Source organism: Leucobacter iarius (assembly GCF_039530105.1).
Taxonomy (GTDB): Bacteria; Actinomycetota; Actinomycetes; order Actinomycetales; family Microbacteriaceae; genus Leucobacter; species Leucobacter iarius.
The window spans coordinates 1,925,804-1,983,027 of record NZ_BAAAOB010000001.1 but is presented as its reverse complement, the minus strand read 5'-3'; the positions used below and the strand labels follow the sequence as shown (position 1 = coordinate 1,983,027).

The 57,224-nt window shown below is 70.3% G+C and carries 47 protein-coding genes, 1 tRNA gene and 2 pseudogenes (1 of these 50 cut by a window edge); 18 read left to right on the top strand and 32 right to left on the bottom strand.

Features of this window, described 5'->3' with window-relative positions; all coding sequences use genetic code 11:
• Positions 1–800: the 5' portion of an alpha/beta hydrolase gene (locus ABD169_RS08910; RefSeq protein WP_344031668.1), read on the bottom strand. 109 nt of this gene lie to the left of the window's left edge; only the first 800 of its 909 coding nucleotides appear in the window; its start codon is at positions 798–800; the stop codon falls past the left edge of the window.
• Positions 801–882: 82 nt separating this feature from the next.
• Between ABD169_RS08910 and ABD169_RS08905 the strand changes: the two genes are divergently transcribed.
• On the top strand, positions 883–1,530 hold the full coding sequence (locus ABD169_RS08905; RefSeq protein WP_344031492.1) for a TetR/AcrR family transcriptional regulator: 648 nt from the start codon (positions 883–885) through the stop codon (positions 1,528–1,530).
• 17 nt (positions 1,531–1,547) lie between these two features.
• On the opposite strand, the gene ABD169_RS08900 is transcribed toward ABD169_RS08905, so the two are convergent.
• The gene (locus ABD169_RS08900; RefSeq protein WP_344031490.1) at positions 1,548–2,201 is read right to left on the bottom strand and encodes a tetratricopeptide repeat protein; all 654 of its coding nucleotides are present in this window, start codon (positions 2,199–2,201) and stop codon (positions 1,548–1,550) included.
• An 85-nt stretch (positions 2,202–2,286) separates the two neighbouring features.
• On the opposite strand from ABD169_RS08900, the gene ABD169_RS08895 reads away from it, so the two are divergent.
• Genes ABD169_RS08895 through ABD169_RS08885 form a run of 3 tightly spaced genes read left to right on the top strand, consistent with a single transcriptional unit; the run spans position 2,287 to position 3,496 of the window.
• The gene (locus ABD169_RS08895) at positions 2,287–2,634 is read left to right on the top strand and encodes a metallopeptidase family protein (RefSeq protein ID WP_046454425.1); all 348 of its coding nucleotides are present in this window, start codon (positions 2,287–2,289) and stop codon (positions 2,632–2,634) included.
• Positions 2,634–2,945, top strand: coding sequence for an ATP-dependent Clp protease adapter ClpS (clpS, locus tag ABD169_RS08890; RefSeq protein ID WP_344031488.1), 312 nt, complete (start codon positions 2,634–2,636; stop codon positions 2,943–2,945). The genes ABD169_RS08895 and clpS overlap by 1 nt, the downstream gene beginning before the upstream one ends.
• Positions 2,942–3,496: a DUF2017 family protein gene (locus tag ABD169_RS08885; protein WP_344031486.1), complete on the top strand. Its 555-nt coding sequence runs from the start codon at positions 2,942–2,944 to the stop codon at positions 3,494–3,496. Before clpS ends, ABD169_RS08885 begins: the two co-directional genes overlap by 4 nt.
• 7 nt (positions 3,497–3,503) lie before the next feature.
• Here the strand turns inward: ABD169_RS08885 and dinB are convergent, their stop codons facing one another.
• The gene (gene dinB / locus ABD169_RS08880; RefSeq protein WP_344031666.1) at positions 3,504–4,742 is read right to left on the bottom strand and encodes a DNA polymerase IV; all 1,239 of its coding nucleotides are present in this window, start codon (positions 4,740–4,742) and stop codon (positions 3,504–3,506) included.
• A 215-nt stretch (positions 4,743–4,957) separates the two neighbouring features.
• Here dinB and ABD169_RS08875 point away from each other — a divergent pair, with 215 nt between their 5' ends.
• Positions 4,958–5,962 (top strand): patatin-like phospholipase family protein, encoded by a 1,005-nt coding sequence (locus ABD169_RS08875; protein ID WP_344031484.1) that lies wholly within the window; start codon positions 4,958–4,960, stop codon positions 5,960–5,962.
• Between the two features lie 78 nt (positions 5,963–6,040).
• Here the strand turns inward: ABD169_RS08875 and gatB are convergent, their stop codons facing one another.
• The 9 genes from gatB to ABD169_RS08830 form a co-directional block, all read right to left on the bottom strand.
• Entirely contained in the window at positions 6,041–7,558 is a 1,518-nt protein-coding gene (gene gatB, locus ABD169_RS08870; protein WP_344031482.1) for an Asp-tRNA(Asn)/Glu-tRNA(Gln) amidotransferase subunit GatB, read from the bottom strand.
• Positions 7,558–9,081 carry an Asp-tRNA(Asn)/Glu-tRNA(Gln) amidotransferase subunit GatA gene (gatA, locus tag ABD169_RS08865; protein WP_046455667.1) on the bottom strand — a complete coding sequence of 508 codons (1,524 nt, stop codon included), beginning with the start codon at positions 9,079–9,081 and terminating at the stop codon, positions 7,558–7,560. The genes gatB and gatA overlap by 1 nt, the downstream gene beginning before the upstream one ends.
• A gap of 8 nt (positions 9,082–9,089) precedes the next feature.
• Positions 9,090–9,410, bottom strand: a complete 321-nt coding sequence (gene gatC / locus ABD169_RS08860) for an Asp-tRNA(Asn)/Glu-tRNA(Gln) amidotransferase subunit GatC (protein ID WP_084821110.1) — start codon at positions 9,408–9,410, stop codon at positions 9,090–9,092.
• Between the two features lie 87 nt (positions 9,411–9,497).
• Complete coding sequence (locus ABD169_RS08855; RefSeq protein ID WP_344031479.1) at positions 9,498–10,181, bottom strand: DNA-3-methyladenine glycosylase I; 684 nt, start codon at positions 10,179–10,181, stop codon at positions 9,498–9,500.
• 98 nt (positions 10,182–10,279) lie between these two features.
• Positions 10,280–12,718, bottom strand: coding sequence for an NAD-dependent DNA ligase LigA (gene ligA, locus ABD169_RS08850; protein WP_344031477.1), 2,439 nt, complete (start codon positions 12,716–12,718; stop codon positions 10,280–10,282).
• A complete protein-coding gene (gene mnmA, locus ABD169_RS08845) occupies positions 12,715–13,923 on the bottom strand; it encodes a tRNA 2-thiouridine(34) synthase MnmA (RefSeq protein ID WP_344031475.1) in 1,209 nt (402 codons plus the stop codon). Before mnmA ends, ligA begins: the two co-directional genes overlap by 4 nt.
• Before the next feature lie 96 nt (positions 13,924–14,019).
• Entirely contained in the window at positions 14,020–15,186 is a 1,167-nt protein-coding gene (locus ABD169_RS08840; protein WP_344031473.1) for a cysteine desulfurase family protein, read from the bottom strand.
• Positions 15,187–15,194: 8 nt separating this feature from the next.
• Entirely contained in the window at positions 15,195–16,163 is a 969-nt protein-coding gene (locus tag ABD169_RS08835; protein WP_344031472.1) for a tetratricopeptide repeat protein, read from the bottom strand.
• A 4-nt stretch (positions 16,164–16,167) separates the two neighbouring features.
• Positions 16,168–18,114: a glycosyltransferase gene (locus ABD169_RS08830; RefSeq protein ID WP_344031471.1), complete on the bottom strand. Its 1,947-nt coding sequence runs from the start codon at positions 18,112–18,114 to the stop codon at positions 16,168–16,170.
• Between the two features lie 305 nt (positions 18,115–18,419).
• Between ABD169_RS08830 and ABD169_RS08825 the strand changes: the two genes are divergently transcribed.
• Positions 18,420–22,004 carry a hypothetical protein gene (locus ABD169_RS08825; protein WP_344031470.1) on the top strand — a complete coding sequence of 1,195 codons (3,585 nt, stop codon included), beginning with the start codon at positions 18,420–18,422 and terminating at the stop codon, positions 22,002–22,004.
• On the opposite strand, the gene ABD169_RS08820 is transcribed toward ABD169_RS08825, so the two are convergent.
• Positions 22,001–22,735: an alpha/beta hydrolase gene (locus ABD169_RS08820; RefSeq protein WP_344031468.1), complete on the bottom strand. Its 735-nt coding sequence runs from the start codon at positions 22,733–22,735 to the stop codon at positions 22,001–22,003. The genes ABD169_RS08825 and ABD169_RS08820 overlap by 4 nt on opposite strands.
• Positions 22,736–22,858: 123 nt before the next feature.
• On the opposite strand from ABD169_RS08820, the gene ABD169_RS08815 reads away from it, so the two are divergent.
• Positions 22,859–23,869, top strand: a complete 1,011-nt coding sequence (locus tag ABD169_RS08815) for an RNase H family protein (RefSeq protein ID WP_344031467.1) — start codon at positions 22,859–22,861, stop codon at positions 23,867–23,869.
• Between the two features lie 12 nt (positions 23,870–23,881).
• Here ABD169_RS08815 and ABD169_RS08810 read toward each other — a convergent pair whose 3' ends face one another.
• The 8 genes from ABD169_RS08810 to rpsB all read right to left on the bottom strand — a co-directional run bounded on the left by ABD169_RS08810 (position 23,882) and on the right by rpsB (position 29,645).
• Positions 23,882–24,169, bottom strand: a complete 288-nt coding sequence (locus ABD169_RS08810) for an ATP/GTP-binding protein (RefSeq protein ID WP_344031466.1) — start codon at positions 24,167–24,169, stop codon at positions 23,882–23,884.
• A 48-nt stretch (positions 24,170–24,217) separates the two neighbouring features.
• The gene (locus tag ABD169_RS08805; protein ID WP_084821108.1) at positions 24,218–24,799 is read right to left on the bottom strand and encodes an aggregation-promoting factor C-terminal-like domain-containing protein; all 582 of its coding nucleotides are present in this window, start codon (positions 24,797–24,799) and stop codon (positions 24,218–24,220) included.
• Positions 24,800–24,952: 153 nt separating this feature from the next.
• Complete coding sequence (locus tag ABD169_RS08800) at positions 24,953–25,618, bottom strand: DivIVA domain-containing protein (protein ID WP_344031465.1); 666 nt, start codon at positions 25,616–25,618, stop codon at positions 24,953–24,955.
• Positions 25,615–26,514 carry a phosphatidate cytidylyltransferase gene (locus tag ABD169_RS08795; RefSeq protein WP_344031464.1) on the bottom strand — a complete coding sequence of 300 codons (900 nt, stop codon included), beginning with the start codon at positions 26,512–26,514 and terminating at the stop codon, positions 25,615–25,617. Before ABD169_RS08795 ends, ABD169_RS08800 begins: the two co-directional genes overlap by 4 nt.
• 5 nt (positions 26,515–26,519) lie before the next feature.
• On the bottom strand, positions 26,520–27,074 hold the full coding sequence (gene frr, locus ABD169_RS08790) for a ribosome recycling factor (protein WP_344031463.1): 555 nt from the start codon (positions 27,072–27,074) through the stop codon (positions 26,520–26,522).
• Between the two features lie 33 nt (positions 27,075–27,107).
• Positions 27,108–27,827, bottom strand: a complete 720-nt coding sequence (pyrH, locus tag ABD169_RS08785) for a UMP kinase (RefSeq protein ID WP_046455657.1) — start codon at positions 27,825–27,827, stop codon at positions 27,108–27,110.
• Between the two features lie 95 nt (positions 27,828–27,922).
• Entirely contained in the window at positions 27,923–28,753 is an 831-nt protein-coding gene (gene tsf, locus ABD169_RS08780; RefSeq protein ID WP_344031462.1) for a translation elongation factor Ts, read from the bottom strand.
• 55 nt (positions 28,754–28,808) lie between these two features.
• Positions 28,809–29,645, bottom strand: coding sequence for a 30S ribosomal protein S2 (rpsB, locus tag ABD169_RS08775; protein ID WP_344031461.1), 837 nt, complete (start codon positions 29,643–29,645; stop codon positions 28,809–28,811).
• Between the two features lie 373 nt (positions 29,646–30,018).
• Here rpsB and ABD169_RS16180 point away from each other — a divergent pair.
• Positions 30,019–30,492: pseudogene (locus tag ABD169_RS16180) on the top strand (peptidoglycan DD-metalloendopeptidase family protein); the annotation flags it as partial.
• A gap of 196 nt (positions 30,493–30,688) precedes the next feature.
• On the opposite strand, the gene ABD169_RS08770 reads toward ABD169_RS16180, so the two are convergent.
• Entirely contained in the window at positions 30,689–31,648 is a 960-nt protein-coding gene (locus tag ABD169_RS08770) for a tyrosine recombinase (protein WP_344031460.1), read from the bottom strand.
• Positions 31,649–32,039: 391 nt separating this feature from the next.
• Here ABD169_RS08770 and ABD169_RS08765 point away from each other — a divergent pair, with 391 nt between their 5' ends.
• The gene (locus tag ABD169_RS08765) at positions 32,040–32,786 is read left to right on the top strand and encodes an SDR family NAD(P)-dependent oxidoreductase (protein ID WP_344031459.1); all 747 of its coding nucleotides are present in this window, start codon (positions 32,040–32,042) and stop codon (positions 32,784–32,786) included.
• A gap of 19 nt (positions 32,787–32,805) precedes the next feature.
• On the opposite strand, the gene dprA is transcribed toward ABD169_RS08765, so the two are convergent.
• The 4 genes from dprA to ABD169_RS08745 all read right to left on the bottom strand — a co-directional run bounded on the left by dprA (position 32,806) and on the right by ABD169_RS08745 (position 36,630).
• Complete coding sequence (gene dprA / locus ABD169_RS08760; RefSeq protein WP_344031457.1) at positions 32,806–34,026, bottom strand: DNA-processing protein DprA; 1,221 nt, start codon at positions 34,024–34,026, stop codon at positions 32,806–32,808.
• Between the two features lie 164 nt (positions 34,027–34,190).
• The gene (locus ABD169_RS08755) at positions 34,191–35,786 is read right to left on the bottom strand and encodes a YifB family Mg chelatase-like AAA ATPase (protein WP_344031455.1); all 1,596 of its coding nucleotides are present in this window, start codon (positions 35,784–35,786) and stop codon (positions 34,191–34,193) included.
• A complete protein-coding gene (locus tag ABD169_RS08750) occupies positions 35,783–36,172 on the bottom strand; it encodes a YraN family protein (RefSeq protein WP_046455652.1) in 390 nt (129 codons plus the stop codon). Before ABD169_RS08750 ends, ABD169_RS08755 begins: the two co-directional genes overlap by 4 nt.
• Before the next feature lie 134 nt (positions 36,173–36,306).
• On the bottom strand, positions 36,307–36,630 hold the full coding sequence (locus ABD169_RS08745) for a DUF2469 domain-containing protein (protein ID WP_046455651.1): 324 nt from the start codon (positions 36,628–36,630) through the stop codon (positions 36,307–36,309).
• Positions 36,631–36,758: 128 nt separating this feature from the next.
• On the opposite strand from ABD169_RS08745, the gene ABD169_RS08740 reads away from it, so the two are divergent.
• The 5 genes and pseudogenes from ABD169_RS08740 (at position 36,759) to ABD169_RS08720 (ending at position 44,058) form a co-directional block, all read left to right on the top strand.
• Positions 36,759–37,403, top strand: a complete 645-nt coding sequence (locus tag ABD169_RS08740) for a hypothetical protein (protein WP_046455650.1) — start codon at positions 36,759–36,761, stop codon at positions 37,401–37,403.
• Positions 37,400–37,945: pseudogene (locus tag ABD169_RS08735) on the top strand (Y-family DNA polymerase); the annotation flags it as partial. The gene ABD169_RS08740 and the pseudogene ABD169_RS08735, both read left to right, overlap by 4 nt.
• Before the next feature lie 150 nt (positions 37,946–38,095).
• A complete protein-coding gene (locus ABD169_RS08730; protein WP_344031672.1) occupies positions 38,096–39,205 on the top strand; it encodes a hypothetical protein in 1,110 nt (369 codons plus the stop codon).
• 21 nt (positions 39,206–39,226) lie between these two features.
• Entirely contained in the window at positions 39,227–42,706 is a 3,480-nt protein-coding gene (locus ABD169_RS08725; RefSeq protein ID WP_344031451.1) for a PHP domain-containing protein, read from the top strand.
• A gap of 29 nt (positions 42,707–42,735) precedes the next feature.
• Positions 42,736–44,058: a nicotinate phosphoribosyltransferase gene (locus tag ABD169_RS08720; RefSeq protein ID WP_344031449.1), complete on the top strand. Its 1,323-nt coding sequence runs from the start codon at positions 42,736–42,738 to the stop codon at positions 44,056–44,058.
• A 135-nt stretch (positions 44,059–44,193) separates the two neighbouring features.
• On the opposite strand, the gene ABD169_RS08715 is transcribed toward ABD169_RS08720, so the two are convergent.
• The 3 genes from ABD169_RS08715 to ABD169_RS08705 are packed head-to-tail and all read right to left on the bottom strand — an operon-like array spanning position 44,194 to position 46,996.
• Positions 44,194–44,469 (bottom strand): DUF3039 domain-containing protein, encoded by a 276-nt coding sequence (locus tag ABD169_RS08715; protein WP_046455647.1) that lies wholly within the window; start codon positions 44,467–44,469, stop codon positions 44,194–44,196.
• A 59-nt stretch (positions 44,470–44,528) separates the two neighbouring features.
• Positions 44,529–46,097, bottom strand: coding sequence for a hypothetical protein (locus ABD169_RS08710; protein ID WP_344031447.1), 1,569 nt, complete (start codon positions 46,095–46,097; stop codon positions 44,529–44,531).
• On the bottom strand, positions 46,067–46,996 hold the full coding sequence (locus ABD169_RS08705) for an ABC transporter ATP-binding protein (RefSeq protein WP_344031445.1): 930 nt from the start codon (positions 46,994–46,996) through the stop codon (positions 46,067–46,069). The genes ABD169_RS08710 and ABD169_RS08705 overlap by 31 nt, the downstream gene beginning before the upstream one ends.
• A gap of 105 nt (positions 46,997–47,101) precedes the next feature.
• Between ABD169_RS08705 and ABD169_RS08700 the strand changes: the two genes are divergently transcribed.
• The 3 genes from ABD169_RS08700 to ABD169_RS08690 all read left to right on the top strand — a co-directional run bounded on the left by ABD169_RS08700 (position 47,102) and on the right by ABD169_RS08690 (position 49,752).
• On the top strand, positions 47,102–47,890 hold the full coding sequence (locus ABD169_RS08700; RefSeq protein WP_344031444.1) for an ABC transporter permease: 789 nt from the start codon (positions 47,102–47,104) through the stop codon (positions 47,888–47,890).
• Between the two features lies 1 nt (position 47,891).
• The gene (locus ABD169_RS08695) at positions 47,892–48,638 is read left to right on the top strand and encodes an ABC transporter ATP-binding protein (RefSeq protein WP_344031442.1); all 747 of its coding nucleotides are present in this window, start codon (positions 47,892–47,894) and stop codon (positions 48,636–48,638) included.
• Between the two features lie 64 nt (positions 48,639–48,702).
• Positions 48,703–49,752, top strand: coding sequence for a glycosyltransferase family 2 protein (locus ABD169_RS08690; protein WP_344031440.1), 1,050 nt, complete (start codon positions 48,703–48,705; stop codon positions 49,750–49,752).
• A gap of 36 nt (positions 49,753–49,788) precedes the next feature.
• Here ABD169_RS08690 and ABD169_RS08685 read toward each other — a convergent pair whose 3' ends face one another.
• The 3 genes from ABD169_RS08685 to ABD169_RS08675 form a co-directional block, all read right to left on the bottom strand.
• Positions 49,789–52,185 (bottom strand): CDP-glycerol glycerophosphotransferase family protein, encoded by a 2,397-nt coding sequence (locus ABD169_RS08685; protein ID WP_344031438.1) that lies wholly within the window; start codon positions 52,183–52,185, stop codon positions 49,789–49,791.
• Positions 52,186–52,310: 125 nt separating this feature from the next.
• A complete protein-coding gene (locus ABD169_RS08680; RefSeq protein WP_344031436.1) occupies positions 52,311–54,044 on the bottom strand; it encodes a trypsin-like peptidase domain-containing protein in 1,734 nt (577 codons plus the stop codon).
• A 270-nt stretch (positions 54,045–54,314) separates the two neighbouring features.
• The gene (locus ABD169_RS08675) at positions 54,315–56,684 is read right to left on the bottom strand and encodes a hypothetical protein (protein WP_344031434.1); all 2,370 of its coding nucleotides are present in this window, start codon (positions 56,682–56,684) and stop codon (positions 54,315–54,317) included.
• A 250-nt stretch (positions 56,685–56,934) separates the two neighbouring features.
• Between ABD169_RS08675 and ABD169_RS08670 the strand changes: the two genes are divergently transcribed.
• A tRNA-Met gene (locus ABD169_RS08670) sits at positions 56,935–57,011 on the top strand.
• Positions 57,012–57,224 lie beyond the last annotated feature (213 nt).

Genomic DNA, 57,224 nt, shown 5'->3' with positions numbered 1-57,224 from the left:
GCGTCCGCGGAGAGGATCCGCGAGTGCCCCAGCCCCGCGGTCCGCAGGAGCCGGGCGTGGCCCCCGTGCACCTCGCACAGCCGCACCGCGTCCCGGTCGGCGAGGCGCCGATCCCCGCGATCGTGCACGAGCAGCAGTTCGGTCTCGGCTGGCAGGGGATCCCGCACCGCGTCGTAGCGCCGCACGAGCTCCGCCTCATCGACGCCGAGCCGCCTCCGGAATCGCTCGCGCAGGCGATCCGCGCTGGCGCTCCGCAGTCGGAAATCGCTCACGAAGGCGTCGACGAAGGCCTCGGGGCTCGCCGCACCCGCGACCACCGCCACCCGCGGGGCCGGCAGCGTCGACCGGGCGAGCGTCAGCGCGGCGAGGGATCCGAACGAGTGCCCGACGAGCAGCTCGAAGGTTCCGTGGCGCTCGGCGAGCACCTCCGCTGCTGCGATCCAATCGCGCACATCGGTGCGCCTCCCCGGGGAGTCGCCGTGCGCGGGCGCGTCGAAGGCGACGACACGGAAGCCGTCCCCCACCAGCCGCTCCACGAGCGGGACGAACTGCGAAGCCCGCCCCTTCCAGCCGTGGAGCAGCAGCGCGGAACGCTCCCCCGCGCCCCACTCGAAGGCCGCCGCCTCACCTCCGGGCAGACGCAGCACGCTCCTCCGAGCGGAATCGTGCACCGCCCGCGCCGACTCCCGCACCCGCATGCGCGGCGCGGTCGAGAAGAACGCGCGATAGGCCAGGTCGCCTCCGAATCGCGGCGACACCCGCGACACTCCACGGATCCCTCCCGCGACGAGCTCGATCATGGTTGGCACAGCACTCTCCTCCCGCAACAATACGAACGATCATGCCTATAGTAAGCGAACGTTCGTTCGTATACTCGAATTCATGAACGACCGCACCGAAACGGACGGACGCCGCGCCCGCGGCGACGCGTCCCGCAGCGTCATCCTCGAGCGCGCCACCGACCTCGCCTCGGTCGACGGCCTCGACGGCCTCACCATCGGCCGGCTCGCGACCGCCGCCGGAAGCAGCAAGAGCAGCATCGCCACCCTCTTCCGCAGCAAGGAGGGACTGCAGCTCGCCACGGTCGCCGTGGCCCGCGAGATCTTCACCGAGCGGATCATCGAACCGGCGCGCGCCGAGCCGCGCGGCGCGCGCCGACTCGCCGCCCTGCTCGGCAACGCCCTGGCCTACTCCCGCGACCGCGTCTTCAGCGGCGGGTGCTTCTTCGCCGCCACCGCCGCCGACGTCGACTCCAAACCGGGGCCCGTGAGCGATGCCGTCCGCGCCGCGCTCGCCGAGTGGTACCGGTATCTCGAACTGCAGGTCGAGGCGGCGATCGCCGGCGGCGAGCTCCGGGCGGAATCCGCGTCCGCGCTGGCCTTCGAACTGGTCTCTCTCACCGAGCACGCCAATGCCCGGTCGCTGCTGTTCGGCAGCGTCGCGCCCTACGAGGTCGCGGGCCGCGCGCTCCGCGACCGCCTGCGCACCGCCGGAGCGGATCCGGAAGCGCTCGAGCTGCTCCGCCGCTGACCCCGGGGCCGAGCGGCTCAGGCGAACTGCTCCCAGAGCACCGCGCCGACGATGACGGCGATGAGCACCGCACCGGCCACCGCCGCAATCCGACGGCGCCGCACCGATGCCGAGGCCCGCATCCCCGCCTCCGCCCGGCGCGTCGGCTCCGCAGCATCGCCGAGCGCGCGCCGCGCCGCGGGAACCACCCAGCGATAGCTGTGCAGCGCGTCGCCGTGCCGTCCGAGATCCGCCGCGCACTCCGCCATGCCGATCCCGGCCTCCACGACGGCCGGATGCGCGGTCCCGGTCTCGGGCTCCGCGGTCTCCGCCGCGCGGGCGTAGGCGCGGATCGCCGCATCGAGGCGCCCGTTGTCGCGCAGGCGGTCCCCCAGCGAGATCCGCATCCGCGCGAGATCCTCCGCGGTCCGACCCGCGCCCTCCGCGACCCGGATCGCCCGCTCCTGCGCTTCGGTCATCTCGTCGAACCGTCCAGCCGTCGACAGCGCGGCGCTGAACCGATCGAGCGCCCCGGCGAGCACGAGCCGGTCATGCGGGAACGCCCGCTCGACCCGGGGAACGAGCTCGATGTACGCGGCGATCGCCGCGTCCGGTTCCCCGCCTCGTGCGAGCGCCTCGGCCGCATCGAGTTCGTGCAGGACCCGCTGCGTCGTGTCCTCGCCGCCGCTCATCCGACCTCCCGATTCGCGCACCCGTCCGCTGCCGGAATGCTACCGCCCCCTGCCGATCACCCCGGCGCTTCTGTAGGGTGAAGGCATGCTCGACGTTTCGCCAGAGGCCTTCGAGGCCCTCGTGTCCGACGGACTCGACAGCCTGCACGAGGACATGCTCTCCGAGCTCGACAACGTCATCTTCCTGATCGAGGACCACCCCGAGGACGGCAGCGACCTGCTCGGCGTCTACGAGGGGTTCTCGCTCGCCGAGCGCGAGCGCTACGGGTACGGCGAAGAGCCCGATCGCATCATCCTGTTCCGCGAGAACCTGCTCGAGCACTGCGCGGACCACGACGAGCTCGTCCGCGAGATCCGCGTGACCCTGGTGCACGAGATCGCCCACTTCTACGGCATCGACGAAGAACGCATCCACGAGCTGGGGTGGGGTTGATGGTCGCCACCGAGACGCAGCCGGGCACCGGCGTCGGCACCGAGCACGAGCTGCACCGCGCGCCCGCGCCCGAGCGCCCCTGGCAGACCGTGGTCTGGGACGACCCGGTCAACCTCATGTCCTACGTCTCGTACGTCTTCCGCTCGCACTTCGGATTCTCCACCGAGCGCGCCGAAGAGCTGATGCTGCGCGTGCACCACGACGGCAGCGCGGTCGTGGCCGAGGGCGGCCGCGAGGCCATGGAGATGCACGTCGAGGCGATGCACGGGTACGGACTCTGGGCCACGGTCCGCAAGGAGGACGCTTCGTGAGGCTGCTGCCCGTACCCGAGGGCGTGCGCCTCGGACTCGATCCGGACGAGGCGCAGCTGCTCGATCAGCTGGTGAGCCAGCTGATCGCGCTGCTGCAGAGCCACAGCAAGACGGCGCTCGACCCTGATCCGCTGTTCGCCAGCCTCGAGGTCGGCGGCAGCGAGGTCCTGCCCGAGGACCCGGCGCTGGCGCGCCTGTTCCCCGACGCCTACGAGGGCGGCGGCAACGCGTCGGCGTTCCGCCGGGTCACGGAGCAGGGTCTGCTCAACCGCAAGCTCCAGGATGCGCTGACGGTCACGTCCGAGCTCGGCCCGGGCAGCGATCCCGACGACCCCGCTCCGGTGACCCTCGAGATCACCGAGGCCACCTTCCCCGCGTGGATCCGCACGCTGACGGCGCTGCGGCTCGCCATGGCGGCGCGCGTGGGCCTCGAGGTCGAGGAGGACCACGATCGCCTGCTCGAGGACGAGGAATCGCGCGGCACGGTGCTGGTCTACGACTGGCTCGCCGCGATCCTGGAGTCCCTGCTGCGCACCATGGAGCGCAGCTGAGCCGCGATCACGCCGGCGGTTCGAGCGAGCGCGCGTCGACCACCTGCCCCCGCCCGGTGAGCAGGCGCGCCGAGGTGAGCTGATCGCGACCGAAGCGGCCGCGCACCTCGTCGACCGCCTGATCGACCGCGCGCCAATCGTCGTCGTCGCTCCACAACCCGGCGGGATCGGACCCCGCCGCCATGAGCTGCTCGGCGCGGACCCCGATGAGACGCACGGGCCGTAGCGACGCTCCCAGGCCGTCGAGCAGTTCGCACGCGGTGCGGTAGATGCGCTGCGTCGCGTTCGTCGCCTCCGGCAGGGTGCGGGATCGCGTCACCGTCTCGAACGTGTCCCAGCGCACCTTGATCGCGATGGTGCGCGCCTCGGCGCCGTGCTCGCGCAGCCGCTCCGCGGTCCGGGTGGAGAGCCGCAGCAGCTCGCGGTGCAGCACCGCGCGATCCGTCTCGTCGATCGCGAAGGTCTCCTCATGGCCGATGCTCTTCTCGATGCGTTCCGTCTCGACGGCGCGCGCGTCGCGGCCGTTGGCCAGCGCGTGCAGCTTCAGCGCGGAGGCCCGCCCGACCAGGCGCTCCAGGCTCGGCAGCGGCTCGCGAGCGAGCTCCCCGATCGTGCGGATGGCGCGCGACTGCAGCGACCGTGCGGTCGCCTTGCCGACGCCCCACATCGCCTCGACCGGGAGCGGGTGCAGGAATTCGAGCGTGCGGGCCGGCGGGATCTCGAGGATCCCATCGGGCTTCGCCCGCTGCGAGGCGAGCTTGGCGATGAATTTCGTGCCCGCCAGCCCCACCGAGGCCGGCAGTCCGGTCTGCTCGCGCACACGTGCTCGCAGTTGCCGGGCGATCTCGGTCGGCTCACCGAACAGCTTGAGCGATCCGGCGACGTCGAGGAACGCCTCGTCGATGCTCAGCGGTTCGACGAGCGGCGTGAACTCCTCGAACACCCGCATCACCGCGCGCGAGGCGTCGCGGTACTTGGAGTGCACGGGCGGGATCAGGATCAGCTGCGGGCACAGCTGCTTGGCCCGACCGACCGGCATGGCGGATCGGACGCCGAAACGCCGGGCCTCGTAGCTGGCGCTCGACACGACGGAGCGAGCCGTATCGAAGGCCACCGCGGTGGGGAGCCCGCGGAGCTCGGGTTGCTCGAGCAGTTCGACCGAGACGAAGAAGGAGTCCATGTCGACGTGCAGCATCGACGCCTGCGCCCGGAGCGCGCTCCCGCCCGGTGCATCGTTCCCCTCCATCACGCTCCCATTCCAGCACAGACCACCGACAACGGCCCCTCCGGCGTTCGGCCGGGCGTGCTAGCCTCGTCCCGATCACGATCGGACGGCAGGAGGTGAGCCCCCATGACCCCAGTACTCGCAGCGGGTGCTTCCCCGGAGTCCACGATCACCCGACCGTAGCGGTCGCGACCGGAGGCACGCGCTCGCATTCGTTCTCGCGAAAGACGAACATCATGCCTGCCTCCCCGCTTTCCTCTCCGTTCTCCCCCGCTCCGCCCACGCACGAATCGGCGCGCGACCGCGCCCTCGTGCTCGGCGGAGGCGGATCCACCGGCAACGCCTGGATGCTCGGCGTCCTCGCCGGGCTCCTGCACGAGGGCGTCGATGCCGCAGCCGCCGAACTGCTCATCGGAACCTCGGCCGGCGCCACCACCGCCGCGCAGATCTCGTTCCGCTCCCCCATCGAACTGCACGAAGCCGCGCTGGCCTCCCGCCCGACGGGTGCAGCTGGCCCGACGGGTGCAGCCGGCCCGGCCGGTGCGGGCGGCGGCCGCGCGGGCGGTGCCCCCGTCGCGGCCGCCTCGGCTGCCTCTGCCTCTGCCTCTGTCGCGGTCGCGGTCGCGGAGCAGCTCGACCGCACCTCCCGGATCATCGCCGCCTCCGCGGACCCTGCGGACATGCGACGCCGCATGGGCGCGGCGGCGCTGCAGCTCGACGGTGCATCCGATCCGGCGCGGAGCGCGCGCTGGCGCGCGGTCGTCGCCTCCCGGCTGCCCGATCAGCGCTGGCCGGCGCGCGATCTGCGCGTCGTCGCCGTCGATGCCGCGGACGGATCCCCGGTCGTCTTCGATCGCGACAACGGGATCGAGCTCGCGGACGCCGTCGCGGCGAGTTGCGCGAGCGGCGCCCCGCATCGCGCCTGCGGCCGCTCCTTCATCGACGGCGGGTACCGTCGCAACGAGAACGCGGATCTCGCGGTCGGCAGCGAACGGGTGCTCGTACTGTCCCCCTTCGGCGGGCGTACCCGCCACCCGATCGAGTGGCGCATGCAGCTGGCGGCGCAGGCGGACGATCTGCGCGCGGCGGGCAGCACCGTCGAAGTCGTCGGACCCGACGAGGAGGCCGCGCGGCTGATCGGAGCGAACGCGATGAATCCGTCGCTGCGTCCGTGCGCGGCACGGGCCGGATTCGCGCAGGGCGTGGTGCTCGCCGATCGGCTCGGCGCGTTCTGGGGCTGATCACGCGGACGGCCCGCCCGGATCCGTGGGGATCCGGGCGGGCCGTCCGTTCGCGGGTCCGCCCCGCGATGGCTCTGCCTACTCGGCCGAGGCGCGCTCGATGACGAGCTCGCGCACGCGGGCCGCGTCCGCCTGCCCGCGCATCGCCTTCATGACCGCACCGATGATCGCACCGGCGGCCTGCACCTTACCGTCGCGGATCTTGGCGAGCACGTCCGGCTGCTCGGCGAGCGCCGCGTCTACGGCCTCGATCAGCGGGCCGTCGTCCGACACGATCGCGAGACCGCGGGCGTCGACGATCTGCTGGGCGGTGCCCTCGCCGTCGATGATGCCGGCGATCACCTGACGCGCCAGCTTGTCGTTGAGGGTTCCCGCTTCGACGAGCTCGACGACCGAGGCGATCTGCGCGGGCGTGATGAGGTCCGTGGGCGCGGCGGAGCGCTCCTTGGCGATGCGTGCGATCTCGCCCATCCACCACTTGCGCGCGGCCTGGGCCGGCACGCCGGCGGCGACGGTCGCCTCGATCTCGGTGAGCAGGCCGGCGTTCACGACGTCCTGGAACTCGAGCGCCGAGAACTGCCAGTCCTCGCGCAGCCGGCGGCGGCGCAGGGTCGGGTGCTCGGGCAGCGCGGCGCGCAGCTCCTCGACCAGCTCGCGCGACGGCGTGAGCGGAGCGAGGTCGGGCTCCGGGAAGTACCGGTAGTCGTCGGCGTCGCTCTTGGGACGACCGGGCGAGGTCTCGCCGGTGTCCTCGTGCCAGTGGCGGGTCTCCTGCGTGATGGAGCCGCCTTCGGAGAGGATCAGCGCCTGCCGCTGGATCTCGAAGCGGACCGCGCGCTCGATCGAGCGCAGCGAGTTCACGTTCTTCGTCTCGGTGCGGGTGCCGAGCACCGACATGCCGGCGTCCTCGTTGCCGCGGGGGCGTAGCGAGACGTTCGCGTCGCAGCGGATGTTGCCCCGCTCCATGCGCGCGTCCGAGATGCCGAGCGCCACCACGATGTCGCGGATGGTCGACACGTAGGCTGCCGCGATCTCGGGGACATCGGCCTCACCGCCGAAGATCGGCCGCGTGACGATCTCGACCAGCGGAACACCCGCGCGGTTGTAGTCGACGAGCGAGTATTCGGCGCCCTGGATCCGACCGGTGGAGCCGCCGACGTGGTTCAGCTTGCCGGCGTCCTCCTCCATGTGCGCGCGCTCGATGGGCACGTGCACGACACGACCGGAGGCGAGCTCGATCTCGACCGAGCCGTCGTGCGCGATCGGATCGTCGTACTGCGAGATCTGGTAGTTCTTGCCCATGTCCGGGTAGAAGTAGTTCTTCCGGGCGAAGCCCGAGACCTCGGCGATGCCGCAGCCGAGCGCGAGGCCCAGGCTGATCGAGGAGCGCACGGCCTGCTCGTTGACCACCGGGAGCGAGCCGGGCAGACCGAGGCAGACGGGGGCGAGGTTGGTGTTCGGCTCGGACCCGAAGACGTTCGGCGCCGTGCTGAACATCTTGGTCTTGGTGTTGAGCTCGACGTGTACCTCGAGACCGATGACCGGCTCGAAGAGTTCGAGGGCGCGGTCGAAGTCCATCAGCTTGGTCTTGGCCATTATGCGCCAGCCTTTCCGGTGAGTGCGGGCGCCTGGGCCCAGAACGGAGCGCCGTCGCGCTCGGCGATGAGCCGCTCGATCGCGGCGCCCGCGCGGTACAGGCGGGCGTCTTCGAACGCGGGGGCCATGAGCTGCAGGCCGACCGGCAGGCCGTCCTCGCTCGCGGTGCCGATGGGCAGGCTGAGCCCCGGGATCCCGGCGAGGTTCGCGGGGATCGTCGTGGCGTCGTTCAGGTAGTCCTGCATCGGGTCTCCGCCGTGCTCGCCGAGCTTCCACGCGGTGGTGGGCGCGGTGGGCGAGGCGATCACGTCGACCTGCGCGAACGCGTTCGCGAAGTCGCGCTGGATCAGCGTGCGGACCTTCTGAGCACTGCCGTAGTAGGCGTCGTAGTAGCCGGCGGAGAGCGCGTAGGTACCGAGGATGATGCGGCGCTTGACCTCCGCGCCGAGCCCGGCCTCGCGGGTCGCGCTCATGACGCTCTCGACGGTGCCGCCGCCCTCGGGGGCGACGCGCAGGCCGAAGCGCACGGAGTCGTACTTCGCGAGGTTGCTCGAGGCCTCCGACGGGAGGATCAGGTAGTAGGCGGCGACCGCGTACTCGAAGTGCGGGGCGTCGATCTCGACGATCTCGGCGCCCTGCGCGGTGAGCAGCGCGAGCGCCTGCTCGAAGCTGGCTTTCACGCCGGGCTGCACGCCGTCGATCATCAGCTGCTTCACCACGCCGACGCGCAGGCCCTTGAGGCTCGACGGATCGACTCCCCCGCGCGCGGCCGCGGCCATCGAGGGCCACGCGAAGTCGAGCGAGGTCGAGTCGTGCCGGTCGTGACCGGCGATCACGTCGTGCAGGAGCGCGGTGTCGAGCACGGTGCGCGCGCAGGGACCGACCTGATCGAGCGAGGATGCGAGCGCGATCGCGCCGTAGCGGCTGACCCCGCCGTAGGTCGGCTTGGCACCGACCGTGCCCGTGAGCGCGGCCGGCTGGCGGATCGAGCCGCCGGTGTCGGAGCCGAGCGCGAGCGGAGCTTCGAAGGCGGCCACCGCGGCCGCGGACCCGCCGCCGGACCCGCCGGGCACCCGGTCGAGCGACCACGGGTTGTGGGTGGGCCCGTATGCCGAGTTCTCGGTGGCGGAGCCCATCGCGAACTCGTCCATGTTGGTCTTGCCGATGGAGACGAGACCGGCTGCCCGGGCCTTCGCCACGGTGGTCGCGTCGAACGGCGAGCGGTACCCCTCGAGGATCTTTGATCCCGAGGTGGACGGCATGTCGGTGGTGACGAGCACGTCCTTGACCGCGAGGGGCACGCCGGCGAGCTCGCCGAGCGCCTCGCCCGCAGCACGGCGGGCATCGATGTCGCGGGCGGCCGCCAGGGACGCCTCTTCGTTCGTCGCGAGGAAGGCGTGCACCGCGCCGTCGACCTCGGCGATGCGGTCGAGGTGGGCGCGGGTGGCCTCGACGGAGGAGACCTCACCCGAGGAGATCTTCGCGGCCAGCTCGGCCGCGGTCAGCGTGATCAGATCGTTCATGTCGTCCTCTACTGCTCTTCGCCCAGAATCGACGACACGCGGAACATGCCCTCGGCCGCATCGGGCGCGTTCATGAGCGCCTGCTCCTGCGTGAGCACGTCGGAGACCTCGTCGGGTCGGGTGACGTTGCTCAGCGGGATCGGGTGGCTGGTGGCCGGTACCTCGGGGGTGGCCACCTCGCTGACCTTCGCGATGCTGGTGAGGATCGATCCGAGTTCGCTCGTGAGCGAGGAGACCTCGGAGTCGGTGAGGGCGATCCGGGCGAGTCCGGCGAGATGCTGCACGGTCTCGGCCGTGATCTCGCTGCTCGCCGCGCTGGGTTCAGGCATGCTGCTCCAGGGGTGAAGAGGGGCTTCGGGAACCCGACCATCCTATCGAGCGCGGGCGGCCTCGGTTCGTGGGCGCTCCCGAGCCCCTCATCTCGCGAACGGGAGCGGTACGTCGGTGCGGGCGCCGTCGACCGCCCAGAGCTCCGAGCAGCCGCGTCGGTGGCTCGAACGGAGGTGGACGTCGACGATGCCGATGGCGCTCATCAGGGCGTAGACCGTGGTGGGCCCGACGAAGGAGAAGCCGCGGCGCTTCAGCTCCTTCGCGAGCGCGACAGACTCCGGAGACGTGCTCGGCACCTCGGCATCCGTCTCGGGCAGCGGAGAACGCTCGGGCATCGCCGCCCAGACCAGACGCTCGAGGCCGCCGGCCTTCGGATCGTCCCGCAGCGCGAGCGTGGCTCGCGCGTTGCCGATCGTGGCGAGGATCTTCATCCGGTTGCGGATGATGCCCTCGTCGGCGAGCAGCCGTTCGACGTCGGCTTCGCCGTAGTCCGCGATCGCCTCGGGCTCGAAGCCGTCGAACGCCGCCCGGAAGGCTTCTCGCTTGCGCAGGATCGTGATCCAGGAGAGCCCCGATTGGAAGGCTTCGAGCGTGAGCCGCTCGAACACCCCGCGCTCGTCGAAGACCGGCACACCCCACTCGGTGTCGTAGTACTCGGTGAGCATCGGCGACTGCAGCGCCCAGGCCGCGCGGGCCAACGGCTCGGCTTCGCCGACGCTCACCGCGGAGGTGCTAGGGGCCTGGTCGAGTGCTTCGGGGGTGTCGGTCACCGGTTCTCCTTCGCTCGGGATTTCCCCTCAGCGTAGGGATTCCCGGAAGCCCCCGAAGCCGGAAACGCGAGATCTGTGGATAACTCGCCGGGAGGCGCTCAGCCCTCCGACCGGAGCTCCTCGGGAGTCGCGGAGTCCTCGGCCGTTTCGGGCGCGCCTGCCGTCTCACCGGCCTCGGCCGCCTCGGTGTCGCCGAGGCCGAGAGCAGCGGGGCCCTCCGAGACGAGCACCGCGAACTGGCTCGCGTCGAGCACCGGGATGCCCAGTTCCTCCGCCTTCGCGAGCTTCGAGCCCGCACCGGGACCAGCGGCGACGTAGTCCGTCTTCTTCGAGACGCTCGACGCGGCCTTTCCGCCGGCCTGGATGATCGCCTCCTTCGCACCGTCACGGGTGAATCCGTCGAGGGAACCCGTGGCCACTACGGTGAGTCCGGCGAGCACGCCGCCCTCGGCGACGGCGGCGCCCGGCCCGGGATGCCCCGGCGTCGCCCACTGCACGCCCGCCGCGGTCCACCGCTCGACGATCTCGCGGTGCCAATCGACCTCGAACCACTCGAGCAACGACTCCGCGATGATCCCGCCGACGCCGTCGACCGCGGAGAGCTCCTCGACGCTCGCGGCGCGGATCGCGTCGAGCGAGCCGAACCAGTCGGCCAGCGCTCGCGCGGCGACCGGCCCCACGTGCCGGATGTTCAGGGAGACGATCAGCCTCCAGAGCGGCTTCGTCTTGGCCCGCTCGAGCTCGGCGAGGAAGGTCTCGGCGTCCTTGGACGGTCGCACGACCCGGTGGTCCTTGCGGAAGCCGGCCTGGCGACGTGCCGCCGCGTCCATCCCTTCCGCCTCGGGTGGGTACTCGACGGTCACGCGCTGGAACGGGGAGCGCCTGCGCGCTTCACCGGTCGCCTCGTCGATCACCGGCTCACCCGTCTCGCTGTCCCGGACCACGACGGTGATCGGGACGAGTTCCTCGAGGGTGAGGTCGAACAGCCCGGCTTCCGTCTCGAGCGGCGGCACGGACGGCACCTCGGGCTGGGTGAGCGCTGCCGCGGTGATCTCGCCGAGCACCTCGATGTCGAGGCCGCCTCGCGAGCCGATGTGCTCGACCCGACCGCGGACCTGCGCCGGGCACGCTCGCGCGTTCGGGCAGCGGAGGTCGATGTCGCCCTCCTTCATCGCGCGCAGCTCCGTGCCGCACTCCGGGCATCCCACCGGCATCTGCCACTCGACCTCGCTGCCGTCGCGGCGTTCCAGCACGGCGCCGAGCACCTCGGGGATCACGTCGCCCGCCTTGCGCAGCACGACCGTGTCGCCGATCAGCACGCCCTTGGCCTTGACCACCTGCTGATTGTGCAGCGTGGCCTGGCTGACGGTCGAACCCGCGACCTTGACCGGTTCCATGACCGCGTAGGGAGTCGCCCGACCGGTGCGCCCGACCCCGACGCGGATGGCGAGCAGCTTGGTGTAGACCTCCTCGGGCGGGTACTTGTAGGCGATCGCCCACCGGGGCGCCCGGCTCGTCTCGCCCAGCTCCCGGTGGAGCTCGAGCTCGTCGATCTTGATGACGATCCCGTCGATCTCGTGCTCGAAGTCGTGCCGGTGCGCGCCGCGATCCTCGATGAACTCGAGCACCTCGTCGACCGAGTCGAGCACCCGCGAGTGGGGCGAGACCGGGAGCCCCCAGGCGCTCAGCAGCTCGTAGGCGTCGGACTGGTTCGCGAAGTCCGGATGCTGCCAGGCGCCGATGCCGTGCACGTAGAGCGAGAGCCGCCCGAGCCGATCCCGCATCAGCTCGAGCTCGCGCTCGTTCTTCTTCTCGGCGCGTTGCCGCAGACTGCCCGCCGCCGTGTTGCGCGCGTTCGCGAACTCGGGGAAGCGCACGGTGATCTTCTCGGCGGGGACGCCCTTCGCGAGCTGATCCGCTGCGAACTCGGCCTGGAGCGCGTGCTGGCGCTCGTTCAGCGCCTCGAAGTTCTCGGTCGTGAGGAAGACCTCGCCGCGCGCCTCGAAGAACTCCGGAATTCCTTTGCCCTCGAGCACGCGCGGGATCACCGGGATCAGGTCGACGTTCTCGGTGATGTCCTCGCCGACCCGGCCGTCGCCGCGGGTGGTCGCGGTCTCGAGCACGCCGTTGCGATAGGCCAGTGCGATGGCGAGCCCGTCGATCTTGAGCTCCGTGAGCCACCGCACCGCGCGCCCCGACGACGCACGGGCCTTCTCGGCCCACTCGCGGAACTCGTCGAGCGAGAAGACGTTGTCGAGACTGAGCATGCGCTCGGCGTGCTCGTGCTCGGGGAACCCCGCGGAGGCGACCGCGGATCCGACCTCCTGCGTGGGGCTGTCCTGGCCGGCCAGCTCGGGGAACGCCCGCTCGAGCGCTTCGAGCCGGTGGAACAGCTCGTCGTATTGCGCGTCCGAGACGAGGCTCGTCGCCTCGGAGTAGTAGGCCGCGCGGTACCGCTCGATCTCGGCGGTCAGCTGCTCGGCCTCGACGCGCGCCGCTTCGAATTCGACGGGGATGCTGCTGTCGTTCTGGGTCACACGCTCATTGTAGGAGCGGCCACCGACATCTCTTCGACGTGCAGCTCCGTACCGGGCTCGGCCGAGGCGAGCGCCCGGTCGATGGTGAACTGTCCGAGCACGCGAGTACCCCGGTACAGCACCGCGGTCTGCCCGGGGGCGACTCCGAGCAGGGGCTCGGCGAGGGCCAGATCGATGTCGACGACGATCTCGTGCGACGCGTCGGCGCGGTGCAGCTCGGTCCGCTCCGCCTCGTCGATCTCGACGAGGCGCGCGACCGCCGGGACCGGATCGGCGTGCGCGCGGATCTGCACGTCGCAGGAGAAGGCGACGCCGGGATCGATCCCCGGCTCCCCCGCCCAGCTGTAGCGTCCGCCCGCGATCCGGGAGATCGCGAGGCGTTCCTTCGGGCCGACGACGACCTGGTTCGAGACGGGCCGGATCGAGAGCACGTAGCGCGGGTTGCCGTCGACCGCCGGGCGGCCGAGCTGCAGGCCGCGCCGCTGGCCCACCGTGTACCCGCGGGCACCGTCGTGCGTGCCGATGACATCGCCGGACTCGTCGACGATCTCGCCGGGTTCGCGATCGAGGTGCTCGGAGAGCCACTCGCGCGTGTCGCCCTCGGGGATGAAGCAGATGTCGTGGCTGTCGGGCTTCGCCGCCACCTGGATCCCGCGTTCCTCGGCCTCGGCGCGGATGAGTTCCTTCGAAGGCGTGTCGCCGAGCGGGAAGTAGCAGTGCGCGAGCTGCTCCTCGGTCAGTACGCCGAGCACGTAGGACTGGTCCTTCGCCCAGGCGCTCGCCCGATGCAGCTCGCGTCCCGCGGGCCCGTCGACGAGCGTCGCGTAGTGCCCCGTCGCGACCGCGTCGAAGCCGAGCGCGATCGCCTTGTCGAGCAGCGCCGCGAACTTGATCTTCTCGTTGCAGCGCATGCACGGGTTGGGCGTACGGCCCGCCTCGTACTCCGCGACGAAGTCGTCGACCACGTCGGCCTTGAAGCGTTCGCTGAAGTCCCAGACGTAGAAGGGGATGTCGAGCAGGTTGGCGACGCGGCGGGCGTCCATCGCGTCCTCGATGGTGCAGCACCCCCGCGAACCGGTACGCAGTGTGCCCGGCATGCGGCTCAGCGCCAGGTGGACTCCGACCACCTCGTGCCCGGCTTCCACTGCGCGTGCCGCAGCCACCGCCGAGTCGACGCCGCCGCTCATCGCAGCGAGAATTCTCATCCGTCCATTCTACGGCGACTCCCGGCCTCCGACGCACGCCGTTTCCGAGCGCACCCGCCCGTCGTCATCGCTCCGCGCGATGCCGATCCCGGAGTCTCAGCTCAGCCCGGCGCTCCGCGCGCGCTCGACGGACTCCGGCAGCTCCCGCAGCAGCAGCTCGATCTCGGCCTCCGTCGTGTCGAAGCCGATGGTGAAGCGGAGCGCGCCGGCCGCGACCCCGTCGTCGAGCCCCATCGCGAGCAGCACGTGCGAGGTCTCGGCGACCCCGGCCCGGCACGCGGACCCGACCGAAGCCGAGATCCCTGCCGCGTCCAGCAGGAACACGAGCGAGTCCCCCTGGCATCCGGGGAACGTGAAGTGGGCGTTGCCGGGCAGCCGGCCATCGTCCGCTGCGGCACCGCGCAGCACCGCGTCGGGAACCGCCGCGCGCACGCCCGAGATCAGGCGATCCCTGAGCGCGCGGATGCGTTCGATCCGCGGAGCCTCGGGCGCGGCGAGCTCCGTCGCGAGCGCGAACCCGACCGCTCCCGCCACGTCCTGCGTGCCCGAGCGTCCGCGCTGCTGCGACCCCCCGTGCTGCAGCGGATCGATCGCGGTGCCGCGGTCGATGAGCAGCGCTCCGACCCCGACCGGCCCGCCGACCTTGTGGGCCGACAGGCTCATCAGCGCGGCGCCGCTCCCCCGGAAGTCGATCGGCAGCTGGCCGAGCGCCGCCACGGCGTCGACGTGGACCGGGATTCCTTCGGCCCTCGCGATGCCGCAGAGCGCGACGGTGTCGTTCACCGTGCCGACCTCGTTGTTCGCCGCGAGGAAGGAGATCAGAGCGACCCGATCCGCACCGGCGTCGGCGATGGCAGCGGTCAGCGCACCGGGGGTCAGCCGGCCGGTCCCGTCCAGCGGGATCCAGCGCAGTTCCGCCCCCTGCGCGTCCCGGAGCCATTCGGCGGCCTCGATCGTCGCGTGGTGCTCGCCCTCCGCGACCAGCACCACCGGGCCGGCCCCCGCGCGACGGCGCGCCCAGAAGAGCCCCTTGAGGCCGAGGTTGATCGACTCGGTTCCGCCCGAGGTCAGCGTGACCTCGGCCGGGGTGCAGTCGAAGCGCTGCGCGAGCCCCTCGCGCGCGGCCTCGAGGCGCGCACTGGCCGCTTGGCCGTGCCCGTGGGTCGAAGCCGGATTCCCGACGGTCCGCAGCGCTTCGGTGTACCCGTCGAGGACCTCGGCGGGCATCGGAGCCGTCGCGGCATGATCGAGGTAGGCGCGCACGTCCGGACTCAGTAGAGCAGGCTCGCGAGGCGCCCCCGCGCGGCGACGACACGCGGGTCGGCGGTTCCGACCACTTCGAAGTAGTCGAGCAGACGCTCGCGGATCGCGCTCCGCTCGTCGGCGTCGGTCCGCTCCGCGAACAGCTCGAGCAGGCGCAGCAGCGCATCCTCGACGTGACCGCCCGACAGGTCGAGGTCGGCCACCGCCAGCTGCGCTTCGATGTCCGCCGGACGATCGGCCGCAGCCGACCGGATGTCCTCGGCGGTCGCGCCCTGCAGACGGAGCAGCAGGGTGACCTGGGCGAGCGCGGCCTTCGCCTCGGCGTCCCGCGGGGACTTCGCGAGCACGTCGTGGTAGGCGGCGGCAGCGGCGGCGTAGTCGCCCCGCTCCAGCGCTTCGAGGGCGGGCTTGTGCGCCTCGGGCACCTCGGGTTCGGCCGGCGCCTCCGCATCGGTCGGCGCCTCGCCGTCGAGATCCGGAGCGCTCACACGGCCGGTGACTCCCTGCTCGGCGGCGAGCTGCAGCAGCTGGACGAACACCTCGCGCACTTGAGCCTCGGGCACCGCGCCCTGGAACAGCGGGACCGGCCGGCCTCCGACGAGCGCGACGATCGTGGGGATCGACTGCGCCTGGAACGCCTGGGCGAGCCCGGGGTTCGCATCGACGTCCACCTTCGCGAGGACCAGCTGGCCCGCGCTCTGCCGCGTCACCTTCTCGAGCACGGGGCTCAGGGTCTTGCAGGGCTGGCACCACTCGGCCCAGAGGTCGATGACCACGGGCACCACGGACGAGAGCTGCATCGCCTGTTCGAAGGTCGCGTCGGTGAGATCGAACACCACCGCCGGGATATCGACCACCTGTCCCCCGCCGGGCGCGCCCGCGGGCGCGCTCCCCTGCGCGGGCTGCTGGGCCCGCGCAGCGAGGTGGCTCAGATCGACCCCGCCGCCGGGGATCCGCTCGGGCATCTGCTGTCTCATCTGGTTACTTCCTCGCCTCTACGAGCTCGCTGGTCACGCCGAGCCGCTGGACCTGTCCGCCGCTCGTCTTACTCGGGATGAAGAACAGGATCTGGTGCGTGACCACGCGAACCAGCTTGTCCTGACGCCCTTCGAGACCCGAGAGCGCTGTCACGCTCGCGGTCGCCGTGGGCTTGGCGCGGCCTCCGGCCGAATCCTCGATGCGCTCCTCGCGGAGGGTTGCGCTCACGAGAGCGCCGCCGACACCGGTGGACAGGCTGATCAGCTCGGAATCGCTCGGGGTCACCGTCACCGAGTACTTGACCGACTCGTTGCCGTCCTTCTTCGCCTTAGCCTGCGCCTGAGCGACCCACGCCGCCCCGCTCTTCGTGACGAGGACGTCGTCCTGCAGGTTGAACGCGCTCGCCTCGGCGACCTTGTCGCCGCCCTGGAGGACCTTGGCGTAGTCGGCGACCGCTGCCGCCGGGGTGAGCGCGAGCGTGCTCAGATCGTCGGAGACGCGCGCGGTGCCCTCCTCCGCCGGTGCGGCGTCGGGCATCTTCTGTCCGCCTCGGAGCGCGACGACGCGCGACACCTGGAAGTTCACGTGCGGGTTGTCCTGCACGAGCATCAGCGCGAGCGTCGGCGATTCCTCCTGCTGCTGCGCGGCATCGGACTTCGTCGCGCTGGGGCTCGGCGTGGAGGCCTTCTTGACACCCGGCTCGGAGGCGACGGTCGCCAGGACCACGCGGGGCCAGTCCTCGGTGCTCTGCACCAGCTTGTAGGACTCCTGGCGGTTCGTGATGCGGGGCGGGACCACTTCGTAGTCCTTCACCTTGGCCCGGATCTTGTAGTTGGCGGTGCGCTGCTGCAGCGCGTCGCCCGTGAATCGTGCTTCGAGCTGCTTCGCGTCGAGACTGTCGTCGCCCTGGGTCGCGGCGTCTGCGACGCTGCCGATGATCCGCTTGATCTGGTCGTCGTTCACCGGGACCGGTGCGGACTTCGACGGGCTCGGGCTGGTGGTCGTCTCGCTCGGAGCCGCGTCGCCGCCGAACTGGGGCCAGTAGGAGGCGGAGCAGCCGCTGAGCGCCAGGAGACCGGCGAGTCCGATGGGGATCGCCGCGCGTCGCAGCCTGCGCACCGCCGTGCGCTGAGCGGTACCGGACCCCGCGTCCGCGGCCTTCGGTGCTTCGGTCGTCGTGGAGGGCGCCGCCCGTCGCTTGCCGCCGCGACTGAAGAAGTTCCGGATGCCCTGCAGCGGTCCGCGCCGGCCGCGCCGCGGACCGAGACCGCGGCGGTCGTGGTCGACCGCGAGCAGGTAGAGCAGCGCTCCGATCAGAGCCAGGACGCCGCCGGCCACGAGGAACGGGCCCGCCAGCGGAGTGCTGCGGTCCTGCGCCCAGGCGAGAGCGATCTTCTGCGGCAGCGGATCCGCGCCGTTCGTCGCGATGAGGATCGACTGGTCCGACTTGAGCGCGACGGGCACCCGCAGCGTTCCGGCCCTCTCGGCGGCGGACGGGGACGCGCCCGCGTTCGACACGCCCGTGCCGTACTCGGCGAGCCAGAGATCGCTGCCACGCGGGTCCAGCAGTTCGGGGGTCTTGGCCGCTTCGGCCTGGGAGTCTCCGCCATCTGCGGCCTTCGGAGCCTCGGCGGCGACCGTCGCGGCGTTCAGGCGCTTCTGCTTCGTATCGACTCCGATCTCGAGGTGGCGGTACTCCGCCGCCCAGGCCTCGACATCGCGGGTCGCGCCGATCGCTGCGAAGGCGTTCTTGCCCTCGAGCACGACGCTCGGCTGCCCGGTCACCTCATCGAACGCCGAAGCCGGGATCACGGCGTAGTGCTCCTCCCCGCTCGACTTGGCCTGGTACTCGATCTCGGCCGGTCCCGCGAGGAAGGTCCGCTGGCCGATCCCGAGGATGAGCATGACGCCGGCGAGCACCAGGGCGGTGATGGCACCGAAAAACCGCACGCGGTCCTCCTTCATCGGCGGATTCGATCGCGCTCCCGCGCGTCGCACCTCGCCGTCCACAGACAATTCAAGCTTCAACGGTACCGGAGCTTTCCGAAGGGCGGGTGGGTACGTCTTCGCGTTCAGCTGAATCGCATGCGGTCCGTGCGCATCTCGACTCGAGCCGAACGGACCTGCGACGGCTCGGCCCGGGATGTCATCTCCAGTCCCTGACCGGCCGAAATGTTCTACGATGAGACAGATCTCCGGCGCGCCGACGGACCCCTCCGAAGCGTACCGGGCAGCCACCCTTCCGGAGGACCCTCGTGACCGAAGCAGATCCGCTCTTCTCGCAAGCCTTCCGCGGCTACCACCGCGGCGAAGTCGACGCGAAAGTCGGTGCGCTGTCCCAGCACATCGGCACGCTGCAGGAGCACCTCGCCTCCCTGCAGGCGGCGTATCAGCAGGCCGTCCGCGACAGCGAGGAGCAGCGCACCCTCATCACCGACCTCCAGGACCAGGTGTCCGAGCTCGGCGCGAGCGGGTACTCCGGCCTCGGCCTCCGCGTCGAGAAGAGCCTGCAGATCGCAGAGGATCACGCCCACCGCCTGATGGCGCAGGCGGATCTCGACGCGGAGAAGCTGCGCCGCACCACCGAGGCCGAAACCCAGCGACTGCTGAGCCAGGCGCAGAGCCGCGCCGATGAGCTGGTGACCAGCGCCACCGAGCAGGCCGAGACCGCGGTCTCCACCGCACGCGCGGCCGCGGAACGGCTGCAGACGGAGAGCACCGCCGAGAGCGAGCGGCTGCTCGAGGAGTCCCGTCGCACCGCCGAGCTGCTGCAGGCGTCCACCGAGCGCGACGGCGCGTCCCGGACCGAGACCGCCGAAGCCGAGGCTCAGGCGATGCTCGCCCGTGCCCGTGCGGAGGTCGAACGGCTGCTCGAAGCGGCGAAGGCGTCGGCCGCCGAACTGCGCGCCACGACCGAGCGCGAGGCCGAGCAGTTCGCGCGCACGAGCGCCGAGAACGAGCGGGACTCCGCGCAGGAGCGCGCGCGTCTCGCGAGCGAAACGGAACGGACCCGCGCGGAGTTCGCCGCCCGCCAGCAGCGCGAGGAATCCGAGCTCGAGGCGCGCTTCGCCGATCGCGAGCGCGAACTGACCCAGGAGATGGACGGGCTCCGTCGCACCCTGAGCACCGAGATCGAGACCCTCCGTGGGCGGATCGCGCAGGAGCGCGAGGTCCACGACCGCGCCATCGCCGAGGAGCGCGAGACGCACGAGCGGGGCATCGCCGAGCAGGCGCGCAGTCACGAGGAGCGCCTCGCCCAGCAGCGGGACGCCTTCGCCGCGGAGCAGGCACGCACCGACGAGGCCGCTCGCGCCCGGATCCAGTCCGCACAGGAGCAGGCCGAACGCGAGCGCGCCCGTGCCGACGAGACCGCCGCCGCCGAGCGCACCCGCATCGCCGAAGAGCAGGCCGAACGCCTCTCCGAGGATCGCGCGGCGCAGGAGCTCGAGCTCGGCCGCGCCCGCGAACAGCACGAGTCCCGCATCGTCTCCGAACGCGACGCCCACGACACCGCCCTCGCCGACGAGCGCGAAGCCCACGCGGCCCGCATAACTCGTGAGCTCGAGGCGCATCAGACCCGCCTGGTGAACGAGCGCGCCTCCCACGATCAGCGCATCGTCTCCGAGCGCGAGGCCCACGATGCGGCTCTCGCCTCGGCGCAATCGGAGCAGGAGGCGCTGCTCGCGGACGAGCGCGCCGAGCACGACCTCCGGATCTCCACCGAGAGCGCGGAGCATGCCCAGCGCATCTCGGCCGAGCTCGGACTGCACGCCACCCGGATCGCCGACGAGCGCGAGACGCACGAGCGGCAGCTGATCGGCGAGCGCGGAACGCAGGACGCGCAGCTGGAGCAGGAGCGCCATGCGCACGACACCGCGCTGTCCGAGGAACGCGACGCTCATGACGCACGTATCTCGGCGGAGCGTGCGGCTCACGACGAGCAGTTGGAGCGCGAGTCTTCCGAGCACGCCGAACGGATCGAACGAGAGTCCACCGAGCACGCCGAGCGGATCGAACGCGAATCCGCAGACCACGCCGACCGCATCGAGCGCGAATCCGCCGACTTGGACGCCCGCATCGAGCGGGAGACCGCTGAGCACCGCGACCGGATCGAGCGCGAATCGACCGAGCACGCCGAGCGGATCGAACGCGAAGCCGCAGACCACGCCGACCGCATCGAGCGCGAATCCGTCGATCTGGACGCCCGTGTCGAGCGGGAGTCCACGGCCCACGCCGAGCGCATCGCTCGCGAAGCCGCAGCGGCGGCGGAGCGGATCGCTTCCGAGCGGGAGACGCACGAGCGGTCGCTCGCGGACGAGCGTCACGCGCACGACGAATCCCTCGCCGACGAGCGGTACGCGCAGCGAACCGAGCTCGACGCCGCCCGCAACGACCAGACCGCCGCTCTCGCTGCTGCGCTCACCGCGCACGAGCAGCGCATCGCCGAGGAGCGCACCGCGCACGACACCGCGCTGGAGTCCGCCCGATCGCTCCAGCACACGGAACTGTCCCGCGAGCGCGCCGCGCTCGAGCAGGAGCTCGCCGAGCGGCGTGCGACGCACGACGAGGCCGTCGCGACCGAGCGCGCCGCGCACGAGGAGGCGCTGCGCACGGAACGTGAGGCGCAGGAGCGGCAGCTCCTCGCCCAGCGCGAGCAGCACGACTCCGCCATCGCCGCGGAACTCTCCGAGCACCGGGCTTCCCTGGAGACCGAGCGCGCGGATCACGACGAGCGGATCACGACCGAGCGCGCGGCGCACGAGCACGGGCTCGAGCAGGAGCGCACCGAGCAGGAGCGCCGACTCACCGCAGCGCGCAGCGCGCACGACGCGACGCTCGCCGACGAACGAACCCTGCACGACGAGACGATCGCCGCGGAGCTCGTCGAGCACCGGGCCCGCATCACCGACGAAGCCGGCGCCGAAGCGGAGCGCATGCGGATCGACCGCGAGGAAGCCGCGGCCGAGCTCGGGCTCTCCCGCGAGCAGTTCGAGCTGCGCATCGACCGCGACCGCGCCCAGTTCGCCGGAGACATCTCGCGCGAGCGCGACGAGCACGAGCGCGAACTCGCAGCGGCTCGCGAACTGCACGACGAGACGCTCCGCCACGAGCGCGAGGCGGCGACCGAGCAGGTCGCCCGAGAGGTCGAATCCCGCCGGGCCGCGGTCGCCGAGGAGACCGACCTGCTGCGCGCCGACACGGTGGCCGAGCTCGCGGACTTCCGGCACCGCGAGGAGACCGAGCTGGCCGAGCTCCGCAGCGCGACCGCCGACTCGGTGCGCGCCGAACGCGAGCGCATCGCTGCCGAGACCGCCGAGTTCGAACGCAGCACGGCCGAGCGCCGCGAGGCCTTCGAGCAGGAGTTCGTCGCCCGGCAGCGCGAGGCCGCCGAGACCGCTCAGCGCGAACTCGACGCCGCGCGTACCCAGCTCGCCGAACTGCACGAGCGGCTCACCGCGGCGCGGGACGAGCAGCACCGCATCGAGGATGCCTCGGAGACCGAGGCCGATCGGATCCGCACCGCCGCCGAGACCGAGGCCGCGGGGATCGTGCAGGAGGCCGAGCGCCGGGCGCACGCGACCTTCACGAGCGCGGAGAACCGCGCCGCGAAGGTGCTCGCCGCGGCCGAGGACCGCATGACCCAGCTGAAGGTGGAGCGCGGCGCCGTCGCCCGCTACTTCGAGAGCCTCGGCGAGGTGCTCACCAACGCGCAGAAGATGACGTCGGCGACGCAGCAGGCCACCGATGTCCCGATCGTCGACCAGGATCCCGTCGGTCCGGTCTCGGAGGACACCGATCCGGCGACCTCCGCGACGGGCGGCAGCGAGACCGACCGCTAACGGTGCGGCTCGACCCGCTCCTCGGCGACCGAGCCGGGGAGCGGCGTCGCCGCGGTTCCCACCGCGGCGACGATCTCGTCGAGCACCCGTCGCACCTGCTTCTCCCCCACCCACAGGTGGCGTCCGCCCTCGACCGGGATCATCTCGGTGCGAGGCACCGAGGCGAAGCGCTCCGCTGCCTCGGCAGGCTGCAGGTAGTCGTCGAACTCCGGCACGATCACCACGAGCTCCGGCGCAGCGCTCGCCCAGGCGGCGACCTCGGCGTCCGTCGCGCGATGGAGCGGCGGTGAGAGCAGGATCGCTCCCGCGATCGGGTGCTGCAGACCGTACTTCAGCGCGAGCTCGGTGCCGAACGACCAGCCGACCAGCCAGGGGTTCGGCAGACCGCGCTCAGCGACGAAACGCATCGCCGCTTCGACGTCGAACCGCTCGCCCACGCCCTCCTCGAAGGATCCATCGCTGGTGCCGCGCGGTGAGGACGTGCCGCGCGTGTTGAAGCGGAGCACCGCGAGGTCGGCGAGCTCGGGCAGACGCCACGAGGCCTTGCGGAGGACGTGCGAGTCCATGAATCCACCGGCGGTCGGCAGCGGGTGGAGCGTCACGAGGGTGGCCTGCGGCGGACGGCCGATCGGCATCGCGAGTTCTCCGACGAGGGTGAGCCCGTCCGCGGTGCGCAGTTCGACGTTCTCCCGCTCTGCGCGCAGCACGGTTCCGCTGGTGATGTCGATCATGGGTGTCGGATCCTCTCGTCCGGCTGCGAGCCGCTCACGGCCCTCGGGCACCACACCAATATAGAAGCCGCCGGTGCTGGCGCGTTCGCCCGGGCACCCCGGCGGCTCTGCCAGGATGGAGGGATGACGATCGTTGCAGCAGCAGACGGCTCCGCACTCGGCAATCCCGGTCCCGCCGGCTGGGCCTGGGTCATCAGCGATCAGGAGTGGCGCGCCGGCGGCTGGCCCCGCGCGACGAACAACCAGGGCGAACTCATGGCCGTCCTCGATCTGCTGCGCTCGACCGAGTCGCGACGCGACGAGCCGCTGCTCGTGCTCTGCGACAGCCAGTACGTGATCAACTCCGTCACCAAGTGGATGCCGGGTTGGAAGCGGAAGGGCTGGCGCAAGGCCGATGGCAAGCCCGTACTGAATCGCGAACTCCTCGAGGACCTCGATGCCGCGCTCCGCGGCCGGGAGGTTCGTTTCGAGTGGGTGAAGGGGCACGCCGGGCATCCGCTCAACGAGGCTGCGGACACGCGGGCGCGGGCCGCAGCGACCGCGTACCAGCAGCGTCGGGATCCCGATTCGGGGCCCGGACTGATCGGTGCGGACCCCGTGACGGAATCGACGTCGATGCGGACACCCGCCATCGAGCCCTCCGCACCGTCGGTTCCCGCTCCCGTCTCCGCGGCGGAGCCGTCGCTGTTCGACCTCTTCGATCTGGATGCCGATCTCTCGGCGAGCCCCGCGGGATCGGCTTCGGTCCCTCCCGAGCCGAGCGGGTCCGCATCCCCGGCCGACGACCTGGTCGCCGAGCTCGTCGAGCTCGAGCGCATGCTCCTCGACCCTGCGGTGCGTGGTGACGCGCGCCGTCTCGATGAGCTCCTGCACCCCGACTTCGTCGAGATCGGTGCGTCCGGTCGCGTCTGGGACCGCGAAGCGACGCTGAGCGCGCTGCCCGGAGGTCCCGCGCTCGAGGCCGACTGCGATCCGATCTCCGCGATCGAGCTCGCGCCCGGGGTGGCGCAGCTGCTGTACCGCAGCATCGCTCGGGTCGACGGGATCACCCGTTCATCGCTGCGCAGCTCGATCTGGCAGCGCGTCGACGGTGCGTACCGTCTCAGGTTCCACCAGGGAACCGCGGAGGCCTGAGCCGCTCGGCGTTCAGACCAGGCGCCAGCAGTGGGCGTGCCAGTGGCGACGCTCCTGCACTGCTGCGCCGTCCCCGAAGAGATGCTCGGCGCTCCAGGCCACGACGTGCGCCTGGCCCGGCGGAATCTCGTTCCGGCACGACGGGCATCGGTACGCCTTCTCCGCGCGATGCGCAGGGATCTCGCGCACGAACCACTCGCGACCCGACCGCGTCACGCGCTGGGCGCCGCCGTTCGCGAGGCGGGTGACGTCGCCGCCGCGCGGCGCCTGCGCCGCACCCCGGCGATGCTTACGCGGCACGGTGCGGCCTCGGTGCGTTCATGCGGATGGCTCCGGGAGCCACCGGCCTCACCACCAGTTCTGAACGGTCCAGGCCTCGTAGGCGCCCTTCCAGCTGCCGTACCGGCTCACGGCGTAGCCGCTCGCCCACTGGAGATTCGCGACCGGATCGTAGCCGTTCCCGCCGGGAACCTTGCTGCAGGGCAGCGCCTGGGCGAGCCCGCAGGCGCCCGAGCTCGCGTTCGTCGCGTTCGGGTTCCAGGTGCTCTCGTGCGAGATGATGTAGTCGACGTAGCCCCAGTCGCTCTTCGCGATGCCCGCGGCGGCCATCCACTCGGCGGGCGAGCCCCCGCCGGTGTACATCGGCGGAGCACCCGCCCCGGCCGGAGCCGGATCCTGCGCGCTCTGCTCGGAGGTGTCGGTCGCCGTCTCGGTCTTCTCGACCTTCTTGGGCTTCGCCTCGGGCACCAGCTCGATCGGCGATGCCGCGAGGTCGAAGGAGGTCTCGGTCGCCGTCGCAGGGACGAACTGCTGGTGCAGCCGCTGATCCTGGGTCGCCATGAACTCCTGGTCCGCGTAAGCGTTCGGCGCCGTATAGGGCACCACGGAGAGGGTGCCGACGAAGGCGAGAACGGCGGTCGCGGAGGCCATGCCACGCACGCGTCGCCATCCCGGTGCGGGTCGGTTCTGTCGAGTCGTTGCAGTCACAATGGTCACGATTCTATCTCAATAGTGGTTGCGGCGCAGCCCGGATTCAGCTGGCGCGTCGGTTCGTCGGTGCGGTGCGTGCCGGTTCCCGCAGGTTCAACGGGTCGCGAGCAGCAGCACCACGACGCTGTCGAGCAGCGCATCGACCTGGTCCTCGTCGTAGCCCCGCCACTGCGAGTGGAACACCGCCGAGCGCACTTCCATGCTCGATACGGTCTCGTTGCCCTCGAACATCGCGGTGATGCGGTCGAGGAACGCGTCGACCTCGGAGATCCGGTAGCCCGTGGTCAGGAGCCCCCGCCGCCGGAAGCGCCGACCGCGGTCGCGCTGCAACCGTCCCTTCACCTCGGAGAGCAACTGCTGCGTATCCGCCCACCAGGCGTCCTCACCGATCTCACGGATCCGTTCGCGACGCTCCCGCTCGAAGAAGACCTCCTCGAGGCGATCCATCGCGGCGTCCACGAACCGCGCAGAGTACCCGCGCCGATGCACCGGGAACGCCGTGCGCCGTACTTCCTGCGAAGTGACGGGGCTCGGGAGCGACGGATCGCCCTCGTACGTGCGACGCGCCTGCAGCAGGAATTGGTCGACGTCGGCGGTGCGGTAGCCGAGCTGCTTGCGGCCGGCCCTCGGGAAGGAGGTGTCGGCTGCTCCCCCGCCGAGCTGCTGGCTCGGCACCGGAGCAGTATCTGCTGCGACCGGGTCCCCGACCGGGATCGGCGTCGTGCCCGCGGCGCCGTCGATCGGCGCTCCCGCGGTCATGCCGCCGCTCCGAGCGCCAGCGCGACGCCGTACACGGCGACCGCGGAGGGCAGCAGCGAATCGAGACGGTCGAGCAGACCGCCGTGACCGGGGATCCACGAACTCATGTCTTTGACTCCCAGATTCCGTTTGATGAGCGACTCGGTGAGGTCTCCGCCGGTCGCGGTCAGCAGTACCAGCACGCCGATGATGGCACCGACCCACCAGGATTCCTCGAGCGCGAAGATCGAGGCGAGCACGCCGGAGGCGAGCGCCACGACCGCGGCTCCCGCGAATCCTTCCCACGTCTTGTTCGGGCTGATCCTCGGCGTCATCTTGTGCTTGCCGAGCGTCACTCCCGCGGCGTACGCGCCGATATCGACCGAGACCACGACGAGCACGAGCGTGAACACCCACCACTCACCCCGGTCGGACATGAGCAGCAGCACGCTGAACGAACCGAGGAACGCGACGTAGACGAGGGTGAACAGCCCCGAGAAGACGTCCCGGATGAGCGTCTTCGGCGGGGTCTCCCACTGCGGGAAGAGCCCCTCGATCAGCCGCCAGATGGTGAGCAGGATCGAGCCCGCGAAGAGGCCGAGCACCATGCCCGCCGCACCGTAGAAGTAGGCGCCGCCCACCACGATCAGTCCGCCGAGCACGACCCCGACTCTCGGGACCCGGCGTCCCGCGGTGCGGAACGCGGCCGCGAGTTCAACGAGCGCGACCGAGACGATCGCGGCGACGAGCAGCGCGAAGAGATCCTTCCAGATGAACAGGCTCACCAGGAAGAGCGCGCCGAAGGCGACGCCCGAACCGACCGCGAGGAACAGGTTGCGTCCCGCACGGGCTTCGATCTTGGCGTTGGTGGCTTCGAGCTGTGCGCGAAGCTCCTCGCGCCGCTCGGCGCCCGACATCTGGATTAGACCTCCAGCAGCTCGGTCTCTTTGCGCTTCATCGCATCGTCGACCTGGTCGATGATCTGCTTGGTGAGCGCCTCGAGCTCCTTCTCGGCACGCACGACGTCGTCTTCGCCGACCTCGCTCTTGAGCGCGTCGAGATCGTCCTTGGCGCGGCGGCGCAGGTTGCGCACGGCGACTCGGGCGTCCTCGGCCTTGGCCTTGACAATCTTGACGAACTCCTTGCGGCGCTCCTCGGTGAGCTCGGGCAGGTTCACGCGGATCACGGAGCCGTCGTTCGAGGGGTTCGCCCCGAGGTTCGGCATGTCGCGGATCGCCTGCTCGATGTCCTTCATCGCGCCCTTGTCGTAGGGGGTGATGACCAGGCTGCGAGCGTCCTGGTTGGCGACCGCGGCCAGCTGCGGGAGCGGCGTCGGGGTGCCGTAGTAGTCGACCAGCACGCCCTGGAGCAGTGCGGGGTTGGCACGGCCGGTGCGCACCGTGGCGAAGCTCTCCTTCGCGGATTCGACCGCCTTGTTCATGCGGTCCTTGACGTCGGCGAAGACCTCATCGATCACGGTGCGCCCCTTTCTGAAGTGAATGTTTCAAGCTTAGCGGTGGACGAGCGTTCCCAGACGCTCTCCACGGATGGCCAGGGTGACATTGCCAGCGGGCTCCATGCCGAACACGCGCATCGGCATGCCGTTGTCCATGCAGAGGCTGAACGCGGTCGAGTCGACGACCTTGAGGCCGCGCACGAGCGCGTCGTTGTAGCTGATCTCGTCGAGCAGCTGGGCGTCCGGATCCTGGCGCGGGTCGGCGGTGTAGACGCCGTCGACGCCGTTCTTGGCGACGAGCACCTCGTCGGCCTGGATCTCGAGGGCGCGCTGCGCCGCGACCGTGTCGGTCGAGAAGTAGGGCAGGCCGGCGCCGGCGCCGAAGATGACCACGCGCCCCTTCTCGAGGTGCCGGACGGCGCGCAGCGGGATGTAGGTCTCGGCGACCTGGGTCATGGTGATCGCGGACTGCACGCGGCTCGAGACGCCGGCCTGCTCCAGGAAGTCCTGCAGCGCGAGCGCGTTCATGACCGTTCCGAGCATGCCCATGTAGTCGGCGCGAGCACGGTCCATGCCGCGCTGAGAGAGCTCGGCGCCGCGGAAGAAGTTGCCGCCGCCGACGACCACCGCGACCTCCGCGGTCTCCATCGCGGCCGCGATCTCGCGCGCGATCTGACTCACGACGTCGGGGTTGACCCCGAGCGTCCCTCCGCCGAACGCCTCCCCCGACAGCTTCAGCAGAACGCGGCGCTTGCGGGTGGCGGTCGAGGTCATCGGAGGTCTCCTTCGGGTTGGGCTGAGTGAATTCTAGTGTCTGGACATGGAGAGAGACCCGGGTCACCAGGACCCGGGTCTCTCTGCATCAGCGGTTAGGCGCCGACCTTGCCGCGTGCGAAGCCGGTCACGGTGATGCCTGCGGCATCGGCGACCTTCTTGACCTCGCGCTTGTCGGCGTCGAGCGCGTGCACCTGCTCGTTGAGCGCGATCTGCTTGAAGAACGCAGTGAGGCGACCCTCGACGATCTTCGGCAGTGCAGCCTCGGGCTTGCCCTCGTTCTTCGAGATCTCGGTGACGAGCGCGCGCTCCTTCTCGACCTCGGCCTCGGGCACGTCCTCGCGGTTCAGGTACACGGGATCGGCGAACGAGATGTGACGGGCGATGCTGAGCGCAGCATCGGCGTCGGCACCCTCGTAGCCCACGACCACGCCGATCTGCGGGGGCAGATCCTTCGAGGTCTGGTGCAGGTAGACAGCGGTGGCGGGGGCCTCGATGCGGGTCACCTTGCGGAGCACGATGCGCTCGCCGATGATCGCGGCCTCGTCGTTGATGACGTCGCCCACGGTCTTGCCGTCGAGGGGTGCCGCGAGGGCCTCCTCTGCGGTGCCCGCACCGGCGGCGGCGATCGCCTCGAGGACGCGATCGGCCAGGGCGATGAACTTCTCGTTCTTCGCGACGAAGTCGGTCTCGCAGACGAGCTCGATCATCGTGGCAGCGCCCTCGGTCTGCTTGACCGCGACGAGACCTTCGCTCGCCTCGCGGTCGCCGCGCTTCGCGACGCCCTTCAGGCCCTTGAGACGCAGGATCTCGATGGCCTTCTCGATGTCGCCCTCAGCCTCGACCAGTGCGTTCTTGCTGTCGACCATTCCTGCGCCGAGACGATCGCGCAGTTCCTTCACAGCGGCCATGCTCACTGCAGCCATGTGTGACTCCTTCAGGATTGTGGTGTGTCGGTTCTGTCGGTGGTTCGGAAACCGATTACTCGGCAGACTCGGCGGGAGCCTCGGTCGCCGCAGCGGCCTCGGTGCTCTCGGCTGCGGGGGCCTCGGCGGCCTGGTCGGCGTTCAGCAGCTCGACCTCCCACTCGGCGAGCGGCTCGGCGGCGGTCTCGCCCTCGGCCGGCTTCTGGTGGCGCTCCATGAGGCCCTCAGCGGCGGCGTCGGCGATCACGCGGGTGAGCAGCGACACCGAGCGGATGGCGTCGTCGTTGCCGGGAATCGGGAAGGTGACCTCGTCGGGATCGCAGTTGGTGTCGAGGATCGCGATCACGGGGATCCCGAGCTTCTTCGCCTCGTCAATCGCGAGGTGCTCCTTCTTGGTGTCGACGACCCAGAGCGCCGACGGCGTCTTGGTCATGTGACGGATGCCGCCGAGCGACTTCTGCAGCTTCTCGAGCTCGCGCTTCTTGAGCAGGAGCTCCTTCTTGGTGAAGCCGCTGGTGCCGCCCTCGAAGTCGAGCTGCTCGAGCTCCTTCATGCGCTCGAGGCGCTTGGTGACGGTCTGGAAGTTGGTGAGGAGGCCGCCGAGCCAGCGCTGGTTCACGTAGGGCTGGTTCACGCGAGCAGCCTGCTCCGCGATGGCCTCCTGGGCCTGCTTCTTCGTGCCGACGAAGAGGATGTTGCCGCCGCGGGCGACGGTGTTCTTGACGAACTCGTACGCGTCGTCGATGTAGCCGAGCGACTGCTGCAGGTCGATGATGTAGATGCCCGAGCGCTCGGTGAAGATGAAGCGCTTCATCTTGGGGTTCCAGCGACGGGTCTGGTGTCCGAAGTGGACGCCGCTGTCGAGCAGCTGGCGGATGGTGACGACGGCCATGGTCGTTCTCCTTGGTGTCAGCGCACCGAACGGTGCGCGCTTGCGGTTGAGTGCCGGTCGCGATGCGACCGATTCCTGGTGCCCTCGGGATCCGCCGCTTCCCTCTGCACGCCTCACGAAGAACCGCGAGGGATGTGCTCGGTGAAGACCGGTGGCGGCGCGCCGATGAGCGGGCACGCGAAGTCACCCCATAAGAGGTGCCCCACAAGCATACACGGATTGTCGATACGCGGCACCGTCGAACGCGCTCCGGCGCGCCTCCGCGAACCGCTTCTCCCTCCCCAAGCAGCGTCGGCGCATCCGGTCGGGCCTTCTCGCCTGATCTCCTGTGGAGTCGGCACCGCGCGCGCCCACCCGACCGCAGACTTCCCGCATGCCCCTCCCTCTCCGGTTCCGTGCACGGTCGCTGCTCGCGCCCGTCGCCGCACTGCTCCTCTCCTGGTCGACCGCGTCGACCGTCGGGCCGTCTGCAGCGACGCCGCCGGTCCAGCCGAGCGAGCGGGCGGCTTGGTCTTCGCCCGTTCCCGGGCCCTTCCGGGTCATCGGTCCGTATCGGGCGCCGCCCTCGCCCTACGCGTCGGGGCACCGCGGAATCGATGTACCCGCGTCTCCCGGCGGACCGGTGCGCGCGCCCGCCCGCGGAACGCTCGCCTTCGTGGGAGCCGTGGTGGATCGGCCGGTGCTCTCCATCAGGATCGATGAGCGCACGGTGCTCTCGATCGAGCCGGTCGAGTCGACGCTCGTCGCAGGCACGACGCTGGCCGCAGGCGACACCGTCGGCGTCGTCGCTCAGGGCGGCCATTGCGCGGACGAGTGCGTCCATATCGGGGTGCGCGTCGACGGCGAGTACGCGAATCCGGTGAGGTTCTTCGTGTCGAAGCCGAGGCTCCTCCCCTGGTCGAGTTCGACCGCTTCGATGCCGAGTCCGGTGCGCGGTCGCGATCCGGGGCACGGACGGAGGCCGCATCGGGGCGATGGGGTCGCCCGGCGCTCCGAAGAGCCGCGTCGCGGGCACACCGACCCGCCGGCGGCCGTGACACGGGTCACGCGCGCGGGTGCGCCTGCCGGTAGCTCTGCGCGAGGCGCTCGGTCGAGACGTGGGTGTATACCTGGGTGCTCGCGAGGCTCGAGTGGCCGAGCATCTCCTGGACGACGCGCAGGTCCGCGCCTCCGTTCAGCAGGTGCGTCGCGGCCGTGTGCCGGAGCGTGTGCGGGCCTCGGGGCCCGCTTCCGGGTTCCTGCTCGAGCGAACGTGCGACCAGGCGGTAGATCTGGTGCGTCTGGATCCGGCTTCCGGATGCCGAGAGGAACACCGCTGCCCCTGCGCGCTCACGCTCGGCCCTCGAGGCGTTCGAGGCGTCCGTGGCGGCGCTCAGCAGATCCGGCCTGGCGCTCGTCAGATACTGTTCGAGCGCGAGCGCGGCGGGGGCGCCGAACGGGACGACCCGTTCTTTCGCACCTTTACCGACGACGCGCACGGTGCGCTGAGTGCGGTCCAGTCCCGAGAGGTCGAGGCCGCACACTTCGGAGACGCGAAGCGCCGTCGCGTAGAGCAGTTCGAGAAGGGCGCGGTCCCGTACCGCGATCGGGTCTCCGGTCTGCGCCAGGCCGTCGGCACGGTCGAGGATGCGCGAGACCTGATCGTCGGAGAGCACTCTCGGGAGGGCGCGCGGGGCTTTCGGCGTTCGGAGTCGGGAGGCCGGGTTTCCCGCGACGAGCCGGTGCTGTTCGAGCCATTTCCCGAACGATTTGAGCGTCGCGACGTTGCGTGCGAGGGTGCTCTGCGCGAGTCCCCGTTCCTGGCGGGACCAGAGCCAATCCCGAAGCGCTTCGAGCCCGAGTTCGGATACGTCCGAGTCCGGCCCCGAGTCGGGGTCCGACGCTTCGAGGTACTCCGAGAAGGAGAGGAGGTCTCGACGGTAGGCGCGAACGGTCTGCGGCGAGTAGCCGTACTCGAACTCGACTGCCGTGAGGAAGCCGTCGATCGCCGTGCCGAGGTTCATGCTCCCATTCTGGCGCTGCCGGCGAAATCGTGCGCGCTGCTGCCCGTGTCGGTGACTGCGGTTTCTCGCGGGCTACGCCGCACACGCGCTGCTAGCCTGTGGAAATGCCGACCAGATCGACCCGCATGCCGTCTCGACGGACTGTTCGAGAACGGGGCTCAGGGCTGACGGTCGAACTGCTCACGGAACACGGACGAGACGAGACCGCGGTCGATGCCACCGCTCGAACTGAGGGACTCCCAGGGCGCACGCCTTCCTCTTGCCGTTGCTTCGGCGCGGTGGCGAGGCCGTTCGGAGACCGATTCCGCGCGGTTCACGAGACGTTCGACACACTCCGGCCTGGGCGCCTCTGCTGCGGTGGTTCTTGTGACGGCAACCCGGGGGCCCTCCGATGAATAGTGCAATGCCCTCTCTGAACGTCTTGATCGTCGGAGCGAGTCGCGGCCTGGGGCTCGCTCTCGCCTCCGCGATGCTCGAGGACGGACATCGTGTCTTCGGTGTTTCCCGCGGCGCGAACCCGCCGGAGGAACTCGCCGCAGACGCACGCAGCGGCTCTCTGTCCTGGATCGGCGCCGACTTCTCCGATCCGCGCGGAGCCGCAGCGTCGATCGCCGAGGCCCTTCCGCCGACGCTCGACGTGATCTTCTACAACCTCGGGATCTGGGAGGAGACCGCCTTTTCCGAGAAGTACGACTTCCTCGAGTCCGGCGCGGAGGAGGTCGAGGCGCTGGTGACCGCGAACGTCACCGGCCCGCTGCTCTTGCTGCACCGTCTGCTGCCGTCGCTCTTGGCGAGTTCGCATCCGCGGGTGATTCTCACCGGCTCGACCTCCGGAGTGCCGCGCAGCGGCCGGCCGGAAGTCGCGTTCGGTGCTTCCAAGTTCGCTCTCACCGGCATCGCCGACGCTCTGCGTGAGGGCTACCGTCAGCACCGCCTCTCGGTGAGCGTGCTGCAATTGGGGTTCTTGAACACCGAGGATCCCCTGTCGGTACCGGCGGAAGAAGCAGCGGCTCGCGGTGCAGGCACGCTCATTCCGGTGCATGACGTCGTCGAGGTCGTGCGCACGATGATGCGCCTCTCCCCCGCGTCCTTCGTGCGAGAGCTCGTGCTCCCGGCGATTCTCGACGAACGTTTCTGATCCGAGCGCTCCGTTCCCTTCACCCGCGCCGTTCCCGTCCGGCTCGGCAGAACGCCCACTGGTGTTCATAGCTATCCGGCCGTTCGCGCTTCTCGATCAGACCGAGCAGTTCCAGCTCCGCGAGCGCTTCACGGGCGTCCCTGGGCGCGACACCCGCGAGTTGCACGATCGCGTCCAGCCCGCGTGCTCCTCGAAGCGGGAGCGCATCGAGGATGCGTCGGTGCATGATCGGAGAACGCTGGGGCTCACCTGCGGTTCCACCCGGGGAGGAATCCGCGTCGATCGGACCATTGCGACTGCCTCGCGAGTTCACCTGCGTCCCGGGAACTTCGACGGCCAGGTCCAGGCCGACGAGCTCGCAGGCATCGCTCGGAGACGTGACGAGCGATGCGAAGTACTCGCGAATCAGCCGGTGGCACCCGGCGGAGGCCGCCGATGTGATCGGACCGGGCACGGCGCCCAGCGCACGTCCGAGCTGCGCCGCGTGCCCTGCCGTGTTCAACGAGCCGGACCTGATGCCCGCTTCGGTGACCAGCGTCGCGGCGGAGAGCGCTGCCACGAGACGGTTGCGCTGCAGGAACCTCCATCGTGTCGGCGCAGTGCCCGGGACGACCTCCGAGCAGACCGCCCCGTGCTCCGCGATTCGATCGATGAGATCCGAGTTGCCCATGGGGTACGGTCGCTCGGCTCCGCCGGCAAGCACCGCCACCGTCGGAGCGCCTGCGGCGAGCGCGGCGCGGTGAGCCGCTGCGTCGATTCCGTAGGCTGCTCCGGAGACGATGGATGCGCCCGCGACGCACACTCCTGAGGTGAGTTCCGCGGTGGTGTGCGTTCCGTACGGAGTGGCGGCTCGCGCCCCGACGATCGCCAGCGAATGCAGTCCGAGTGCGCGCGGGTCTCCGCGCACCCACAGCATGACCGGCGCGTGGGGCCCGAGGTCGTGGAGCTGTTCCGGCCAGGTGCCGTCTCCGGGGAATACGGGTTGCAGGCCGGCCTGAGCCGCTCGTTCGAGGTCGGCGAGCGTCGCGTTGCGGTCCAGACGCGGTTTCCAGCGTTCGAGTGCGGCGTGGAGCGATCGATTCTGGGGCGCGGCATGCGGGTCCGCTTCCGTCCATGCCCGGGCGACCTGCTCGGGTGAGGCTCCGGCAAGAAGCAGTTTCAGCGCGGTCGACGCGCCCACTGCTGCGATGAGGGCCCCTGCGGTTCCGTCTCCGGGTTCGAGGATGCGCGACCATGCCACTCGGGCGATCCTCGCCTCGTCGGCGCCCGAGTCGTCTTCCGGCGCGGAGACGGTCTCGGAAGAACTCGGATAGAGCCTGCGTAGTGCTCTGCGAAGCTCACGGTCCGCGAGCGTCGGCTTCGAGGCATCGGTGCTCTGCCCGTGTGTTCGGGCGTCAGCGGTTGTCATGCCAGATTCCCCTCACGAAGGATGAGCGCTTGGGCGATCTCCCGGCGTCCGGGACGGTCGACCTCAGAGAGGTCAGCCAGGGTCCATGCGACGCGGAGCGTCCGGTCGTAGCCTCGAAGCGTCACCGCCCCGAGAGCGAGGGCCCGGTCGAGCACCACCGTCTCGGAGCGGGGCAGTTTCGCCGCGGGTCCGCGAAGCCACTGCCCTGGGAGGTCGGAGTTGACGGTCCAGGGGGTTTCTCGCAGCCGCACGGCCGCCCGTTCTCGTGCGCGTGTGACACGCGCACGGAGTTCTGCGCTCGTCCGTCCCTCGGCGCCTGCGGGGCGCTCCTGCACGCTGGACACTCGACGCACCTCGATCTTGAGATCGATCCGGTCGGACAGCGGGCCGGAGATACGCGACCGGTACCGCATCCTGGCGATGGGCGTGCACGTGCATTCCGCCGCCGCGTCGAGAGATCCTGCATTCCCGCAGGGACAGGGGTTCGATGCCAGCAGCAACTGCGTTTTCGCCGGGAGCGTCGCGCGGAAACGAGCACGGTGGATGTCGACGGTTCCTGATTCGAGCGGCTGCCTGAGCGCATCGAGGACGTGCCTCGGGTACTCCGCGGCCTCGTCGAGGAACAGCACTCCGTGGCAAGCCCGCGTCACTGCTCCGGGACGCACTCCTCTACCATCGCCCCCGCCGATGATCGCGATCGCCGATGCAGTGTGATGAGGTTGTTCGAAGGGAGGGCGCACGACCAGGTGCCTCAGCGTGTCGCTGCCGAGCGAGGCGATGCTGCTCGCGACGAGGGATTCTTCCGGGCTCAGATCGGGGAGGATCGTCGGGAGGCAAGCCGCCAGCAGGGTCTTCCCTGCACCCGGAGGACCGGTCAGCGAGAGATGGTGCCTGCCCGCCGCTGCGACGACGAGCGCGTCCACCGCTTCGTCCTGTCCGATGATGTCGACCGTGTCCGGAGCCCCGTCGGGTGCCGGGTGCGCACGATCGTCATCTTGGAGGTCACGTGCGCGAGCAGGCTCGTTCCGCCGCGCGGAGGTCTCCGGGGCCACGATTCGCCAGGCGCGGTCTTCTCCGGAGTGCCAGGCGACGGCGTCCGCGAGATCGCGGACCGCGATCGTCTCGATGCCGGGCACCAGCGAGGATTCGACCGCGGCGGATTCCGGAACCATGACCCGTTCGAACCCGAGGCGACGCGCAGCGAGAACCGCGCTGAGCAGGCCCGGAGGACGCCGGAGCTCACCATCCAGTGCGAGCTCACCCAGATGCACGACGCTGCTCATCCGTGCGGCCGGAACTCTTCCGGAAGCGGCGAGGGCGGCAAGCGCGATCGCGAGGTCGAACCCCGACCCGTGTTTGGGAAGCGCAGCGGGCGCGAGGTTGATCAGGATGAATCGGTCGGCCAGTTTGAGTCCGACCTTCTCAGTGGCCACCCGGACCCGAGACTTCGCTTCGGCGAGCGCGGTATCGGGGAGACCCACGATTCCGATCCCGGGGAGTTGCTGGGAGAGCGCTGCCTCGACGAACACGGGTGCCCCGTCGAGTCCAGACAGTGCGATCGCAGCGGCACGGCAGACTGCGGTCTCGCTCATACGATCCCCCGGAGATGGTCGATCCCGGGGAGTTCTCCGGGCCTCACCGTGATGCCGATCGCGTCGATCCGGAGTCGTTCAGCTCCCGGCCGATGCTCCCTGACCCATTCGAGCAGCAGTCGTCTCAGTCGGCGGGCCTTACGTCGCGTGATCGCTTCGAGCGGGCTGCCGTACCCTTGACCGCTCCGAGTCTTCACTTCGACCGCGACGAGGCAATCAGTCTGGCAGGCGACGAGGTCGAGCTCGCCTTCCCGCGTACGCCAGTTGCGAGCGAGAATGCGGTATCCGCGGGATTCGAGGTAGTCCGCCGCGGTCTTCTCGCCCCATCGCCCCAGAGTCTGGCGGTCGGGGATGGTATCGAGCGTCCGGGTATTCGTGCTGGTCATTTGCACCTCCGAGCACAGTCTCGAAGGTGGCGCACCCGCCCGGTGCGCTGTACACAGGCCTCAGCGCGTCACAGAGCTCATGCGCGCGTCGACGCGCCTTGGGGAGGGACGCAGAACGTTCCCGCGGTGCGCGACTACTTGTCGAGCGAGAGGTCCTGCGGCAAGGAGAACTCCCGCGCGGAGAGCTCCTCGACGTTGACGTCCTTGAAGGTGAGCACACGGACCGACTTCACGAACCGATCGGCACGGTAGACATCCCATACCCAGACGTCGTTCATCGCGAGCTCGAAGTAGAAGTCGCTCCCGGCGTCGCGCCGCTGCAGATCGACCTCGTTCGCGAGGTAGAACCGCCGCTCGGTCTCGACGACGTATCGGAACTGCCCGACGATGTCGCGGTACTCGCGGAACAGAGCAAGCTCTGCATCGCGTTCGTAGTCGTCCAGGTCGTCTTCGTTCATCGCACCCATCCTAGCGATTCCCCGGAGCAGTCAACAGCACCGGTGTCTCGCTCCGCGCCGACACGCGAGGCGGAGCGCATCTGCGCAATCAGATTGACTTATTCGAACATATGTTCGAATATTGCTCCATGTCAGCCCCCTCCGCAGTCCGCGCTCTGCAGCAGCGCATCACCGAGATGCAGGTTCCGCAGCTCGGCGATCGCAGCGTGCCGACCCGCTCGGAGCTGGCGTCGCTCCTCCCCGGAGGAGCCCTGATGCGCGGCTGCAGCTACTCCGTGCACGGCTCGCTCGCTCTCGCGCTGGCACTGATCGCTGGCGCTTCGGCGTCCGGCATGTGGTGCGGGGCCGTGGGGTTCCCCGATCTCGGGCTCGAAGCCGCAGCCGCGCTCGGCATCGCCCTCGAGCGCTTCGTCCTGGTACCGCGCCCCGGAGACCGAACGCTGGGTGCCGTCGCCACGCTCTCAGAGGTACTTTCCGTCGTCCTGACCCGGACATCGGGACCCGTCCGTCAAGCCGACGCCGACCGCGTAGCCGCACGCTTGCGCGAACGCGGCGCCGTCCTCATCTGCGTCGGCGATTGGCCGCATCCGACCAGCACCCTTCGGGTCACCGATTCGAGGTGGCAGGGCCTCGGAACCGGGCGCGGCATCCTCGCTCAGCACACGCTCACCGTGCAGACCATGGATCGGCGCGGACCGAGCACGCGCACCATCAGCTTCGACGGCGGGAGACCGTCCGCGCCCAGGGAACGGATCCTGGAGGCGCTGCGATGACCGTTCACACCGGGCGTGCATCGGATGACCCCGATCGAACGATCGTCGTCTGGGTACCCGACTGGCCGATCCACGCTCACCGTCTGGAGCGCGAAGCCGAACAACGCCTCGCGCCGCAGGACACGAGCACACCGCGAACGCTCGGTCACAGCGCTCCGCGCGCGGAGGACGTGGCGGGAGCGGGGACTCTCGCAGCGCCCATCGCGCTCGTCTCCGGGCACCGCGTCGTCGCCTGCTCGACTGCAGCTCGAGCCTCCGGGGTCCGCGTCGGCATCCGAGAGCGAGAGGCCAGCCGCCTCTGCCCCGGGATCGAGCTCCATCCTCACCACCCGGAGACCGACGACCGCCGTTTCGCCCCCGTGCTCGCCGCAATCGAACGACTCGTTCCGGGCGTCCGGCAGATCCGTCCCGGCATCTGCGCGCTTCGAGCTCGTGGACCCGCCCGCTACTACGGCACCGAACGGGCGGCAGCAGAAGCATTGCTCGGACTCGTCCATGAGCTCGGTTTCTCCGAAGCTCGGGTCGGAATCGCCGATGGCCGGTTCGCAGCTGCCCAAGCCGCACGAGCCGGGAGCGCCGTACCCATGGTCAGCGCGCCCTCAGATGGCGTTCGGATCGTTCCACGCTCAGCATCGGCTCGATTCCTGAGCGCGCTGCCCATTTCCCGCGCGGCTCCCCCGGACCTCGCAGAGGTGCTCCTCGGACTCGGCATCCGCACGCTCGGGGACTTCGCCGCGCTCCCCGAAGAGTCCGTCAGGCAGCGTTTCGGACCGTCCGGCGTCGACGCGCATCGGCTCGCCGGGGCGCGACCCACCGCCCTCGATCATGCACCGCTTCCCACCGCTCCCCGCGAGATCGCTCTGTCCCTCGACTTCGAGCCGCCGCTGAGCAGCACCGACCAGCTGGCCTTCGCATCCAGCGCGGCGGCGGAACGCTTCATCACGGAGCTCCTCGCGGAAACTCTCGTCTGCACGGAGGTTCGCATCGAACTCATCGATGACGTCGGAGTCCGTTACGAACGCACCTGGGCGCACCCGGGACGGTTCACCGCTTCGGACCTCATCAACCGGATTCGCTGGCAGGCGAGCGGGCTGCACAGCAGTACCGAGCGCACCGGTGCGGGAATCGCGGCGCTGCGCGTGGCTCCCGAACGCGTCGAACGCACCGCCGCCCATGAGCCCGGCCTGTGGAGCAGTGAGCCCGACGAACGCGTGCACCACCACATCACCCGCTTGCAGAACCTCGTCGGGCACGACGGCGCCGTCATCGGGTCGCTGACCGGAGGCAGACTCAGCGCGGAACGTCAGAGGTTCTCCCCCTGGGGCACGCGCGCACCTCGTACCGCGCACCGAAGCCTGGGGGCGGGTCCCTGGCCCAATGGACTCGCCGCGGCCGATGCGCCGAGTCGCGTATTCCCGGACCCGCTCCCCGCGGATCTGCTGGACGCTTCGGGCAACCCGGTGCTGCTCGACGACGACCTGCTGAGCAGTGATCCGGTATCGCTCAGGGTCGACGGGCACGGAGCCGCTCACCGCGTCATCGCCTGGTCCGCGCCGTGGCCCGTCCGAGAACGGTGGTGGAACACCTCCGTGGAGCGTTTCCGCGTGCAACTGGTCCTCGACGACGGCAGTGCCTGGCTGCTGCATCGCACCGGCCGAATCCAGCACGGCCCGCAGATCCAGTGCGCTGCGGGCGGAGCCACTCCGGGAGAGCGTCCGAGGACCGGCACCGCCGATGCGGCCGACTCCGACGGTGTCTCCGCAGACCCTCCGGCCTGGTTCGCGGAAGGACAGTACGACTGAGCGGCCAGGAGGTGAGCGCACATGAAATGGGACAGTTCTCGACGGGAGTGGGGTGAGCTCGAACGCATCCTCTCGGCCCGTCCGCCAACGCACGCTCGCTCGCACGACGCCATGCTCGCCCCGCTGCGAGGGCCAGAACCGGCCGATGGATCGGCTCCACCGCGAACGGCTACGAACGAACGCATCGGCGATCCGGCAGCGCCTCCGGCGTCCGTGCCGTACGCGGAACTGCACGCGCACTCCCACTACAGCTTCCTCGACGGGGCGAGCTCGCCGGAGGCGCTCATCGCGGAAGCCGCCCGGCTCGGCCTCACCGGCATCGCGATCACCGATCACGACGGGTTCTACGGCGCCGCGCGATTCGCCGAGGCCGCGCGATTCGCAGCCGCACCGCTCGACACTGTGTACGGCGCGGAGCTCACCATCGGTCTCGACGCACCCCAGCTGGGAATCGCCGACCCGGGAGGCACGCACCTGCTCGTCCTCGCGAACGGCGTCGACGGGTACCACCGCCTCGCCGGGGCGATCACCGAAGCCCAGCTCGCCGGTGGAGAAAAGGGGCGCCCACGCTACGATCTCGATGCACTCTCGGGTACCGCGAACGGCGAATGGACCATCCTCACCGGGTGCAGAAAGGGCGCGGTCCGTCAGGCGATGGACTCCGCCGGCACACGGGAGGCCGGCGACACCGCGGCCGTTCGGGCCCTCAACGACCTGATCGCCAGGTTCGGTCGCGACCACGTCCTCGTCGAACTCACCGACCACGGGCTCCCCGGCGACGACGTCCGAGTCGACCGCCTGGCCGCGCTCGCCTCCGCGGCAGGAGTCGCGACCGTCGCGACCGGAGCCGTCCACTACGCGCACTCCGATCATGCCCAGCTCGCGGACGCCATGGCCGCGATCCGCGCACGACGCAGCCTCGACGAGATCGACGCGTACCTGCCCGCGACCGGTGCCGCTCGGATCCGTTCCGGCGCCTCGATGCTCCGCCGATTCGCCGGGCACACGGACGCGGTGACGCGCACGGCGAGCATCGCCCGCCAGATCGGATTCCCACTCCGAACCGCTCGACCGAAGCTCCCCAAGCTCGACGTGCCCGAAGGCCATACGCAGATCAGCTGGCTCCGCGAACTCGCCTGGCGAGGTGCTGCCGAACGGTACCGGCTGCCCAACCCCGAGGTCGAGGACCGGCTCGAGCGCGAGCTCGCCGTCATCGAACGGCTCGATTTCCCCGGATACTTCCTCATCGTGCACGACATCGTTCAGTTCGCCAACGGACGCGGCATCCTCTGCCAAGGACGCGGCTCCGCGGCGAACTCGGCGATCTGCTTCGTGCTGGGCATCACCGCCGTCGACTCGGTGCTCTACGACCTCCCGTTCGAACGGTTCCTCTCCAGCATGCGCGAGGAAGAACCCGATATCGACGTCGACTTCGATTCCGAACGTCGGGAAGAAGTGATCCAGTACGTCTACGAACGCTACGGCCGACGCAACGCCGCCCAGGTCGCGAACGTGATCAGCTATCGACCCAAGAGCGCCGCGCGGGACGCCGCGAAAGCGCTCGGCTACACACCGGGCAAGCAGGACCTCGACGCGCTCCCACCGGACGTCGCCGGCCTCGCGGAGCAACTCATGAAGGCTCCGCGGCACCTCGGCATCCATTCGGGAGGCATGGTGCTCACCGAGCAGCCCGTCGGCGAAGTCTGCCCGATCGAGCACGCCCGCATGCCGGGGCGCACCGTGCTCCAGTGGGACAAGGACGATTGCGCCGCCATGGGACTCGTCAAGTTCGACCTCCTCGGGCTCGGCATGCTCGGCGCGATCCGCATCTCGATGGACCTCGTGGCCGAAGCACTCGGAGAACGCTGGACGCTCGAGACGATCCCCAAGGAGGAAGCCGGCGTCTACGACATGCTCTGCCGAGGCGATGCCGTCGGTGTCTTCCAACTCGAGAGCCGCGCCCAGATCAACACGCTCCCTCGACTGCTCCCCCGCAGCTTCTACGACCTCGTCATCGAGATCGCCCTGATCAGGCCGGGTCCGCTGCAGGGCGGCGCCGTGCACCCGTATCTCCGACGCCGGGCCGGCACGGAAGAACCCGAATACCCGCACCCCAAGCTGAAGCCGGTCCTCGAGCGCACGCTCGGCGTCCCCCTCTTCCAGGAGCAGCTGATGCAGATGGCCATGGCGATCGGAGGCTGCGATGCCGAGGACGCCGATCTGCTGCGGCGTTCCATGGGGTCGAAACGCGGCACCGAGCAGATGAACACGCTCAAGGACAAGCTCCTGGCGGGTATGAAGCGCAACGGGCTCGGTCCCGAGGAGTCCACGCGCATCTACGAGCAGATCGAGGCATTCGCCAACTTCGGGTTCGCCGAGAGCCACTCCATCAGCTTCGCGCTGCTCGTCTACGTCAGCGCGTGGCTCAAGCTCCACTATCCGGCCGCGTTCCTCGTCGGTCTCCTCCGGGCGCAGCCCATGGGCTTCTACGCGCCGCGCACCCTCGTCGAAGACGCGCGCCGCCACGGCGTCCAGGTCCGCCCGGCCGACGTGCAACGGTCCGAGGCCCACGCATCGCTCGAACCGCAGGAGACAGCCCGGAAGGAGACGTCCTCGAAGAACGCGCACCCGCAGGACACGCAGCACGCCCCGGCCCACCCGGCCGCTTCCAGCGGCCCGATCGGCCCCAGCAGCCCCAGCAGCCCCGCATCGTGCATCAGCGCGGATCAGCCGCCGATTCCGCCGTTCGTCCGAGGGTCCGCCGACGACTCCGGCCGGCATCGCCGAGACCGTCCGTTCGCCGTCCGTCTCGGACTTTCCGGCATCCAGGGCATCGAGACCGCGGTCGCCGAACGGATCGCAGCCGCGCGCACGGCAGGCCCGTTCCTCGATCTCGCGGATCTCGCCCGGCGTGCCGACCTCGATCGCAGGCAGCTCGAGGCCCTGGCCTCCGCCGGGGCCTGCGCCGGCCTCGGCGTGGACCGCAGGGAAGCGCTCTGGAGCGCCGGCCCCGCCGCGGACAACCGGGATCGCTACCTGCCCGGGGTCGCCGTGCACGTGCAGCCGCCGCTCCTCCCCCTCCTCACGCCGGAAGAGCAGACCGCGCTCGACCTCTGGACCACCGGCGTGATCGGCGAATCCCGGCACCCGCTCGCACTGCTCCGCGATCGCCTCGACCGGCGCGGCGTCATCCGCTCCGACCGGGTCAAGCAGCTCCCGCCCGGCAGGTTCGTCGCGGTCGCCGGTATCGTCACGCATCGGCAGCAGCCGCCGACCGGCGGCGGCGTGGTCTTCCTCACCCTCGAGGACGAATCCGGCACCGTCAACATCATCACGTGGGCGGACGTCTGGCAGCGGTTCCGGACCATCGCGCGCGCCTCACCCGCCCTCATCGTCTCCGGAGCGCTCGAACGCTCGCCCGAGGGCGTCGTGAACATCGTCGCCGCCGAGTTCGAACCGCTCCCGGCCCCGCAGGCGGTCTCGTCACGGGACTTCCGATGACGCAGCAGCCCCGGCGATATGCTGGCGACGTGACTCCTTCAACGGCTCTCCTCACCGATCGCTACGAACTCACCATGGTCGACGCGGCCCTCGCATCGGGCACCGCGCACCGGCGGAGCATGTTCGAACTCTTCGCCCGCAGGCTCTCGGGCGGTCGACGATACGGCGTGGTCGCGGGCACCGGCCGCCTCCTCGAAGCGATCGAGCAGTTCCGATTCACCGACGCCGAGCTCGACTGGCTCCGCGAGGAGAACTTCCTCCGATCCGAAACCCTCGATTGGCTGGCCGACTACCGATTCACCGGCAACATCTGGGGATACCCCGAGGGCGAAGTCTTCTTCCCGGGCTCCCCCATCCTCACCGTCGAGTCCACCTTCGCCGAGGGAGTCCTGCTCGAAACGCTCGCGCTCAGCATCCTGAACGCCGACTCCGCCGTCGCGACCGCGGCATCCCGCATGAGCCACGCCGCGAACGGCAAGCCCCTCGCCGAGATGGGGTCGCGCCGCACGAGCGAGCGCAGCGCCGTCGCCGCAGCACGCGCCGCCTACATCGCCGGGTTCACGGCCACCTCGAACCTGGAGGCGGGACGCAGCTACGGAATCCCCACCATGGGCACCGCGGCGCACGCCTTCACCCTGCTCCACGACAGCGAACAGGCCGCGTTCGAGGCCCAGATCGCCGCACTCGGCACCGGTACCACCCTCCTCGTCGACACCTACGACATCGAGCAGGGCGTGCGCACCGCGATCGAGGTCGCCGGAACCGACCTCGGCGCCGTCCGCATCGACTCCGGCGACCTCCCCGTGGTCGTCGCGCAGGTGCGCGACCTGCTCGACAGCCTCGGCGCGACCCGGACGAAGATCACGGTCACCAACGACCTCGACGAATACACCGTCGCCTCGCTCGCGTTCTCCCCCGTCGACAGCTTCGGAGTCGGCACCTCCGTTGTCGTCGGATCGGGAACCCCGACGCTCGGCATGGTCTACAAGCTCGTGGCACGCACCGACGACGCGGGCGACTGGGTCTCCGTCGCGAAGAAGTCCACCGACAAGGCCTCCGTCGGCGGGCGCAAGAGCGTCCGCCGGGTGTTCGACGCGAGCGGTCGCGCCCAGACCGAACTGATCCTTCTCGGAGACGGCCCCGGGGGCGAGCCCGAAGGCGCCGACCTCACCTCGCCGAACCGCGAAGTGCTGGTCCCCCTCGTCATCGACGGGACCGTGCAGGACGGTTTCACCGGCTCCGACGGGATCGCCGCCGCACGCGAACGTCACACCCGCTGCGTCGCCGAACTGCCCCCGATCGCGATGCGCCTCACCCGCGGAGACCCCGCGATCACGACCGAGTACCGCTGAGCCGGACGCACCGCGCGAACGCACGAGGAAGCGCACCGGAAACGTACGAGGGCCGTTCATCCGATCCGGATAAACGGCCCTCGTGCGTCGGAGACCGGAAGCCCCGCGGATCCGAGAAGACCCCGCGCTCTCCGATCAGTCCTTGCGCATACGTTCGTACACGCGCTTGCAGTCCGGGCACACCGGGAACTTCTCGGGATCGCGCGACGGCGTCCATTTCTTCCCGCAGAGCGCGCGCACCGGCTTACCGGTCATCGCGGACTCGAGGATCTTGTCCTTCGGAACGTAATGCGAGAAGCGCTCGTGATCGCCGTCCTCGACCTGGTCCTGATTCAGCAGTTCCTCGAGCTCGCGGTCCAGCACATCGGTGCCACCGGCCGGAGAGGAGTCGCCGCGCGTGAAGATACCCATGCGACGATTCTACGCGGCGACGCCGAAACGCTGCTGCGAGTTCCGCTCCCCCGTCGCGCTCAGTCGAAGACCTGCGTCGCGGCGATGAGCTCGGGACCCCGACGGTCGAAGATCTTCCCGCCGAGCAGGATTCCGAGCCCGAGGATCGCGGTGCCGTAGACGACGCCGAAGGCCAGCGCACCGAGGTTCCACGCGGGGGTCACGTCGACCAGGGCGATGACCGCGATCCACACCGCCGGCACCGAGAACACCAGCGCGGCGATCATCGACAGCGTCTGGGACAGCCCAGAACCCGAGCCGGACCACTGGGGCTGAGCGAACGGGCTGTCGCCCGGGCGCGTGGTCGGATACGGGATGAGCACGGAGAACACGCTCGAGACGCCGCACGTGACGAACAGCACTGCGAGGTTCATGCCGATCACCGCGGGGAGCACCCGCCACTCTCCCATGACCGTGACGGTCACGGTCGAGCCGATCAGCGCGACCGGCAGGCCGATCAGCAGCACGGGAGCGAGACGGCCACGGCGATCGTCGCGGCCGGCTATGCCGCTGGCGACATGGCTCCAGATCGCGGTCGAGTCCATGGCGACGTCGTTGTGCAGGGACCACGCCAGCAGCAGCAGGATCACGGGCAGCGGAACCGCCGCCAGCGTGCGCAGATCCGCACCCGCGACCCAGAACGCGAGGATCATCAGGATCGGGACGAAGGGGATCGCGGAGAGCCCCACCCGGTAGCGGGGGTCGCGGCTCCAGTAGGTGAGCACGCGCGCGGCGATGACGGAAGCGGGCTTGGCCGAGAAGCGCTCGAACCAGCCCAGGCCGCGCCGCGCGATCGCCGGGTCGGCGGGTCGTTCGACCGACTGGAGGGATGCGCGCACGATCGGGAACCAGATCGCGAGCAGCAGGACCACTGCGGCAATGAGGACGCCGAAGTGCAGGAGCGCGGCACCGAGGTCCCCGTTCGCGGCCTGCTGCGCGCCCGCGAACGCCGCGCCGAACGGCGACCAGCCGAGCGCCCGTGCGGCTGCGCTGGTGCTGCCTTCCGGCGCACCCGAGATCGCGGTGATGCCGAAGAACGCGAGCGGGAGCAGCGCGACCAGCAGGACCGTTCCGACGACCCGCAGCACACCGCCGCGGTCGTGTCCGAACCAGAGCTTCGAGAGCGCCGAGGAGACCCGGGTCGCGGTGACCGCGAACAGGTACGCGAGCACCAGCCCGAGCGCCAGGGCCCAGACCGGCTGCTGCCACTCCGGCCGCAGGACGGCGAGCGCCACGAGCCAGACCAGGAGCAGGATCGCGGGCCAGGTCAGCACGGTGCTGAACAGCAGCGCGGACGCGATGGACCCCGGACGCGCCGGAACCGAGGCGAACTGCCGCGGCTCGAGGTGCCCGCGATTCGCGAAGAACGGAACGAGCAGCGCCGCACCGAGCAGCGCCGAGCCGATGAATACGTCAAGGTCGGCGCGTGCGGCCGCCTCGGGCAGGATCAGCGTCGGCAGCCAGGCGAGCGCGACAGCGACCGCGACAGCGAGCAGACCGACCAGCACCGCCCGGAACCCCTGGGCCGCGGACCCGCGGAACGCGGACCCGAGCAGCGTCAGACGGAGTCGGAGGAGCCGTGCAGCCACTGCAGTCCCTTCTCTGCGCCGGATTCGCCCGTGAGGTGCGCGAATCGCTCTTCGAGGCTCATGCCGTCGCGGACCGCGTCGACCGTGCCCTGAGCGATCACGCTGCCGTCGACGATGACCGAAACGTGGTCGCAGACGCGCTGGATCAGGTCGAGGCTGTGGCTCGACATGATGACACTGCCGCCACCGGCCACGAACTTCTCGAGGATGTCGGTCACGTTCGAGGCGGAGACCGGGTCGATCGCCTCGAACGGCTCGTCGAGCACCAGCACCTCGGGAGCGTGGATCATCGCGCAGGCGAGACCGATCTTCTTCTGCATGCCCGCCGAGTAGTCGGAGACGAGCCGGTCCATGGCCGACCCCAACCCGAAGGCCTCGGCCAGTTCGGCGGCGCGCGTGGCGACCGCGTCCTCGCGGACGCCGTTGAGGATGCCGATGTAGTAGAGAAGCTGCGCCCCGGTCAGGCGGTCGAACAGACGCAGTCGATCCGGCAGGGTACCGATCAGGCGCTTCGCGGCGGGACCGTCGGCCCAGACGTCGATGTCGTGCACCGTGATGCGACCGGACGTCGGACGGTTCAGTCCGCTGATCATCGAGAGCGTGGTCGTCTTGCCCGCGCCGTTGGGGCCGACGATGCCGGTGAAGGATCCCGCGTGCACCTGGATCGAGACGTCGCTCGCCGCGGCGACCTGCCCGTAGTTCTTGGTCAGCACCTCGGTTCGGAGGACCACCGGGTTCTGCGCGGCCAGGCGTCCGCGCTCGCGAGCGCGGACGATCGACGGGACCGGGACCTGGATGCGACCGGTGCGCGGAGCGGCATCATTCGCCGATGGATCTGCGGCTGCGGCCTGGGCGGAGCCGGTGTCGACGCGGGCAGCCTCGACCGGCGCTTCTGGCATGGAGGACGGGGAGTTCGACGGCACCTGCCTAACCTACCAAACCTCGTCATGCTCCGGCTCACAGCCGAGTCCCCGGTTCGCGCCATCACCCGGCAGAATGTTCGTGTGCCCTCCGCAGCGAATCCACCGAAACCACGCGCCGTCGCCTGGCGATCCCTTCGCCTGCTCACGCAGCGCGACCTGAAGGTCCGCTACGCGACCTCGCTGCTCGGCTACCTGTGGTCGATCCTCGATCCCCTGCTCATGAGCCTCATCTACTGGTTCATCTTCACCCAGATGCTCAAGCGGGGTCTCGGCGAGGATCCCTACATCGTCTTCCTCCTGTGCGCCATGCTCCCGTGGGTCTGGTTCAACGGGGCCATCTCGGATTCCACCCGGGCGTTCCTGCGCGACATCAAGCTCGTCCGTTCGGTGGCGCTCCCGCGATGGATCTGGGTGGGGCGCATCGTCTGCTCCAAGGGCGTCGAGTTCCTGCTCAGCCTGCCGGTGCTGATCGTGTTCGCGGTGTTCTCGGGGGCGCACGTGGGGTGGCAGATCGTCCTCTTCCCGGTCGGTCTGCTGCTGCTCGGAGCGCTGATCCTCGGACTCGGACTGCTCATCGCGCCGCTGACCGTCTTCTTCCGCGACCTCGAGCGCGCGACCAAGCTGGTCCTGAGGCTCCTCTTCTATGCGTCCCCGATCATCTACGGAGCAAGCGATCTCCCCGAGGCGGTACGCCCCCTCGCCTGGATCAACCCGCTCTCGGGCATCTTCTCCCTGTTCCGCGCCGGATTCTTCCCCGACCAGCTCGATTGGGCGCTCGTCGGGGTCTCCGTCGCTCTCACCGCGGTCGCCCTGATCGCCGGAATCCTCGTCTTCCGCCGTACCATCGGCGGCGTCCTGAAGGAGCTCTGACGTGACCGCCACGGACTCCCCCATCATCGTCGCGTCGAATCTCGGCGTCCGCTTCCGTCGCAATCGCGGTGCCCGGCGCAGCTTCAAGGACCTCCTCTCCGGCGGTTCCCGCCGGCGCGCCCCGAGCGAGTTCTGGGCGCTGCGCGACGTCTCCTTCTCCGTGCGCGCGGGCGAGGCGATCGGCGTCGTCGGCCGCAACGGCCAGGGGAAATCGACCCTGCTCAAGCTCGTCGCGGGCGTTCTCCTGCCCGACGAGGGACGCGTCACCGTGAACGGCGGAGTCGCACCCCTCATCGAGATCACCGGAGGATTCGTCGGGGACCTCACCGTCCGCGACAACCTGCACCTGACCGCCGGCCTGCACGGACTCAGCCGCAGCGAGATCGCGGACCGCTTCGACGACATCATCGATTTCGCCGGCGCCGCGGACGTGCTCGATACGCCCTACAAGCACCTGTCCAGCGGCATGCAGGTGCGCGTCGCGTTCTCGCTCATCTCCCAGCTCGACGAACCCGTGCTACTCGTCGACGAGGTGCTCGCCGTCGGCGACCGCGCATTCCGCGAGAAGTGCTACCGACGCATCGACGCGCTGCTCGCCGAGGGGAAGACGCTCTTCCTCGTCTCGCACAGCGAACGGGATCTGCGCCGCTTCTGCTCGCGCGGGCTCTATCTCGACCGCGGCGCGCTCCGGCTCGACGGCCCGATCGACGAGGTCCTGAAGCGCTACAACGAGGATCATCCGGCATGATTCCGAGCGGAGCCGGCGGGCGATCCACCAGCGAAGCGCGCACGGCGCATGCGAGGATCGACGGGTGACTTCTCCCCGCCTCGAGCTTCCCGCCCTGCCCGCGGTGAGCTTCATCATGCCCGTGCTCAACGAGGCCGAGTACCTCGAGCCCGCGGTGCGCACCGTACTGGCGCAGGAGTATCCGGGCGAGAAGGAGATCGTCCTGGCGCTGGGCCCGTCGACGGACGGGACGACGGAGATCGCCCGTCGGCTCGCGGCCGAGGATCCTCGCGTGCGGCTCGTCGACAACCCCGATCGGGACATCCCCGTCGCGCTGAACCTCGCCATCGCGGCGAGCCGCCATCCGGTCGTGATCCGAGTGGACGCGCACTCCGAGCTCACGCCCGACTACGCCGCACGGGGCATCGAGTCCCTCCGCGAGCAGGACGCCGACAACGTCGGCGGCATCATGCGTGCAGCCGGCCGCGGCGTGGTGCAGAGCGCGATCGCCCGCGGCTACAACAGCCCCTTCGGTCTCGGCGGAGGCGCCTACCACGGCGACGGGGCGCCCGGACCCGCCGAGTCCGCCTACCTCGGCGTGTTCCGGCGCGACGCCATCGAACGGGCGGGAGGCTTCGATCCGGGGATCCGCCGCGGCGAGGACTGGGAGCTGAACCTGCGGATCCGCCGGACCGGCGGTCGCATCTGGTTCGATCCGCGCCTGCAGGTGACCTACTGGCCGCGAGCGAGCTTCGACGCGCTCGCGCGGCAGTTCTTCGCGACCGGCGCCTGGCGCGCGGTGCTCGTCCGCAGGTACGGCAGGGCCAACCCGTGGCGCTTCTTCGTTCCCGGGGCCCTGGTGCTGGGGGTGACGGTCGATCTCGCCGTCCTCGTGCTCCAGTGCTGCGGGGTGCTCCCCTGGTGGTCGCTCTGGTCGGCGCTGCACCTCGGCACCCTGGGCTACCTCGCGGGAGTGCTGCTCGGCGTCGCGCGCATGCCCGAGCAGCGCGGGCTCCGCGATCGCGTGCTCTCGTTCCGCACCCTGGTGACGATGCACTTCAGCTGGGGTGCCGGGTTCCTCAAGGGGATCCTGTTCGGCGGCGGCCGAACGGTCGACCGGTCGCGCACCGAATAGCCGCGGCGGGTCGTTCCGCCGACGTGTCCGGCCGGATCAGTCCAGCGCACCCCGCTGGACGAGGGCGTCGACGACCCGCGCCGCCGCTTCTCCGTCGTCGTGCGGCACGAAGGTCGCGCACCAGTTCTCGTAGCGTTCGTCCACGCCCCGCACCCAGTCGGCGTCGGGGCCTTCGGCCTCGATCTCTCGGGCGCAGTCGATGACCTCGTCCCTCCGCGTGAGCAGCGGCCCCGGGGCCTGCGCCTCGAAGTCGAAGGTGAAACCGCGCTCCCGGTCGCGGTAGGACGCGAGGTCCGGCACGAAGAACGCCATCGGAACCCGTGCGACGGCCGCGTCGAACATGAGCGACGAGTAGTCGGTGACCAGCAGGTCGGCGGCCAGCAGCACATCGTTGACATCGGGGTGCCGAGAGACGTCGAGCACGCGGGGATGCTCGACCCCGTATCGACCGAAGCCGTGCGTCCGGGTGTGCCCCCGGGCGGCCACGATCCATCCCGCGCCGAGGTCGTCGGCCAGCGCGCGCACGTCCAGCTCGTCGACGAGCGCGGAGCCCGAGTCGCGCCAGGTCGGCGCGTAGACCAGCACGCGCACGCCCGCGTCGATACCGAGCTCGCGGCGGGCCCGATCCACCGCCATCGGGATCCTCGCGACACCCGCGACGGAGGCGGCGAGTCGGTCGTCGCGCGGATAGCCCGATTCGAGGATCTCGCCGCGGAAGGCGTAGCTCTCGCGGAACTGCTCGGTCGAGTGCGGGTTCTGAGACAGCATCATGCTCCACCTGCGGCTTTCGCGCCGGATCGCGATGCGGGTACGGAGGGAGACGTTCGGGCGCCCGAGCGCGAGATGCTTCAGCATGGTGCCGTGCCAGGTCTGGAGCACGGTCTGATGGCGTCCGCGCCGGAACCGGAAGCGCAGCCAGTCGTTGACCACGAGCAGGCGCGAGCGACGGCGGGCGGCGAACCAGTCGGCGGATCCGACGAGGAGCGGCGTCGCTCCCGCGGGGACCGCCTGCCGTTCGCTCGTGACGCTCCAGTAGCGCGGCGCCTCCGGGAAGCGGATCGCGATCTCGCGGTCCAGAGCGAGCGGATTGCAGGTGACCTGACGGCCGTAGAAGCTCTCGAAGAACACCGCGCCGTCGGGGATCCGCTCGGCGTCGCTCGCCGAGAGCCGGAGTGCGGCGGCGAGCACCCGCGCAGCCGCGCCGCCCTCGGGGTGCGCGTGGAATCGTTCTGCGAGCGCGCGGCTCGCGGCGACCGCGCCGCGCCGCGCCGGGGCGTTCTCGGGAAGCACTTCGGCGAGCCGCTCGAGCGCCTCGCTCCAGCTCCGTTCGACGCGGCCGCTCGAGGTGACCTCGAGCGGCTCGTAGAGTCCGCGGGTCGCGGCGTACGCCTCCAGGTCCGGCGCGAACCAGACGATGGGGCGCGAGAGCAGCGAGAAGTCGATCGCGATCGAGGAGTAGTCGGTGATGACCGCGTCGAAGGCGCCGAGGAGCGGCGTGATGTCGCGCACGCGATCCGCTCCGAGCTCGTGGATCCGACCGCCCAGCGCATCGGCGTAGGCTCCGGCGCCGAGGGGGTGGGAGCGGATCACGAGGCGCGCGCCGAGACGTTCGAGCGCCTGTCGGATCGCGGCGAGTTCCGACTCGTCGGGGATCGCGGGATCCGGTTCGCCGTCCCGCCAGGTCGGCGCGTAGAGCACCAGCCGGCCGGAGAGGTCGGCGTCGGCAGCGCCGCCGGCGTTATTCTCTGCGTGCGCGTCCCGCAGTAGGGCGAGCACCCGTGCTCGTGCGTCGGCCGCTGCCGCGGGGTTCCTGCGCTGCTCGGCGAGCGCGTCGTCCCGTGGATCGCCGAGCACCTGCACGCGGCCGGGATCGACGCGGAACGCCGAGCGGAGCCGTTCGGCGGATTCGATCGAGCCCGCGACGTAGATCGCCACCTGTTTCGCTCCCGCCTCGTACATGCGGCGGAGCAGGATCCGGACCGGCGCGGGTCCACCGATCCTGGTCGTCACCGGCGAGTCGAGGTGGAGTCGCTTCAGCGGGGCGCCGTGCCAGAGCTGGATGATGCGTCCACCGAATACGCCGAACCGGTTGGCGTCGCCGAGCCCGTGGGTCACGACGATGCGGCCGGCACGGAGCGTGGCCCAGAATCCCCGGCGTCCTCGTCGGGGCACGGGATGGAAGCCCTCGACTTCGGCGAGCGCGGCTTCGGTGTCGTCGGCGACGAGCCAGACGATCCGCGCGGTCGGGTCGGTGCGTCGGAGTTCGCGGGCGAGCGCGAGTGCGCCCTCGCCGACGCCGATACCGCTGCCGAACACCCAGAGGGAGGCGATGCGCGGGATGAACCAGGAGAGCAGGAGCGAGCTCGCGTACTTGGGTATCGCGAGCATCTTCTCGAGGTTCCCCCTCGCGAAGCCGAATCCACCGCTGCTCATCTGCTCCACTCTAGCCGTCCGCTGCACCCGCGATCCTTCCGTGCGCCCGGTGCACACCGAAGGGGCGGTCGCTCGGTGCGACCGCCCCTTCGTTCGAGTCGGGTTCCGCGTGCGCGGTGGCGGGCTCAGTACTTGAGCGTGCCGAGCGTCGCGGTGGTCTCCTCGGTCTTCCCGTTTCGGATGTACTCGAGCTTGACCTTGCTTCCGCCCTCGTGCATGCGGATCAGGCCGGACACGGAGGTTCCGGACGAGGCGGGGACGCCGCCGACGGAGGTGATGATGTCCCCGGCCTTGAGGCCGGCCTTGTCGGCCGCGCTGCCGCTTTCGACGGAGCGGACCAGTCCGCCGGCGTGGCTCGCGTCGCCGGAAGGGTCGGACACCGACGCTCCGAGCAGGCCGTGGCTCGGCTGCTTGCCGTCGATGAGCGCGTCGGCGACGCGGGTGACCAGGTTCGACGGGATGGCGAAGCCGAGGCCCACGCTGCCGGCGGTCTGCTGGTCGCTGCCGTTCGAGGCGATGGCCACGTTGATGCCGATCAGCTGTCCGTCTCCGTTCAGGAGCGCGCCGCCGGAGTTGCCGGGGTTGATCGAGGCGTCGGTCTGGATGACCGGGAGGGTCACCGTCCCGCCGGAGGACTGCTGCTGGCTCTGCTGCCCGCCGTTCGATCCGCCGTTGCTGCCGGACCCGCCGTTGCTGCCGCCCTGGCCCGGATCCTGGAATCGGAAGTCCCAGGGGAAACCGTTCCCGTCGTTCGATCCGCCGTTGCTGCCGGATCCGCCGTTGCTATCGGATCCGCCGCCCTGATCCGGGGACTGCGTGTTGTCGGGGATGAGCGGGCTGCCGACGGAGATGCCTCGGTTGAGCGCGCTGATCACGCCGCTGGTCACGGTGCTCGCGAGGTTCAGCGGGGCGCCGATCGCGACCGTCATGTCGCCGACGTTGAGCTTGTCGGAGTCGGCCACCTTGATCGGGGTCAGGTCGGTGGCTTCGACCTTCACGACCGCGAGGTCCGCGTAGGGATCGACGCCGACGGTCTTGCCCGCGAGGATCCGACCATCGCTGGTCATGACGCGGATCGTGGGGTTCTTGCCGGCCGCGCCGTCGAGCGTGACGACGTGCGCGTTCGTGATGATGTAGCCGTCGGCGCGGTAGACGACACCGGAACCGGATCCCTGCGAGGAACTGCCGGAGACTTCCAGCGTCACGACGCTCGGGGTCGCCACCGCGGCGACGCCGGAGACGTTGGTCGCGGTGCTCCCGTTCTTGAGGGTGAGGGTTCCACCGTGGCTGCTCGTGCTGGCCGAGTCGTTCGAATTCGCTGCCACGACCGCTGCGGCTCCGCCGCCGACGAGACCGCCCACGAGCGCTCCGATCGCGAGCCCGGCGAGCAGTGCACCGCTGCGTCCGCGACCTTGCTGGGGAGCTGCGACGGCCTGAGGTGCGGCGTGCTGCCCGGATGCGTACTCGGGCGCCTGGCCGAACGCTGCACCGGGCTGCTGAGCGAACTCGTGCTGCCCCTCGGGCTGCGCGGCGTACGCGCCGGCTGCGCCCGGGTACGGAGCGGCGGCCGGCGCACCCTGCGGATACGTCTGGGCCGCGGGGACTCCGTAGTGCTGGGCGACGGGCTGCTGGGGCAGGGTCTCGGAGAGCTGCACGGTCGGCTGGGTGGCCTGCGGAAGCGCCTGCTGCGGCTCGGCCGCGGGCACCTGCTCGACGGGCTGCGCCTGCTGCTCGGGTACGGTCGGCTGCGCTGCCGTCGCCTCGTTCGGTGCGCCCGGTGCGGGCACCTGCGGCACGCCGCCCTGCGGTGCCTGCCCGGACGGAGTCTGTGCGGGCTCGTGTTCAGGAGTCGTACTCATTTGGGGGTTCCCTTCTCGATGCACCCAGACTGCCCACCAATCCTATGAAATTGACTTGTGCATGCTCCATAACCGCCCCGAACGACTCGGCACCGGGCTCGGGCCAGATTCCGGGGCCGGAATCCGGAACGGGAAATCCGGCCCCGGCGGGCGCCGGGCGGAGCTTTCGCTCGCACCGGCACCCGCCCGCGCTGGCCTCGCTCACCGAGCCTCGGGGTCCGGACCGGTTCCGACCCGATTCCGGCCCGCGGGGCTCGACTCCGGAGTCGCTCAGGGCGCTGTCGGACGCGCTTCGCTCCTCCGCCGAACACCGCCGCGCCGGCGCACGGATCGCAGGACCAGGATCGCCGCTCCCAGGACGAGCGCGGATCCGGCACCGACCGCGGTCCAACCGGGAGCGGCGCCCGTACGCGGCAGCGCATCCGCTTGGACGACCGCCGGCAGCTCCTCGGCTTCCGCCCCGATGATCGTCCGTTCGGCTTCCAATCCGCATTCGCCGCGGTGCAGTTCGACGCGCGGGGCGCCCGGTTCATCGCCGGGAGCAGTGGCCGTCTCGACCCAGTACCCCGTGCCAGCGCTGCGGGCGCTGAGCTCCGGAGAGTCGAACCGTCCGGCTTCGGAGATCGAGATCGCGGCAGTACGGCCGACCGGCTGGGCGAGGCAGCGCGCCTCGGCGCTCAGCGTTTCGAGTTCGGAGGCGGTCCAGCGCAGGAGCGCCCCGTTCGCATCGCGCTTCGTCCGCCAGCTCTCATCGAACTTCGGTTCGCCTGCCCTCGGTTCCAGGTAGAACGTGAAGTCGATCTCGGTCCCCGCCGGTACGGTCCCCTCGACGATCGCCCGATCCCGGATTCCGTCGCCGACGAGCGCTCGCGCCTGCGCCTCGGTGCGGATGCTCGGGAGTGCGATCTCCGCGGTCTCGTCGGGGACCCCGTAGTCGTCGCACCAGTCTTCGAACGCGCCGACCGCGCGAGGGTCCTGATCCTCCTGCCGCAGGCACGCCTGCACGGTCACCCAGCCGCGGGTCCCGTGCGGGAGTTCCATGGGTTCGCTCTCGACCGTGCCCGGCCCACCGACCTCGACGAGGGCAGTGGCGAGTTCCGGGGCGGCCGTCGGCGCCTCCGACCGCCGCTCGGGGCGCTGCTCGCTCCCGTATGCGGTCAGGCGGATCCTCGCCGGAATCCGCTGTCCGGCATCGTCCCGCAACCAGACACCGTGCTGCAGCTCGACGGTTACGCGATCGCGGAACGTTCGCCGGTCCCAGCTCAGCCCGTCCGCCGAGATCCGGGTCCCCCAGCGCAGGGCCGTGGCCACGCGATGCTGTTCTTCGGGCATTCCGAACCGATCCTGGAACCGATAGTCGGGATCGATCAGCCCCACCGTCCTGACGCTCTCCGGCTGCCGCTCCCCTCGAATTCGCCAGACCCAGACGTAGTAGCCGGACTCGTCGGGCGCGGAGTCCGCAGAGGCCTCGTACTCCCCCGGGCCTCGCGAGGCGAGCAGTTCCGCTCGCGCCGCGACGGGCGCGCCATCGGGAACCCGTTCCGTTTCGGCGGGGGCCTGCGCGAAGGGCCCGTAGACCGTGCCTTCCGCACGAACCGGAGCGTGCTCGATCTCCCCCTTCCGCATGCGCCAGGGCCAGGGATTGCTCCCTTCGGCGACCCCGAGCGTCACGGTGTCCGCGAAACGATCCCGGTCCCGGGTCAGGTCGATCTGCTGCACACGTGTCGTCAGCACCGGTTCGAAGCGTTCATCGTGCTCCAGCGACGCCGGCTCGAAGCGCCCGTCGGCTCGGGCCTCACCGGGCCCGATCCCGGCGCCGAGCCGCTGCTGCGCATCGACCGTCGGCGGGTGCAGGCGCAGCGAATCCGGCCACTGCCTGCTCGATCGCGTCCACGTGCCTTCTGCGGTGACGACCCGTTTGCGTTCCCACCCTTCGGCATGCAGGTCCACTCGCCAGGCGACCGTACCGGCAGCACCACCGGCAATCGCCTTCGTCGTCGAGCCGTCGCTGAATCGGGCGCCGGCAATGGTGACCGAGGTGGTCCCGCTCGGATACGCGAGCCCGCCGCTGCGGAATCCGTCGTCCGCGCGAAGAGTCAGGGCGCCGGGTGCCTCGACTCGCACCGGAACCGCATTGGCGACGGCCTCGCTCGCCAGCGCACGAGCTCGTTGGACGATATCCGCCGCACCGTGCGCTTCGGCCCAGGAGATGTGGTGCTGCATCCAGGCGTCGGTTCCCGGGTCCGGCCGGACCAACCACACCGCGAGCTGCACAGCGGCAGCGGCACGAGGCTCCCGGGTCCCTCCGTGCACCGACAGCAGGTAGTTCATCCGGCGGATGACCTCTCCTCCGGCGGCAGCGCTCGACACCGCGCCGGACCACCCGGTCGGATCGAACGAGGTCGTCCAGAAGCCGGGGAGCTCGGTGACGATCGCCGGTTCTCGTTGAGCCCCGGCCGGCATCCTGCCCCCGGGCTCCAAGCAGTACACGATCTCGCCGTTCGACGACCGGAAGTTTCCGAGCTCCCAACCCGCGATGGACACGACATCGGCGGTTTCCGCTGCCCTCGCCGCGGGAGCTCGGTCGATCGTCAGGAGCGTCAGGAGCAGCGCGAGCACGAGCGTCCCCACCGCCAGCACGGTGGCGGCCTTTCCCGGAAGAATCCGGCCGAGAACGGGAGCACAGATGCTCGGTGGCGGCACCGCGCGTATTCGGGGAGGCAATTGCATGGGTCTCCTTTCGCGGCGGAGGATCCGCCGGGCGACCAGGATGCGCAACGATCCGCTCCGCGAGGGCGCTATCCACACCAGCTCCGACACGCCCGGGATGCGGCTTTCCGAGCCCCGACTTGCCCTTCGCGCAGCCCGGGGTTAAAGTTAATTCTTGTGCCGCGGGGTGGAGCAGTTCGGTAGCTCGCCGGGCTCATAACCCGGAGGTCGTAGGTTCAAATCCTGCCCCCGCAACCATGAGGAAGGCCCTGATCAGGTGTTTACACCAGATCAGGGCCTTCCGCCTTTTCCTGAGCTTCTTCTCGCACGCCGGATCACGTCGCGCAATCTGCGTTCTCCCCCGGACGAGCCCTCCTACTCACGCAGCCGCGCACACGGTTCGCTGAACGCGGCACGAGCGGGTCGCTGAAGAGCGCACCCGCGGCTCGCCACCTCAGCAGCGATCGGGCT

What these genes read in the sequence shown, in the direction of transcription:
- ABD169_RS08905 (WP_344031492.1), top strand. Translation starts at nt 883, where the DNA reads ATGAACGACCGCACCGAAACGGACGGACGCCGCGCCCGCGGCGACGCG.
- ABD169_RS08900 (WP_344031490.1), bottom strand. Translation starts at nt 2,201, where the DNA reads ATGAGCGGCGGCGAGGACACGACGCAGCGGGTCCTGCACGAACTCGAT.
- ABD169_RS08895 (WP_046454425.1), top strand. Translation starts at nt 2,287, where the DNA reads ATGCTCGACGTTTCGCCAGAGGCCTTCGAGGCCCTCGTGTCCGACGGA.
- clpS (WP_344031488.1), top strand. Translation starts at nt 2,634, where the DNA reads ATGGTCGCCACCGAGACGCAGCCGGGCACCGGCGTCGGCACCGAGCAC.
- dinB (WP_344031666.1), bottom strand. Translation starts at nt 4,742, where the DNA reads ATGGAGGGGAACGATGCACCGGGCGGGAGCGCGCTCCGGGCGCAGGCG.
- ABD169_RS08875 (WP_344031484.1), top strand. Translation starts at nt 4,958, where the DNA reads ATGCCTGCCTCCCCGCTTTCCTCTCCGTTCTCCCCCGCTCCGCCCACG.
- gatB (WP_344031482.1), bottom strand. Translation starts at nt 7,558, where the DNA reads ATGGCCAAGACCAAGCTGATGGACTTCGACCGCGCCCTCGAACTCTTC.
- gatA (WP_046455667.1), bottom strand. Translation starts at nt 9,081, where the DNA reads ATGAACGATCTGATCACGCTGACCGCGGCCGAGCTGGCCGCGAAGATC.
- gatC (WP_084821110.1), bottom strand. Translation starts at nt 9,410, where the DNA reads ATGCCTGAACCCAGCGCGGCGAGCAGCGAGATCACGGCCGAGACCGTG.
- mnmA (WP_344031475.1), bottom strand. Translation starts at nt 13,923, where the DNA reads ATGAGAATTCTCGCTGCGATGAGCGGCGGCGTCGACTCGGCGGTGGCT.
- ABD169_RS08835 (WP_344031472.1), bottom strand. Translation starts at nt 16,163, where the DNA reads ATGAGACAGCAGATGCCCGAGCGGATCCCCGGCGGCGGGGTCGATCTG.
- ABD169_RS08820 (WP_344031468.1), bottom strand. Translation starts at nt 22,735, where the DNA reads ATGATCGACATCACCAGCGGAACCGTGCTGCGCGCAGAGCGGGAGAAC.
- ABD169_RS08815 (WP_344031467.1), top strand. Translation starts at nt 22,859, where the DNA reads ATGACGATCGTTGCAGCAGCAGACGGCTCCGCACTCGGCAATCCCGGT.
- ABD169_RS08805 (WP_084821108.1), bottom strand. Translation starts at nt 24,799, where the DNA reads ATGGCCTCCGCGACCGCCGTTCTCGCCTTCGTCGGCACCCTCTCCGTG.
- ABD169_RS08800 (WP_344031465.1), bottom strand. Translation starts at nt 25,618, where the DNA reads ATGACCGCGGGAGCGCCGATCGACGGCGCCGCGGGCACGACGCCGATC.
- ABD169_RS08795 (WP_344031464.1), bottom strand. Translation starts at nt 26,514, where the DNA reads ATGTCGGGCGCCGAGCGGCGCGAGGAGCTTCGCGCACAGCTCGAAGCC.
- pyrH (WP_046455657.1), bottom strand. Translation starts at nt 27,827, where the DNA reads ATGACCTCGACCGCCACCCGCAAGCGCCGCGTTCTGCTGAAGCTGTCG.
- tsf (WP_344031462.1), bottom strand. Translation starts at nt 28,753, where the DNA reads ATGGCTGCAGTGAGCATGGCCGCTGTGAAGGAACTGCGCGATCGTCTC.
- rpsB (WP_344031461.1), bottom strand. Translation starts at nt 29,645, where the DNA reads ATGGCCGTCGTCACCATCCGCCAGCTGCTCGACAGCGGCGTCCACTTC.
- ABD169_RS08770 (WP_344031460.1), bottom strand. Translation starts at nt 31,648, where the DNA reads ATGAACCTCGGCACGGCGATCGACGGCTTCCTCACGGCAGTCGAGTTC.
- ABD169_RS08765 (WP_344031459.1), top strand. Translation starts at nt 32,040, where the DNA reads ATGAATAGTGCAATGCCCTCTCTGAACGTCTTGATCGTCGGAGCGAGT.
- ABD169_RS08755 (WP_344031455.1), bottom strand. Translation starts at nt 35,786, where the DNA reads ATGAGCGAGACCGCAGTCTGCCGTGCCGCTGCGATCGCACTGTCTGGA.
- ABD169_RS08750 (WP_046455652.1), bottom strand. Translation starts at nt 36,172, where the DNA reads ATGACCAGCACGAATACCCGGACGCTCGATACCATCCCCGACCGCCAG.
- ABD169_RS08745 (WP_046455651.1), bottom strand. Translation starts at nt 36,630, where the DNA reads ATGAACGAAGACGACCTGGACGACTACGAACGCGATGCAGAGCTTGCT.
- ABD169_RS08740 (WP_046455650.1), top strand. Translation starts at nt 36,759, where the DNA reads ATGTCAGCCCCCTCCGCAGTCCGCGCTCTGCAGCAGCGCATCACCGAG.
- ABD169_RS08725 (WP_344031451.1), top strand. Translation starts at nt 39,227, where the DNA reads ATGAAATGGGACAGTTCTCGACGGGAGTGGGGTGAGCTCGAACGCATC.
- ABD169_RS08715 (WP_046455647.1), bottom strand. Translation starts at nt 44,469, where the DNA reads ATGGGTATCTTCACGCGCGGCGACTCCTCTCCGGCCGGTGGCACCGAT.
- ABD169_RS08705 (WP_344031445.1), bottom strand. Translation starts at nt 46,996, where the DNA reads ATGCCAGAAGCGCCGGTCGAGGCTGCCCGCGTCGACACCGGCTCCGCC.
- ABD169_RS08685 (WP_344031438.1), bottom strand. Translation starts at nt 52,185, where the DNA reads ATGAGCAGCGGTGGATTCGGCTTCGCGAGGGGGAACCTCGAGAAGATG.
- ABD169_RS08680 (WP_344031436.1), bottom strand. Translation starts at nt 54,044, where the DNA reads ATGAGTACGACTCCTGAACACGAGCCCGCACAGACTCCGTCCGGGCAG.